This window comes from Caballeronia sordidicola (assembly GCF_002220365.1).
Classification (GTDB): Bacteria; Pseudomonadota; Gammaproteobacteria; order Burkholderiales; family Burkholderiaceae; genus Caballeronia; species Caballeronia sordidicola_C.
This window is the reverse complement of record NZ_MTHB01000063.1, coordinates 112,803-170,473: the sequence shown is the minus strand read 5'-3', so window position 1 is coordinate 170,473 and position 57,671 is coordinate 112,803. Positions and strand designations below refer to the sequence as shown.

General features: G+C 62.9%; 48 protein-coding genes and 1 pseudogene (2 of these 49 cut by a window edge). 33 read left to right on the top strand and 16 right to left on the bottom strand.

Annotated elements, in window-relative coordinates:
* The 3 genes in view from BSU04_RS11495 to BSU04_RS11485 are tightly spaced (at most 54 nt apart) and all read right to left on the bottom strand, a layout consistent with a single transcriptional unit that may run on beyond the window.
* On the bottom strand, window positions 1–130 hold the beginning of the coding sequence (locus BSU04_RS11495; protein WP_089160720.1) for a quinone oxidoreductase family protein. It extends 845 nt beyond the left edge of the window; the window shows 130 of its 975 coding nt (coding positions 1–130); the start codon lies at window positions 128–130; its stop codon lies beyond the left edge, outside the window.
* Between the two features lie 53 nt (window positions 131–183).
* Window positions 184–570, bottom strand: coding sequence for a methylglyoxal synthase (locus tag BSU04_RS11490; RefSeq protein ID WP_089160719.1), 387 nt, complete (start codon window positions 568–570; stop codon window positions 184–186).
* Between the two features lie 54 nt (window positions 571–624).
* Window positions 625–1,404 (bottom strand): SDR family oxidoreductase, encoded by a 780-nt coding sequence (locus BSU04_RS11485; protein WP_089160718.1) that lies wholly within the window; start codon window positions 1,402–1,404, stop codon window positions 625–627.
* A 324-nt stretch (window positions 1,405–1,728) separates the two neighbouring features.
* On the opposite strand from BSU04_RS11485, the gene upp reads away from it, so the two are divergent.
* From upp to rng, 9 genes are all read left to right on the top strand, one after another.
* Window positions 1,729–2,382 carry a uracil phosphoribosyltransferase gene (upp, locus tag BSU04_RS11480; protein WP_089160717.1) on the top strand — a complete coding sequence of 218 codons (654 nt, stop codon included), beginning with the start codon at window positions 1,729–1,731 and terminating at the stop codon, window positions 2,380–2,382.
* Between the two features lie 492 nt (window positions 2,383–2,874).
* Window positions 2,875–3,603 carry a YebC/PmpR family DNA-binding transcriptional regulator gene (locus BSU04_RS11475; RefSeq protein ID WP_089160716.1) on the top strand — a complete coding sequence of 243 codons (729 nt, stop codon included), beginning with the start codon at window positions 2,875–2,877 and terminating at the stop codon, window positions 3,601–3,603.
* A 589-nt stretch (window positions 3,604–4,192) separates the two neighbouring features.
* Window positions 4,193–5,482, top strand: coding sequence for a phosphoribosylamine--glycine ligase (purD, locus tag BSU04_RS11470; protein ID WP_089160715.1), 1,290 nt, complete (start codon window positions 4,193–4,195; stop codon window positions 5,480–5,482).
* Between the two features lie 234 nt (window positions 5,483–5,716).
* On the top strand, window positions 5,717–6,640 hold the full coding sequence (gene hemF, locus BSU04_RS11465; RefSeq protein ID WP_089160714.1) for an oxygen-dependent coproporphyrinogen oxidase: 924 nt from the start codon (window positions 5,717–5,719) through the stop codon (window positions 6,638–6,640).
* A 57-nt stretch (window positions 6,641–6,697) separates the two neighbouring features.
* Window positions 6,698–7,423 carry a nicotinate-nucleotide adenylyltransferase gene (locus BSU04_RS11460; protein ID WP_089160713.1) on the top strand — a complete coding sequence of 242 codons (726 nt, stop codon included), beginning with the start codon at window positions 6,698–6,700 and terminating at the stop codon, window positions 7,421–7,423.
* Window positions 7,424–7,439: 16 nt separating this feature from the next.
* The gene (gene rsfS / locus BSU04_RS11455; protein ID WP_089160712.1) at window positions 7,440–7,880 is read left to right on the top strand and encodes a ribosome silencing factor; all 441 of its coding nucleotides are present in this window, start codon (window positions 7,440–7,442) and stop codon (window positions 7,878–7,880) included.
* Window positions 7,881–7,952: 72 nt separating this feature from the next.
* Entirely contained in the window at window positions 7,953–8,423 is a 471-nt protein-coding gene (gene rlmH, locus BSU04_RS11450; RefSeq protein WP_047896334.1) for a 23S rRNA (pseudouridine(1915)-N(3))-methyltransferase RlmH, read from the top strand.
* 68 nt (window positions 8,424–8,491) lie between these two features.
* On the top strand, window positions 8,492–9,112 hold the full coding sequence (locus tag BSU04_RS11445) for a Maf family protein (RefSeq protein ID WP_089160711.1): 621 nt from the start codon (window positions 8,492–8,494) through the stop codon (window positions 9,110–9,112).
* Window positions 9,113–9,119: 7 nt separating this feature from the next.
* Window positions 9,120–10,589, top strand: coding sequence for a ribonuclease G (gene rng, locus BSU04_RS11440; protein WP_089160710.1), 1,470 nt, complete (start codon window positions 9,120–9,122; stop codon window positions 10,587–10,589).
* Between the two features lie 20 nt (window positions 10,590–10,609).
* On the opposite strand, the gene BSU04_RS47495 is transcribed toward rng, so the two are convergent.
* From BSU04_RS47495 to BSU04_RS11425, 4 genes are all read right to left on the bottom strand, one after another.
* Window positions 10,610–10,744, bottom strand: a complete 135-nt coding sequence (locus BSU04_RS47495) for a helix-turn-helix domain-containing protein (protein WP_256982502.1) — start codon at window positions 10,742–10,744, stop codon at window positions 10,610–10,612.
* A complete protein-coding gene (locus BSU04_RS47490) occupies window positions 10,741–10,980 on the bottom strand; it encodes a hypothetical protein (RefSeq protein ID WP_256982500.1) in 240 nt (79 codons plus the stop codon). The genes BSU04_RS47495 and BSU04_RS47490 overlap by 4 nt, the downstream gene beginning before the upstream one ends.
* Window positions 10,977–11,108 (bottom strand): type II toxin-antitoxin system RelE family toxin, encoded by a 132-nt coding sequence (locus BSU04_RS47485; protein WP_256982499.1) that lies wholly within the window; start codon window positions 11,106–11,108, stop codon window positions 10,977–10,979. The genes BSU04_RS47490 and BSU04_RS47485 overlap by 4 nt, the downstream gene beginning before the upstream one ends.
* A 178-nt stretch (window positions 11,109–11,286) precedes the next feature.
* Entirely contained in the window at window positions 11,287–15,453 is a 4,167-nt protein-coding gene (locus tag BSU04_RS11425) for a CheR family methyltransferase (RefSeq protein ID WP_089160709.1), read from the bottom strand.
* 752 nt (window positions 15,454–16,205) lie between these two features.
* Between BSU04_RS11425 and BSU04_RS45320 the strand changes: the two genes are divergently transcribed.
* The 4 genes from BSU04_RS45320 to BSU04_RS11410 all read left to right on the top strand — a co-directional run bounded on the left by BSU04_RS45320 (window position 16,206) and on the right by BSU04_RS11410 (window position 21,466).
* Window positions 16,206–16,427: a hypothetical protein gene (locus BSU04_RS45320; protein WP_144021198.1), complete on the top strand. Its 222-nt coding sequence runs from the start codon at window positions 16,206–16,208 to the stop codon at window positions 16,425–16,427.
* Between the two features lie 536 nt (window positions 16,428–16,963).
* The gene (locus BSU04_RS11420) at window positions 16,964–20,182 is read left to right on the top strand and encodes a multidrug efflux RND transporter permease subunit (RefSeq protein WP_089160708.1); all 3,219 of its coding nucleotides are present in this window, start codon (window positions 16,964–16,966) and stop codon (window positions 20,180–20,182) included.
* A 293-nt stretch (window positions 20,183–20,475) separates the two neighbouring features.
* The gene (locus BSU04_RS11415) at window positions 20,476–20,778 is read left to right on the top strand and encodes a hypothetical protein (RefSeq protein ID WP_089160758.1); all 303 of its coding nucleotides are present in this window, start codon (window positions 20,476–20,478) and stop codon (window positions 20,776–20,778) included.
* 49 nt (window positions 20,779–20,827) lie between these two features.
* Window positions 20,828–21,466 (top strand): VC0807 family protein, encoded by a 639-nt coding sequence (locus tag BSU04_RS11410; protein WP_089160707.1) that lies wholly within the window; start codon window positions 20,828–20,830, stop codon window positions 21,464–21,466.
* A 156-nt stretch (window positions 21,467–21,622) separates the two neighbouring features.
* Here the strand turns inward: BSU04_RS11410 and msbA are convergent, their stop codons facing one another.
* From msbA to BSU04_RS46410, 5 genes are all read right to left on the bottom strand, one after another.
* Window positions 21,623–23,341, bottom strand: coding sequence for a lipid A export permease/ATP-binding protein MsbA (gene msbA, locus BSU04_RS11405; RefSeq protein ID WP_179258295.1), 1,719 nt, complete (start codon window positions 23,339–23,341; stop codon window positions 21,623–21,625).
* A 289-nt stretch (window positions 23,342–23,630) separates the two neighbouring features.
* Window positions 23,631–24,920 (bottom strand): O-antigen ligase family protein, encoded by a 1,290-nt coding sequence (locus BSU04_RS11400; protein ID WP_089160705.1) that lies wholly within the window; start codon window positions 24,918–24,920, stop codon window positions 23,631–23,633.
* Window positions 24,917–26,053: a glycosyltransferase family 9 protein gene (locus BSU04_RS11395; protein WP_089160704.1), complete on the bottom strand. Its 1,137-nt coding sequence runs from the start codon at window positions 26,051–26,053 to the stop codon at window positions 24,917–24,919. Before BSU04_RS11395 ends, BSU04_RS11400 begins: the two co-directional genes overlap by 4 nt.
* A 28-nt stretch (window positions 26,054–26,081) precedes the next feature.
* Window positions 26,082–26,339, bottom strand: coding sequence for a hypothetical protein (locus tag BSU04_RS11390; RefSeq protein ID WP_179258292.1), 258 nt, complete (start codon window positions 26,337–26,339; stop codon window positions 26,082–26,084).
* Window positions 26,323–26,679 carry a hypothetical protein gene (locus BSU04_RS46410; RefSeq protein WP_179258291.1) on the bottom strand — a complete coding sequence of 119 codons (357 nt, stop codon included), beginning with the start codon at window positions 26,677–26,679 and terminating at the stop codon, window positions 26,323–26,325. The genes BSU04_RS11390 and BSU04_RS46410 overlap by 17 nt, the downstream gene beginning before the upstream one ends.
* Window positions 26,680–27,135: 456 nt before the next feature.
* Between BSU04_RS46410 and BSU04_RS11385 the strand changes: the two genes are divergently transcribed.
* Window positions 27,136–27,903: a glycosyltransferase family 2 protein gene (locus BSU04_RS11385; RefSeq protein ID WP_089160702.1), complete on the top strand. Its 768-nt coding sequence runs from the start codon at window positions 27,136–27,138 to the stop codon at window positions 27,901–27,903.
* On the opposite strand, the gene BSU04_RS11380 is transcribed toward BSU04_RS11385, so the two are convergent.
* Together BSU04_RS11380 and dnaE are read right to left on the bottom strand one after the other, a co-directional pair.
* Window positions 27,872–28,969, bottom strand: a complete 1,098-nt coding sequence (locus BSU04_RS11380) for a glycosyltransferase family 4 protein (protein WP_089160757.1) — start codon at window positions 28,967–28,969, stop codon at window positions 27,872–27,874. The two genes, BSU04_RS11385 and BSU04_RS11380, sit on opposite strands and share 32 nt — an antisense overlap.
* An 11-nt stretch (window positions 28,970–28,980) precedes the next feature.
* A complete protein-coding gene (gene dnaE / locus BSU04_RS11375; RefSeq protein ID WP_179258294.1) occupies window positions 28,981–32,541 on the bottom strand; it encodes a DNA polymerase III subunit alpha in 3,561 nt (1,186 codons plus the stop codon).
* Between the two features lie 240 nt (window positions 32,542–32,781).
* Here dnaE and BSU04_RS11370 point away from each other — a divergent pair, with 240 nt between their 5' ends.
* Together BSU04_RS11370 and gluQRS are read left to right on the top strand one after the other, a co-directional pair.
* Window positions 32,782–33,702 carry a sulfurtransferase gene (locus tag BSU04_RS11370; RefSeq protein ID WP_089160700.1) on the top strand — a complete coding sequence of 307 codons (921 nt, stop codon included), beginning with the start codon at window positions 32,782–32,784 and terminating at the stop codon, window positions 33,700–33,702.
* 105 nt (window positions 33,703–33,807) lie between these two features.
* On the top strand, window positions 33,808–34,710 hold the full coding sequence (gene gluQRS, locus BSU04_RS11365; protein ID WP_089160699.1) for a tRNA glutamyl-Q(34) synthetase GluQRS: 903 nt from the start codon (window positions 33,808–33,810) through the stop codon (window positions 34,708–34,710).
* 81 nt (window positions 34,711–34,791) lie between these two features.
* Here gluQRS and BSU04_RS11360 read toward each other — a convergent pair whose 3' ends face one another.
* Window positions 34,792–36,321 (bottom strand): DEAD/DEAH box helicase, encoded by a 1,530-nt coding sequence (locus BSU04_RS11360; protein ID WP_089160698.1) that lies wholly within the window; start codon window positions 36,319–36,321, stop codon window positions 34,792–34,794.
* Window positions 36,322–36,343: 22 nt separating this feature from the next.
* Between BSU04_RS11360 and BSU04_RS11355 the strand changes: the two genes are divergently transcribed.
* The gene (locus BSU04_RS11355) at window positions 36,344–36,607 is read left to right on the top strand and encodes a hypothetical protein (protein ID WP_089160697.1); all 264 of its coding nucleotides are present in this window, start codon (window positions 36,344–36,346) and stop codon (window positions 36,605–36,607) included.
* A gap of 381 nt (window positions 36,608–36,988) precedes the next feature.
* Here the strand turns inward: BSU04_RS11355 and BSU04_RS11350 are convergent.
* Window positions 36,989–37,334 (bottom strand): annotated as a pseudogene (locus tag BSU04_RS11350) (transposase); the annotation flags it as partial.
* Window positions 37,335–37,865: 531 nt separating this feature from the next.
* Here BSU04_RS11350 and tssA point away from each other — a divergent pair.
* The 16 genes in view from tssA to tssM are tightly spaced (at most 52 nt apart) and all read left to right on the top strand, a layout consistent with a single transcriptional unit that may run on beyond the window.
* Window positions 37,866–38,912: a type VI secretion system protein TssA gene (gene tssA, locus BSU04_RS11345; RefSeq protein ID WP_144021197.1), complete on the top strand. Its 1,047-nt coding sequence runs from the start codon at window positions 37,866–37,868 to the stop codon at window positions 38,910–38,912.
* Window positions 38,913–38,956: 44 nt separating this feature from the next.
* Entirely contained in the window at window positions 38,957–39,511 is a 555-nt protein-coding gene (gene tssB, locus BSU04_RS11340) for a type VI secretion system contractile sheath small subunit (RefSeq protein ID WP_089160695.1), read from the top strand.
* A 37-nt stretch (window positions 39,512–39,548) separates the two neighbouring features.
* On the top strand, window positions 39,549–41,057 hold the full coding sequence (tssC, locus tag BSU04_RS11335) for a type VI secretion system contractile sheath large subunit (RefSeq protein WP_089160694.1): 1,509 nt from the start codon (window positions 39,549–39,551) through the stop codon (window positions 41,055–41,057).
* Window positions 41,058–41,090: 33 nt separating this feature from the next.
* Window positions 41,091–41,573 carry an Hcp family type VI secretion system effector gene (locus BSU04_RS11330; RefSeq protein WP_089160693.1) on the top strand — a complete coding sequence of 161 codons (483 nt, stop codon included), beginning with the start codon at window positions 41,091–41,093 and terminating at the stop codon, window positions 41,571–41,573.
* A 52-nt stretch (window positions 41,574–41,625) separates the two neighbouring features.
* Window positions 41,626–42,078 (top strand): type VI secretion system baseplate subunit TssE, encoded by a 453-nt coding sequence (locus BSU04_RS11325; RefSeq protein ID WP_179258290.1) that lies wholly within the window; start codon window positions 41,626–41,628, stop codon window positions 42,076–42,078.
* The gene (gene tssF, locus BSU04_RS11320; RefSeq protein ID WP_089160691.1) at window positions 42,078–43,952 is read left to right on the top strand and encodes a type VI secretion system baseplate subunit TssF; all 1,875 of its coding nucleotides are present in this window, start codon (window positions 42,078–42,080) and stop codon (window positions 43,950–43,952) included. Before BSU04_RS11325 ends, tssF begins: the two co-directional genes overlap by 1 nt.
* Window positions 43,949–45,223: a type VI secretion system baseplate subunit TssG gene (gene tssG, locus BSU04_RS11315; protein ID WP_089160690.1), complete on the top strand. Its 1,275-nt coding sequence runs from the start codon at window positions 43,949–43,951 to the stop codon at window positions 45,221–45,223. The genes tssF and tssG overlap by 4 nt, the downstream gene beginning before the upstream one ends.
* A gap of 10 nt (window positions 45,224–45,233) precedes the next feature.
* Entirely contained in the window at window positions 45,234–47,462 is a 2,229-nt protein-coding gene (locus BSU04_RS11310; RefSeq protein ID WP_089160689.1) for a type VI secretion system Vgr family protein, read from the top strand.
* An 8-nt stretch (window positions 47,463–47,470) separates the two neighbouring features.
* Complete coding sequence (locus BSU04_RS11305) at window positions 47,471–49,894, top strand: DUF2169 family type VI secretion system accessory protein (protein WP_089160688.1); 2,424 nt, start codon at window positions 47,471–47,473, stop codon at window positions 49,892–49,894.
* Window positions 49,891–50,961, top strand: a complete 1,071-nt coding sequence (locus tag BSU04_RS11300) for a pentapeptide repeat-containing protein (RefSeq protein ID WP_089160687.1) — start codon at window positions 49,891–49,893, stop codon at window positions 50,959–50,961. The genes BSU04_RS11305 and BSU04_RS11300 overlap by 4 nt, the downstream gene beginning before the upstream one ends.
* A 10-nt stretch (window positions 50,962–50,971) precedes the next feature.
* Window positions 50,972–51,583 carry a DUF3540 domain-containing protein gene (locus tag BSU04_RS11295; RefSeq protein ID WP_256982496.1) on the top strand — a complete coding sequence of 204 codons (612 nt, stop codon included), beginning with the start codon at window positions 50,972–50,974 and terminating at the stop codon, window positions 51,581–51,583.
* 9 nt (window positions 51,584–51,592) lie between these two features.
* Window positions 51,593–51,982, top strand: a complete 390-nt coding sequence (locus tag BSU04_RS11290; protein ID WP_089160685.1) for a PAAR-like domain-containing protein — start codon at window positions 51,593–51,595, stop codon at window positions 51,980–51,982.
* A 6-nt stretch (window positions 51,983–51,988) separates the two neighbouring features.
* Entirely contained in the window at window positions 51,989–52,534 is a 546-nt protein-coding gene (gene tssJ / locus BSU04_RS11285) for a type VI secretion system lipoprotein TssJ (protein WP_089160684.1), read from the top strand.
* Entirely contained in the window at window positions 52,531–53,898 is a 1,368-nt protein-coding gene (tssK, locus tag BSU04_RS11280) for a type VI secretion system baseplate subunit TssK (RefSeq protein ID WP_089160683.1), read from the top strand. Before tssJ ends, tssK begins: the two co-directional genes overlap by 4 nt.
* Entirely contained in the window at window positions 53,877–55,115 is a 1,239-nt protein-coding gene (gene icmH, locus BSU04_RS11275) for a type IVB secretion system protein IcmH/DotU (RefSeq protein ID WP_089160682.1), read from the top strand. The genes tssK and icmH overlap by 22 nt, the downstream gene beginning before the upstream one ends.
* Window positions 55,112–57,671 carry the 5' portion of a type VI secretion system membrane subunit TssM gene (gene tssM, locus BSU04_RS11270; RefSeq protein ID WP_089160681.1) on the top strand. Its footprint extends 947 nt past the window's final position, so only the first 2,560 of its 3,507 coding nucleotides appear in the window; its start codon is at window positions 55,112–55,114; the stop codon falls past the right edge of the window. The genes icmH and tssM overlap by 4 nt, the downstream gene beginning before the upstream one ends.

The window sequence follows — 57,671 nt, the reverse complement described above, 5'->3', positions numbered from 1 at the left end:
CGATGAAATTCAAGCCGACCGCATGATGTTTCACGCGGATCTCGCCCTTGCCCGGCTCGCCCACTTCGACGTCGACCCATTTCATCACTTCCGGACCACCGGTTTTATCGAATCGAATTGCCTTTGTCACCCTTGTCTCCTTTTGCCGGCGTCAGCCGGTCACCAGTCACTATTCAGCGCGGCCTAAACCCGGTCCAGGCGTAGCTTCAGATCATCGAGAATCATGCGTGCTGTCGCGAGATTCGTCGCGCACGCCACGTTGTGAACGTCGCACGCGCGTACCAGCGCATTGATGTCCGGCTCGTGCGGCTGCGGTGTCATGGGGTCGCGCAGGAAAACCACCACGTCAACCTTCCCCTCTGCCAGTTCAGCGCCAATCTGCAGGTCGCCGCCGAACGGTCCGGAGAGCTTGCGCTCGACCTCCAGACCATGGGCTGCAGCAATGCGCGCACCGGTCGTGCCGGTCGCCACCAACCGGCACTGTGCCAGCGTGGCCGCAAATTCGCCGGCCAGCGCCACGATGTCATCTTTCTTCATGTCGTGCGCAATCAGCGCGACGCGTGGGTTCATCGAATGTCTCCCGGTTATGATGTTTTATAGGATTATTTTTATGAGATTCGGCGATCAATACGTGCCCGGATAAGCACCGCCGTCGATCAGCAGGTTTTGCCCCGTGATGTAGCCCGCGTGGACGCTGCACAAATACGCGCACGCTCGGCCGAACTCCTCCGGCGTACCGAAGCGGCCCGCGGGCAGCCGGCTCATGCGGCGCTTCTTGGCCTCTTCAAAGGAAATGTTGTTCGCCTTCGCGTCCGCCTCGAAGGTAGTGACGAGCCGGTCGGTATCGAAGGAGCCCGGCAGCAGGTTGTTGATCGTGACGCCGGTCGCCGCGACCTTGCGCGACAAGCCCGCGACAAAACCCGTCAACCCTGAACGGGCACCGTTCGACAGACCCAGCACGTCGATAGGCGCCTTCACCGACGAACTCGTGATATTCACAATGCGTCCAAAGCCGCGCTCGATCATGCCGTCCAGCGTCTGTTTGATGAGTTCGATCGGCGTCAGCATGTTCGAATCAAGCGCCTTGATCCAGTCGTCGCGCGAGAATTGCCTGAAATCCCCCGGCGGCGGCCCACCGGCGTTGTTCACGAGAATGTCCGGCGCAGGACACGCGGCCAGCGCCGCGGCGTGGCCTTCAGCCGTGGTGATGTCGCACGCCACCGCCGTCACATTCACACCAAAGCTTGCACGAAGATGCTCGGCCGTGGCCTCAAGCGGTCCCGCCGTGCGCGCCACGATCACGAGGTTGACGCCCTCGGCCGCCAGCGCCTCGGCACAACCGCGCCCCAAACCCTTGCTGGCCGCGCACACGAGCGCCGTGCGCCCCTTGATTCCCATGTCCATTGCTGTCCCTTTCTGGTTGCCCGCGTTGAAACCGGTGGAAACCGATTAAAACCGGGGTAATGAAGTCTTGTGCCGAATCCTGGCTCGCCGTCCGTTCGTGCGGACCGCGTGATGCAATTCTAGAAGAATGAGGGATCGGACGTCGGCCGCGCAATAAACCGGATGGCCTATCGCCCGCAATCTCCGCTTTAGGCGCGCCTAATTTGGGTAAACTGGCGTCATTGCTTGAGCGCAGGCATGCAAAACCGGCGCGGCTTCAGAATTGAACGAATCACCCGACTCACCCGAATCCACACTTAATGCCGCGGCAACCGCGCGAATTCCATGAAACAGGACAGCCGCTTTCCCAATCTCTTCATCCTCAGCCACCCGCTGATCCAGCACAAGCTGACGCACATGCGGGACAAGGACACGTCAACGCGAACGTTTCGCGAGTTGCTGCGCGAGATCACGCTGTTGATGGGTTATGAAATCACGCGCAACCTGCCGCTGACCACGAAGCGTGTCGAAACCCCGCTGGTCACCGTAGACTCGCCCGTGATCGCCGGCAAGAAACTGGCTATCGTGCCGGTGCTGCGGGCCGGTATCGGCATGTCGGACGGGCTGCTCGACCTGATTCCGTCTGCGCGGGTCGGCCATATCGGCGTCTATCGCGCAGAGGATCACCGGCCGGTCGAATATCTCGTGCGCCTGCCGCCCGATCTGGAAGAGCGCGTATTCATCCTGTGCGACCCAATGCTCGCAACCGGCTATTCGGCGGTCCATGCCGTGGACGTGATGAAACGGCGCAAGGTGCTCGGTGAAAACATCATCTTCGTGGCACTGGTTGCGGCGCCCGAAGGCGTGAAGGTTTTCTCGGACGCCCACCCGGACGTGAAGCTCTACGTGGCCTCGCTCGACTCGCATCTGAACGAGCACGCGTATATCGTCCCCGGCCTGGGCGACGCCGGCGACCGGCTATTCGGTACGAAGAACTAGCACAAAACCAAGCGCCGGCACGGGAACTTGAAAGGACGTGCGCGCCGTCGGAGCAAGGCCGACACCTGCCGAAGCGGCGCGCCATGATAAAATTCTGGTCCGCCAAATAAGCAGTTTGTGCATTAGGTTGGCGGACAGGATTAGCTGACGGGATTAGCTGACGGGATTAGCTGACGGGATTAGCTGACAGGATTGGCTGACAGGATTGGCTGACAGGATTGGCTGGCGCCATTTAGCAAGCAGCGCGTGGTAGGCGGATATGTTGGTCCGAGTTCGCGGAATCGTGAATTTGGGGAAATCAGCAACCGGACCGGCGCCGCAGAACCCGAAACAGGGCGTGCGCCGTGCCGCGCTCGGCCATTCAAGCCCTGCCACCATGCAGCGCGAACATAAGATGCCGGCCGTCGAAAAGCGCCTTTTCGGTTTTCGGGATAGGGCGGCATTATTGACACACAGGCGTGCGAGAAAAACTCGGGCGCGATGGAGAAAGGTATGGCGGGTCATTCAAAATGGGCCAACATCAAGCATAAGAAAGCGGCGACCGATGCCAAGCGTGGCAAGGTCTGGACGCGTCTTATCAAGGAAATTCAGGTCGCGGCCCGCATGGGCGGCGGAGAAATGGACACGAACCCGCGCCTGCGGCTCTCCGTCGAAAAGGCCTACGACGCCAACATGCCCAAGGACAACATCAACCGCGCGATCCAGCGCGGCGTGGGTGGTGTCGACGGCGCGACGTATGAAGAAATTCGCTACGAGGGCTACGGTATCGGCGGCGCGGCCATCATCGTGGACACCATGACGGACAACCGTACCCGGACTGTGGCGGAGGTCCGCCACGCGTTCTCGAAGTTCGGCGGCAACATGGGCACGGACGGCTCGGTAGCGTTCATGTTCGATCACGTCGGCCAGTTCCTGTTTGCTCCCGGCACGTCCGAAGACAAGCTGATGGAAGCGGCGCTCGAGGCAGGCGCGGACGACGTGGTGACCAATGACGACGGCAGCATCGAAGTGGTTTGCCCGGCCAACGATTTCCAGAAGGTGAAAGACGCGCTGGAAGCTGCGGGCTTCAAGGCGGAAGTGGCCGAAGTCATCATGAAGCCGCAGAGCGAAGTCGAGTTCACCGGCGAGGACGCGGCGAAAATGCAGAAATTGCTGGACGCGCTGGAAAATCTGGACGACGTGCAAGAGGTGTACACCAACGCAGCCATCGACGAAGAATGATCGCCAGGTAAATGAGCCGGCCCGTCGCCAAGCCGTGCCTGCCCCGCTTGCCTGACGCCCGCACGGGCATGGATGTGCCCCGCGGGACGCTGGACACTAGCGCCCGTTTCTGGCTCGATTGGTGCATGGGTAGCGGGTGCGTTTCATTCGTTTGTTTGAATAGCGGAGCCCGGACACGTGCACAGACGAATGCGGTGGTCATGGGTGAATAAATCCGCCGGCTGGCGCGTTATGTGAAAGGCAGGCCGGCGGACCACGCCGGCCATGTCCCCCGAAATATGGGCCTGAAATATGGGCCTGAAATACCGGCTAGGTACAGTCGTTGAGGTGCGCCGAACCTGGCCGGAAGCCGCGATTGACAGCCGGGAAGTCGAGTGACGCAGCCGCGTGATGGCGCGAACCACTTCCCCGCGTCAATGCACCCGGCGGGAATTCGGCAGTCGTCGGGCAAAGAGCCGGCGCACGGCAAAGCAGATATCCGCGGATCAGGTGCGGCAGACTGGTTTAAATGGCTCGAATTGGTACAAATCGATTCAACCCGGTCCGCCCTCCTGCCGCCATGCATTTCTTAAGATCTTCGAGGTTTTAAATGAAGTTACTCGTCGTCGGTTCCGGCGGTCGCGAACATGCGCTCGCTTGGAAACTCGCGCAATCGCCGCGCGTGCAGATGGTTTATGTCGCGCCGGGTAACGGCGGTACGGCTCAGGACGAGCGTTTGCTCAATGTCGACATCACCGATCCTGCCGCACTCGCCGATTTCGCCGAGAAAGAGCAGATCGCGCTGACCGTGGTTGGACCCGAAGGTCCGCTCGCGGCGGGTATCGTCAACCTGTTCCGCTCACGTGGCCTGAAGATTTTCGGCCCGACCAAGGAAGCCGCGCAGCTGGAAAGCTCGAAGGACTTCGCGAAAGCGTTCATGAAGCGCCACGCTATTCCGACTGCGGAATACGAAACGTTCACGGACATAGCCGCTGCCCACGCTTATCTGGACACGAAAGGCGCGCCTATCGTGATCAAGGCTGACGGGCTCGCGGCCGGTAAGGGCGTGGTCGTGGCAACAACGCTTGAAGAAGCGCACGCGGCCGTCGACTCCATGCTCGCCGACAACAAACTGGGCGACGCCGGTGCGCGCGTGGTGATCGAGGAATTCCTGGACGGCGAGGAAGCGAGCTTTATCGTGATGGTGGACGGTAAGCATGTGCTGGCGTTGGCGTCGAGCCAGGACCACAAGCGTTTGCTCGACGGCGACAAGGGCCCGAACACCGGCGGCATGGGCGCCTATTCGCCCGCGCCTATCGTCACGCCGCAACTGCACGCCCGCGTCATGCGCGAAATCATCCTGCCGACGGTGCGTGGCATGGAACAGGAAGGCATCCGCTACACCGGTTTCCTGTACGCCGGCCTGATGATCGACGCGCACGGCAATCCGAAAACGCTCGAATTCAATTGCCGGATGGGTGACCCGGAAACGCAGCCAATCATGGCCCGCTTGAAGGGCGATTTCTCGAAGGTCGTGGAACTGGCGATCGCCGGCACGCTCGCGACAGCGGAGATCGAATGGGACCGGCGCACGGCGCTCGGCGTCGTGCTGGCCGCGCATAACTACCCGGACACGCCGCGCAAGGGTGACCGGATCAATGGCATTCCTGCGCAGACGCCGGAAGCCGTGACTTTCCATGCAGGCACCACGCTGGAAAACGGCAAGCTCAGCACATCGGGCGGACGGGTGCTGTGCGTCGTGGGTTTGTCGGACTCGGTACGTGGCGCGCAGTCCGTCGTCTACGATACGATCAACCAAATCGCGTTTGACGGCATGCAGTACCGGCGGGACATTGGTTATCGCGCGCTGAACCGTAAAGCGGCAGAACGCCAGAGCTGAAGCGGAACCGCTGGCAATGTGGCCGGGTAAAGTGACTAGGCAAGTGACTAGGCAAGTGACCAGAAACCGTCGCGAGAAAACGCAACAACGCAGCACATTGAGCACCGCACTGCCGGACCTTCGCGTCCGGCAGTGCGTTTTAGAAAGAACGCGCACTGGACCGGGCAAGTTTGAGCAAACCAGGCTCCGCTCAACTCCAGGCCCTTTTTCCCGCAAGCCGTAAAACAGTCCACGATGTCCGCTCCAACCTACGACGTACAAGCTGTCCGCACTTATCTGACCGGTTTGCAAAAGCAGATCGCGCAGGCGCTTGGGGCGTTCGACGGCAACGAATTCCTCATCGATTCCTGGCAGCGTGGCCCGGAAGAACGGTTGCGCGGGGGCGGCAGCACGCGGATTCTTGAAGGCGGCCAGTTTTTCGAACGTGGCGGCATCGGTTTCTCCGATGTAGCCGGCGACGCCTTGCCAGCCTCGGCGAGCGCCGCGCGTCCACAACTTACCGGGCGTGGTTTCGAGGCCATGGGCGTGTCGCTTGTCATGCATCCGCGCAATCCGCACTGCCCTACCGTGCACATGAACGTGCGGCTGCTGATCGCGACAAAAGCGGGGGAGCCCCCGCTGTTCTGGTTCGGCGGCGGCATGGACCTCACGCCTTATTACGGCTACGAGGACGACGCCCGGCATTTTCACGGCGTGTGCCGGGATGCGCTGGCGCCCTTCGGCACGGATCTGTATCCGCGTTTCAAGAAATGGTGCGATGAGTATTTTTATCTCAAGCATCGCAATGAAGCGCGCGGAGTCGGCGGGATTTTCTTCGATGACGTCTCGGAACCCGGCTTCGACGAAGCGTTCGCCATGGTGCGCAGTGTGGGCGACAGCTTCCTGGCCGCGTATCTGCCGATCATCGAACGCCGGCGCGACACGCCTTACAGCGAAGCGCAGCGTGAATTTCAGACGTACCGGCGTGGCCGCTACGTGGAATTCAACCTCGTCTTCGACCGTGGCACGCTGTTTGGGCTGCAAAGCGGCGGCCGAACGGAGTCCATCCTGATGTCGATGCCGCCGGCTGTAACGTGGCGCTATGACTGGAAGCCGGAGCAGGACACGCCCGAAGCGCGGCTTTACTCTGATTTCCTGGTGGCGCGAGAGTGGCTATAAAAGAACTGCGCAAGAAGCCGCGAGAAAGCTGCAGACTATGAGACCTGAACGCCGCACCTGTTGCAATCTGTCCCCGAAGAGGACCGTCCACTGAAATCGAACCTCCCTTGTGCTCGACGCGTCGGTTTGCTGGGCGGCACGTTCGACCCGATTCACGACGCTCATCTGGCCCTTGCACGCCGTTTCGCCGAGTTGCTCGACCTGACCGAACTCGTGCTGTTGCCGGCTGGCCAGCCGTGGCAGAAAAAGGATGTAACTGCCGCGCATCATCGGCTTGCCATGACCCGCGCGGCGGCGGATTCGCTGCATGCAGAAGGGCTGCAAGTCATCGTCGCCACCGATGAAATCGATCACGACGGCCCGACCTATACCGTGGAGACGCTGGCTCGCTGGCGCGCGCGAGAAGGTGCGCACGCGTCGCTGTCACTCTTGATCGGCGCCGACCAGCTCGTGCACCTGGATTCATGGCGCGACTGGAAACGCCTGTTCGAATTTGCGCACGTGTGCGTGGAAACCCGTGCAGGATTTGACGTCTCAACGGTTTCTCCCGCCGTAGCCGTGGAGATTGCCGCGCGCAGCGCCCCGGCTGAGGTCCTGCAAGCCACGCCGCACGGCCATCTGCTGATTGATTCCGCGCTGGAGCTGGAAGTGTCGGCGACCGGGATCCGCGAGCAGTTGGGAGAACGCCTGCGGGCGCACGCGGCGGGCGAGAGAGACGCCGAGAGTCATGTACCGTCCGCCGTATGGGACTATATTGTTCAACACCACTTGTATCATCGGTAAAACCATCGGTAAAAATATGGAAATCACAAAGCTTCAACGCGCGATCATCGACGGTCTGGAAGACGTCAAGGCGCAGGACATCAAGGTGTTCAACACCACCCACCTGACCGCCCTCTTCGACCGTGTCATCGTCGCGAGCGGCACCTCGAATCGTCAGACCAAGGCGCTCGCCAACAGCGTGCGCGACAAGGTCAAGGGGCTGGGCGGCGACGTCATCAGCACCGAAGGCGAGGAAGTCGGCGAGTGGGTGCTGGTCGATTGCGGCGACGCGGTCGTCCATATCCTCCAACCGGCGCTGCGCCAGTACTACAACCTCGAAGAGGTCTGGGGCGACAAACCCGTGCGGGTCAAGCTGCAGAGCTCGGGTGGCTTCAGCGGCGCCCAGGTGAGCGTGTCGGACGACGAAGAAGACGACGAACCGGCCGCCAAGCCGGCTCGCAAGACCACGCGTCGCTGACGCTGGCCGCATCTGTACGTCGCGCTATCACGGCGCGGGCGTAGTGCGGGTAAAGCGCTTTGCAATGTCGCCATGAAACTTCATATCCTTGCGGTCGGCCACAAGATGCCCGACTGGATCGCGACCGGCTTCGACGAGTATGCGAAACGCATGCCGCCCGAGCTGCGCATCGAGTTGCGCGAGATCAAACCCGAACAGCGTTCATCGGGACGTAACGCCGAGAGCGTGATGGCTGCCGAACGCCTGCGAATCGAGGCGGCGCTGCCCAAGAATGCGCGGCTTGTCGCACTCGACGAACGCGGCCGTGACTGGACCACCATGCAACTCGCCGGCGCATTGCCTGACTGGCAGCAGGAAGGCCGCGACGTGGCGTTCGTGATCGGCGGCGCCGACGGTCTCGACCCGCAGGTCAAGGCGCGTGCCGAAGTCCTGCTGCGTGTTTCAAGTCTCACGCTGCCGCACGGCATGGTCCGCGTGCTGCTGGCCGAACAGCTTTATCGCGCGTGGAGCATCACGCAAAATCATCCCTATCATCGCGCGTAACGTGTGGCATTGGGGCGTTGAACAACCGCGCCTGGGGCTACGGCGCGTGACCTTCAATATCCGCGAACATGCCATCGTCCAGCTTCCCTTTTGTTTATCTCGCGTCGCAAAGTCCCCGGCGGCAAGAACTGTTGCAGCAACTCGGCGTTCGCTTCGAGTTGCTGCTGCCGCGTCCCGATGAAGACGCTGAAGCGCTCGAAGCCGAGTTGCCCGGCGAGGCAGCCGACGCTTATGTACTGCGCGTTTGCGCGGCAAAGGCGCAAGCGGCATATGCACGCTGCCTGAAGGGCGGTCATCGCGCTGCACCCATCCTGGTTGCCGATACGACCGTCACCCTGGATGGCGCGATCATGGGCAAGCCCGACGATGCGTGCCATGCCGTCGCGATGCTCGAACGGCTATCCGGGCGCGATCACGAGGTGCTGACAGCGCTCGCCGTGGTCGACGCCGACGGCGTTCTGCTCACGCCTGTTCTGTCGCGTTCGCTCGTGCGCTTCGCCACCGTCGGGCGTGCTGCACTGCAGCGTTACGCGGCCACTGGCGAACCGCTCGGAAAGGCCGGTGCATATGGCGTTCAGGGACGCGCTGCGGCGTTTATCGAACGGATCGAGGGGTCCTATTCGGGTATCATGGGCCTGCCTCTTTTCGAAACAGCAGCACTCCTGCGCGTGGCGCGCGTCGACTTCTAAACAGTCCATGAACGAAGAAATCCTGATCAACGTCACACCGCAGGAAACCCGCGTTGCCCTCGTTCAGCAAGGCGCGGTGCAAGAGCTTCACGTCGAGCGCACGTTGTCTCGCGGACGGGTAGGCAATGTTTATCTCGGCAAGGTCGTGCGCGTGCTGCCCGGCATGCAGTCGGCTTTTATCGATATCGGGCTCGAGCGCGCGGCGTTCCTGCACGTGGCGGATATCTGGCACCCGCGTATTGCCGGCGAAACGCATTCGAACACGCCGCATACGCCAATCGAGAAGATCGTGTTCGAAGGCCAGGCGCTGATGGTGCAGGTGGTCAAGGATCCTATCGGCACCAAGGGCGCGCGGCTTTCCACGCAGGTGAGTATTGCGGGGCGAACGCTGGTCTATCTGCCGCAGGAGCCACATATCGGGATCTCGCAGAAGATTGCCAGCGAGGCCGAACGCGAGGCCATCCGTGCACGGCTCACCGCCGTTCTTCCGGTTGACGAAAAAGGCGGGTACATCGTCCGCACTATTGCGGAAGATGCATCGAGTGAAGAGCTCGCGGCCGACGTTGCTTATTTGCGCAAGACATGGACCACGATTGTCGCGCAGGCGCAGAGGGTCGCGCCGACCTCGCTGCTGCATCAGGATCTCAATCTTGCTCAGCGCGTGTTGCGCGATTTCGTCAACGACGATACCTCGCGTATCCAGGTCGATTCGCGCGAGACTTACCAGATGCTGGCGGACTTCGCGATCGAGTTCACGCCGGCTGTGGCTTCCCGTGTGCATCACTATGCTGGCGAGCGGCCGCTTTACGACCTGTACAACATTGAAGCCGAGATTCAGCGGGCGTTGTCACGCCGGGTCGATCTGAAGTCAGGCGGTTATCTGATGATCGATCAGACCGAAGCAATGACCACTATCGACGTGAATACGGGCGGTTATGTAGGTGCCCGTAATTTCGACGATACAATTTTTAAAACCAATCTTGAAGCCGCGCACACGATTGCCCGGCAACTGCGGTTGCGCAATCTGGGCGGGATCATCATTATCGATTTCATCGATATGGAGAACGTCGAACATCGCGACCAGGTGCTTAGCGAATTGAAGAAGGCGTTGTCGCGAGATCGGACGCGGGTGACGGTGAACGGTTTTTCGCAGTTGGGGCTGGTTGAAATGACACGCAAGCGCACGCGTGAATCGCTCGCGCATGTGTTGTGCGAGCCGTGTCCGACCTGCGATGGAAAAGGCCAGGTGAAGACGCCGCGCACCGTCTGTTACGACGTGTTGCGCGAGATCATGCGTGAGTCGCGTCAGTTCAATCCGCGCGAGTTTCGCGTGGTGGCATCGCAGCAGGTGATCGATTTATTTCTTGAGGAAGAGTCGCAGCACCTGGCGATGCTGATGGACTTTATCGGCAAGCCGGTTTCACTGCAGGTTGAGTCGAATCTGAGTCAGGAGCAGTACGATATTGTCTTGATGTAAGAATTCGGCGGGACAATATGCTACTGCTGCGCAAGGATATCCACGGGCACGGAGAGCACCCTGGCTATAGCAGCAAGTTTTTTGAAGGTGCCGTTTCGCTTCCCACTTTCGATCTGGCTCAAATACGGCTTGCTAATGCCAGATGCTTCGCTCAACGCGTCCTGAGTGAGATTGCGATATTCGCGCCAGGCGCGTATTGGGTGCGCGCCGGCCAACTCAGCATCAAGCGCAAAGACTGGCAGTGCAAACCATCGTCGGCTGCTTTCGCTTGATCAAAAAGCGCTTCGTCATCGAGATCCTCGATCAACGGCGCGACACGGTTCCAGTTTTCGATAGGCACGATCGCGAATTCAGCACGACAGTCACGCTCGATAAATTGAATGGTAGTCATTCGTCAGCCCCTCCTCGAGGTCTGACGGCAAGGACCAGGATCAGCAGTTTGCCATCGTCGATTTCAAACAAAACACGCCAGTCACCAACACGTAACAAATAGCCATCGCGTCCGGTTAGCTTCTTCACATTTGGCAGCCGAATACGGATCGTTCGCAAGCACCGTTATCTTCGACTGGAATCGTCGCAGCGACGTTACGCGGCATTGTTTTGAGTGCATTGGCGGCGTCTTTCGCGTACCCGATAAGTGTCAGCGCAACGCTAACGAATTGCAAACAGCAGCCGTCTTTGGCTGACACGAGCCCCCTCACCTCGGCAAACTCCGGGCAATCGCCGCGACTAGCCCATTTAGCGAAACCGGCTTGCTCAAATGACCGTCAAACCCGGCAGCGAGCGCCCGGGTGACATCCTGTTCACGGCCGAATCCGGTGAGCGCAAGGGCAGGCAGCCGCGCGGTCCGGGGTGCCTTTCGCATCTGCTCGATCATCTCGTAGCCGTTCATGGCCGGCATGCCGATATCGGACAGCACCACATCGAACTCCTGCTGCGCCATCGCTTCAAGCGCCTGCTCGGCGCTTGGCTCGGCACGCACCCGCGCTCCCTCCATTTCAAGCAGCGTACGAAACGCCTCTAACGCGTCGATGGAATCATCGACGAGCAACACGCGCAGGCCCCTCAAGATGCCCGGATCGACGTATTCACGCGGTGCCTGCACCGGTAGCGACGGCGCGTTCTCCGGCAGCCACAGCCGGAAGCGCGCCCCTTGTCCCTGCCCTGCTGACTCCGCTTCAATATGCCCGCCGTGCAACTCCGCAAGTTGCTTCACGAGCGACAGCCCGATCCCAAGACCACCCCGATCACGACGGCCGCCGCCATCGGCCTGGCTGAACATCTCGAAGATACGTGGCAGGAAGCCAGGATCGATACCCTGCCCCGTATCCGCCACCTCGACACATACAAACCCGCCTTGCCTCGATAAGGCGATCCGCACCCACCCGCCAGGCGGCGTGAACTTCAGCGCGTTGCGCACGAGATTCCAGACCATCTGCTCGACGCGTTCGGCATCGGCATGAATCATCACGGCGGCATCGGTGCCCGTCACCGACAACGCGATCTCACCCGCCTGCGCATCGGCCGCGCTCGCGGCCACGACCGCGTGCAGGACCGACGCGACCTCCACCGGCACGAACCGGAGCGCAAGCTTGCCGGTGCGCACGCGCGACAGGTCGAGCAAGTCGTCGATGATCTTGGCCTGCCCCTCGACGGCGCGCTGGATGGCATCTGCGGCATCCTGCACGCTTGAGATGTCCCGCGCGTCGGGTAGGCGCGTGAGCAATTCGGCTTTTACGTGAATCAGGTTGAGCGGGTTTTTGAGCTCATGCGACAACACCGAAAAGAACTCGTCCTTCAACCGGTTCGCCGCTTCGGACTGCGCACGGATTGCGCGTTCGAGCGTGAGTGCGAGTTGCTTCTGGCTCTCGACGCCGGTCTTGTTGGTGACATCGCGAGCAATCTTCGCGTAACCGCGGAACTGATCCGACTCGATCGGCGTGGTGACCCCGCTGCAATAGATTTCGGTGCCGTCGGAGCGCACGTGCCAGCGCTCGTCTTCGACACGACCGGCCAGCGTGGCGCGTTGCCGCTCGAGCAAAGGTACACACGCTTCAAGATCGTCGGGGAGAAAGATCAGATCGAGCGGCTGGCCCCGCACTTCGCTTGCAGCATAACCAAAAATGCGTTGTGCCCCGCCGTTCCACGTGACGATCAACCCGTCCATATCCAGCACAATGATCGCGTAATCGTTCGTGGTAACGGCCGCCAGCCGCAAGCGTTCTTCACTGCTGCGCACCGCCGCTTCGGCCGCCCGGCGTGCCGTGATGTCGATCAGCGTGATGACTGCTCCGTCAATCTGATCGTCCGCTGTGCGATACGGCAGCACCCGCGCAAGAAACCACTCGCCTTGATCCGTGCGGATCTCGCGTTCGGTGAACGTGAGCGTGTCGAAGGCCGCGCGTGCATCGGCGGCCATTTGCGGATAGTCGAGCCGATGCGTGAGATCGGGCAACGGCCGCCCGATGTCCGACGCAATCAGCTTGAAGAGCCCGACCGCCGGCGGCGTATATCGCTTGATACGCATCTCGCGATCGACGAACACCGTCGCAATGCCAGTGGATGAAATCAGGTTGCGCAGGTCATCGTTCGCCTTGGCCGTCTCGGCGACGGTGTCCGAGAGTTCGAGATTCGCCGTGACCAGTTCTTCATTGACCGACTGCAGCTCTTCCTTGCCCGCTTCCAGTTCCTCGGTGGTCGAGCGCAGTTCTTCGTTGATCGCCTGTAACTCTTCATTCGACGCCATCAACTCCTCGGCGAACGCACTGGCGTCTTCCATCGACGAATGCATCTGCGTCTGCGCGCGATGCAGGTCATGTTCAAGATCGATGAGTTTGTCCGCATCGGCACCGGCGCAGGCGGAGGCGTCGCTCACGGGCACGACCTGTTGCCCGGCAATCTCGTTCTCGATTTCGTCGAAGAACACGACGATCACATCTTCGCCGCTGCCGTCATCCTTGAACAACCGTGCCGATATATTGACGAACGACGAAGTCTCGCCGCGCGAAAAGCGCACGCGCCGCGACACTACGCTGTCGCCGTCGCGCAATACGCGATGCAGCGCGTTGCGCAACTCCACGCGAAGCTCCGGGTTGACGAGCGTGAGCAGATTGCGCGAAGGCTCGCCGCTGACATACTGCAGGAAACGTCCCGCGTGATCGGACATATGCAGGATCGCGCCATCGCAATCCACGGTGACGTTAGGCGGCGCATAGCGCTCGAACACGCGCTGACGCAACGCCGCCAGCGACGCCGGCGTCTCGCGTCCCAAACCGGGGCGCCTGGGGACGTCGAAGATCGCGGGGCGGATGAGCGCCAGCGGCGGCATGGCGCGGGTACCCATGCGTTTCGACTGATAAATGTGGTTGCGCTTGTCCACTTGCTCGAACAGGTCGCTTGCAATTTCGATAGATTCCGAGCCGCCGAGAAACAAAAAACCGCCCGGCCGCAGCGCAAAGTGAAACGTTTCCAGCACCTGACGCTGGACGGTTCTATCGAGGTAGATGAGCAGGTTGCGGCACGAGATAAGGTCCATGCCCGAAAACGACGGATCGCTCAGGATGTTGTGGATAGCGAACACCACTTTTTGACGCAATTCCTTGCTCACCTGGTAACGGCCACCGGGCTTCATGAAAAAGCGGCTTAGCCGCTTGGGCGATACGTCCGCCACGATCGATCCGGCATAAACGCCCGCACGCGCCGTCTCGATTGCACTCGCGTCGACATCCGTGGCAAACACCTGGATCAGCGGAAATTTGCCGTGGGCCGGCCCGTGCTCGCTCAGCAGCATCGCCAGCGAGTACGGCTCCTCTCCTGTCGAGCACCCCGCCGACCACGCCCGCACGGGCTCGTCGAGCGGGCGCACTGTGAAGAGGTTCGACACCACCTGCTGCGCCAGGGCATCGAACGATTTGCGGTCGCGGAAAAAATTCGTCACGCCGATCAGCATGTCTTTCAGAAGCGCAGTCGTTTCTTCAGGATGCGTTTCGATAAACCGCTTATACCCGATCAGATCGGCTACGCCGTTCACTTGCAGCCGCCGCTCGATGCGCCGCATCACCGTGCCGCGCTTGTAGTGCCGGAAGTCATGGCCAGTGCGGATGCGCAGGATGGTCAGCAATGCCTGCAGCACGTCAATATCGGCGTCCGGGACGGCTGGATCAATGCCGGACTCAATACCCGGTTCGTCTAGCGGCGAGTCGTCAGCGGCGTGAAGCGCTTTCATCACGCGCGCGTTGTCGCGTAACTCGATCAGGCGGGCGGGCATCCGCTCGACTGCAAGCACGATATCGACGAACCCGGTTGCCAGCGCATTGCGCGGCATTTCGTCGAATTCCGCGTCCATCGGGTCCTGCACGATGTTTATGCCGTTCTGTTCCTTGATCCGTGCAATGCCCAAGGAGCCGTCGCTGCCCATCCCCGAGAGGATGATGCTGATCGAGCGTGCCCGGTGCGCGTCCGCCAGACTCCGGAAAAACAGGTCGATCGCGACCGGCCGGCGTCGCGCCGGGTCGCTCGGGACGACATGAAGACAACCGTCCGCGAGTGATAAGTCGTTCGACGGTGAAATCAGGTAGACCGTGTTCTTTTCAATCGGCGTGGTGCCGAAGACCTGCACGACCGGCATGGAAACCGAGCGTCGCAGCACTTCGTCAACATGGCTCGCGTGATTCGGAGATATATGCAACACGGCGACGAACGCCATGCCGCCGTCCGCCGGCATACCCTGGAGCAGACGCATCAACGCCTGGATTCCACCCGCCGACGCGCCGATGCCCACAATCGGGAAGTCGACTGGATCGGGATTCGGCAAGGATTGGGAGGATGAAATGATCCGGACGCCAGGCGGCTTGCTAATGGTCATGGGAGGCTCCTTTCGAGCATTCGCAAACCGCACGGTCAAGAGCGATTTGCAAGTCTGCTTCCTGGGCCATCCGCGCCGGGTGTCCTTCCTTCTCGCGAGATAGAAACAGGTAATAACGACGTTATCGCCGCCTGCTTTATTTCAACAATATTAATCCTTATTGAACTCTGCGAAGAGAAGATTCTTGATTAATCACGCGTTTAATTTCTGCAGAGGTATTTGTTGATCACTGCGGAATGCCGAGACCCCGATTCGGTATTAATTATTATTGATAACGTTGATCAACGGGAATTTATCGGTATGTTTTATCGAAACAATACTGCGGCAATTCAAATCGCCAGCGGTGAGACATCCTAAATTAGCACGCACGATCGGTTTATCGTTTGCGTCACTACCTCTCTCGTTCACCCGCCGAACAGACGTAACGTGGCAAGGCGTAACGTCGGAACGGCAGTCCACGCGCATGATCGCCATTTGACGCTCTCCAAAAACTTTCTGTCCCCCGCCAGACATTGTCAGCAAAGGGCCGGTAGCGTTTCCCCGGAACGGGGCATCGTGTGGCACGACTCATGCGTGAAGCCCTGCGTGCCAGACATTGACCAGTGTCACGGCGAAGCGGCTCTTATTGAACTTGTCGGGGCCGGATTTTAGTGAAGCACGAAGCCGTACCGGCTTTACAACGCATATAAAAGCGTTGAACCGGATGGCAATAACCAGCGACCGCAAAAATGACGGCGCTACCGGGAAAAATAATGAATCACCTACTCCTAGAAACCGATCTCGCGCATCTGGAACAGATAATCAACCGGATTGCATCAAGTCACGGGTTGTCTCTATCATATTGGCGAAACCGTGTTGATTCCGTATTATCGATGAGCCTCATGCCGGCGCAGCGCAAGCGCATCGGCCATATAGATGCCGTCATTTCAATGCTGGAGCAAGCGGCTTCGAGCAAGACCTCCCGCTTTGGCTGATGAATGATCCAGGTTCGACAGGCCGGGAACGACCTGTCGACAATCATTTATCAAGATTGACTGGTTTTGAACCTGATCGCCCGCAACGTGCACGCTCGAATATCACATTTAATAATAGTCTATGCCTCAAAGACATGATCCCCTCACCTTTCAATATTAAATAATAATGAAAATTACTTTGATCAGCGAGAATCGCCGGTGAAAAGGGGTCTCAAAGAGGTCGTTGGTTAATAATGCTGGACACAATTATTTTAAGTTTTTAAGATCACTCCGCTGACACGTGGACAAAGCCAACACGAACCACACAGTCGCCAAGTTTCAAAGCTCGCTTATCGAGCGATAACGATCCCGGCGCAACGATCCCGGCGCAATAATCTCGACGCAACGTTTCGCCACGCAAGATTGGCGTAATTCCGGATAGGTTGTCACTGGCGGTCAAGGCGGTAATGACCCGGCATTCCGGCCACGACGACCCTCGATGAAGATCGGCAATCCCGGTAGCCTTCAATAAACCTCATTGAATTATCAGGACCCGCGTGCCGTCTTTTTTCATCGATCGTCCGGTTTTTGCGTGGATTGTTGCCCTGGCCATTTTCGTGGCGGGTGCACTGGTCACGCCCTTTCTGCCTGTCGCCCAATATCCGCGGCTGACACCGCCGCGCATCGTGATTGACGCGATGTATCCGGGCGCATCGCCAGAAAGCGTGGACAACACGGTTGCGAGCGTGATCGAAGAAAGCCTGGACGGCGCCGAAGGCTTGCAATACTACGAAACCACCAGCGACAGCCTGGGCGAACTCGAGATCGCGGCCACGTTTTCGGCGGGTACCAACCCGGACATCGCCATGGTCGATGTCCAGAACCGGATGAAGCAGATCGAGTCACGCCTGCCCCAGCAAGTCGTGCAGCAAGGCATCAGCGTCTTCAAGTCGACGGGCACATTCCTGATGCTCGTCGCGCTCACGTCCACTGATGGACGCCGCGATTCCGTGGAACTGAGCGACTACGTCAACCGCTATATGCTGCGCGACCTGAAGCGCGCGCCGGGCGTTGGCTCAGCCGAATTGTGGGATGCCGGAGAGGCGTTGCGGGTCTGGATCGACCCGATGAAACTGCGCGAATACAACCTCGCCGCCGCCGATGTCACGCAGGCCATCGCAGCGCAAAACGCGACGGTCACGGCCGGCACGCTCGGCGACGTGCCATTCGTCACCGGCCAGCAATTGACGGCGTCGGTCACGGTCAGGGGGCAATTGATCTCGCCGGCCGAATTCGGCGAGATCGTGCTGAAAGCGCGCACGGATGGATCGGCTGTTCGGTTAAAGGATGTCGCGCGGGTGGAACTGGGCCGCGACAGCTACGCGTCGTTTTCGCGGCTGAACGGCAAGTCAGCGGCAACGGTCGGTATCCGGCTCTCACCGCAAGGCAACGCGATGGAAACCTCCGGCGCGATCCGCGCGAAGCTTGCGGAACTGTCGCGTAGCCTGCCGCCGGGCACGGCCGTGGAGATTCCGTTCGACAGTTCCAAGTTCGTCCACGTCGCGCTGCACGAAGTGGCGCTGACACTCTTCGAAGCCGTGCTGCTGGTGTTCCTGGTCATGTGGTTATTCCTGCGCGACCTGCGTTATGCGCTGATACCCACCGTGGTCATTCCGGTTGCGTTGACCGGCTCGCTGCTGGCGCTTTATGTGCTCGGCATGTCGATCAACGTGTTCACCATGTTCGCGATGGTGCTGGCGATCGGGATCCTGGTCGACGATGCCATTGTCGTGGTCGAGAACGTCGATCGCGTGATGCGCGAAGAGGGTCTTGCGCCACGCGCGGCCACGCGCCGGGCGATGCAGCAGATGGGCAGCGCGATCGTCGGTATTACCGCCGTGCTGACCGCCGTATTCGTGCCGATGGCGTTTTTTCCCGGCAGTGTCGGCGGGATTTACCGGCAGTTCACGGTCGCGATGATCGCGTCCATTCTCGTGTCCGCGTTCACGGCCCTTTCACTGACGCCGGCGCTGTGCGCGACCCTCCTGAAAGCGCCACCGCGGAGTGCCTTGCGGCATGGTGCTCACGGATCGCATGGCTCGCGCGGTTCACACGAGGCCAGTAACCGTTCGTTCGGCTTCACGGCGGCCTTCGACTGGACCTCGCGGGGATATCGCGGGCTCGTTGCACGTGTGCTGCGCCGCGCGGGTCCCATGTTCGTGGTGTATCTCGTGCTGGCCGGCGCGTGCGCAGCGCTCTATCTGCATATGCCGGGCGGCTTCTTGCCTCAGGAAGACCAGGCGCAGCTCCAGGTGATGGTGCAATTGCCGGCAGGCGCTACGCAGGCCCGCACGCTCGCCGTCGTCGAGCAGGCGGAAGCGATCCTGAAACGCGAGCCGGCGGTGGCGAACGTGACGAGTGTGGTTGGCTGGAGTTTCCAGGGCAGCGGCCAGAACGTGGCCATGTGTTTTGTCGATCTGAAGGACTGGTCAGCGCGGGACGCCGACGCGGCCACGCTGCGCGACACGCTGAACCGCTCGCTCTCGAAGATCATGGATGGCGACGTGGCTGCCCAGATGCCGCCGTCGGTGCCCGGCATGGGCCATTCGGAAGGGTTTGTGATGCGGCTGGAAGATCGCGGCGGCATTGGCATTGCAGCGCTGAGCGCCGCACGCGAACAACTCTTCCAGCAGGCTCGCAACAATCCCGCTTTCGCCGATGTGCACTCGGAAGCGTTGCCGGACGCGCCGCGCATCGTACTGGACGTTGACCGCGCGAAGGCTTATGCGCTGGGCGTTTCGTTCGACAAGATCGGCGACGCGCTCGGGAACACCTTTGGCTCGTCGTATATCGACGACTTCCCTTCGGGCGGCCGTATGCGCCGCGTGATGGTCGCCGCCGACGCGTCGTCGCGCATGACCGAAGACAGTCTCATGAACCTCTCGGTGCGTAATGCCGCGGGGCAGATGGTGCCGTTGTCGTCCGTGGCGGCGCTGCACTGGACGACCGGACCGACGGTCCTCACGCGCTATAACGGTTCGCCTTCACTCGATGTCAGCGGCCGTCCCGCCAACGGCATCAGCTCCGGCGCGGCGATGGCCGAGATGGAGCGGCTCGCGCAAGCGCTGCCGGTGGGCGTGGGTTTCGACTGGACCGACTCGGCGCTTGAAGAGACGCGTGCCGCGCGCCTGACGCCCATCCTGATTGGCTTGTCGCTACTGGCCGTGTTCATGGCGCTCGCGGCGCTTTACGAGAGCTGGACCATTCCGCTCGCGGTGCTGACGATCGTGCCGCTGGGCGTGATTGGCGCAGTGATCGCGATGCTTCTGCGCGGCATGCCGAACGATGTCTACTTCAAGGTCGGCATGATCACGGTGATTGGGTTATCGGCGAAAAACGCGATCCTGATCGTGCAGTTCGCGCGCACCCTGTACGCCGATGGCGCGCCGTTGAAGGACGCAATTGTCGCGGCGGCAAGTGCGCGCTTCCGGCCGATCGTGATGACATCGGCGGCGTTTTTGTTGGGCGTCGTGCCTTTGCTCGCGTCCAGCGGCGCCGGGGCGGAGAGCCGGCGATCGATCGGGACCGGCGTATTCGGCGGTGCTATTACAGCGACCGTGCTGGGGCTGGTGTTCACGCCGCTTGCGTTTTATATCGTCGTGTCGGGGCAACGGTTTATTCAAGACCGCGTGAGGTCGATGACACGGGAGAAGGTCACGGCAGACGTAGAGTCCGAGGCGCCGCGTCGCGACGTTCAAGGCTCGCAAGAGGGATAGCGAAGAGGAATAGCGGAGAGGGATAGCGGAGAGGGATAATTTCGCGCGCTTCGGGGGTGGGTTCTGCCCTTGACGGCGCGAGCGAGATCACGAGCGAGATCACGAGCGAAAATCATGTGCGAAAAGCATGAGCGAAAGCGCGCTACGTGGAGACAATCGCTGAGCCTGACCCGATGCGCCGCCTCCAGGCGCCGGCACTCCCGCTCGACCTTTGCAGCATCCCCTTTCCCCCGATCCGTTTCACCTATGATGGCGACATCTCGCGTGCTTTCACGCGTGTCGGGAGGCAGGTCATGCAATTTCCAGCGGGATCAGTCCAGGCACTCAGTTCGGCCGCATCGACGGTGTTCTCCATTGGTATCGTGTTCCTCGGTTATTGGGGTATTCATGAGGGCTCGCATTGGCGCTCAGGCGATGTCTGCGTCGCCCTGCTGGCACTCGCCGGATTTGCATGCCTGGGTTCGGTGCCCTGGCTCGCCACGTCACCCACACAGCGCCCAGACGATGAGTCCCGCTTGCGGCTCGCACGTCACGCGTTTTTGGGCGGCGTAGGCGCGCTGTGGCTGGCGATCATCGTGTCCGTGTTCACGCAATGAGGATCGCTCGCGCCGTGCTGTCCCTTCTCTTTTTCAGCACCCTTTCGCCATGAAGATACGCGCAGGTCTTGTCGTTGAACTCGGAGTCAATCTCGTATTGCCGTGGCTTGCGTATCGGCTCGCGTTGCCGCATTGGGGCGAGCTCGGCGCGCTGTACGCCTCTGCGGTGCCCCCTGTCGTCTGGAGCCTCGTGGAGTTCGCGAGAACCCGTCGCGTCGATGCCCTCAGCGTGCTGGTCCTGCTCGGGATCGCGCTGTCCGTCGTACTGATGGCGCTCGGGGGCAGTCCACGGTTGCTGCTGATGCGTGAATCGATGGCCTCCGGTGCTATCGGCATCGTGTTCCTGCTGTCCCTCGCAATGCGGCGTCCGCTCACCTTTTACCTCGCTCGGGCAACCGTCGCGCGTGAAGGCGAAGGTGGCGCGGCACGCTTCGAAGCGCTCTGGGATGAGCGTCCTGCGCTGCGTCGATCGATTCGTCTGATGACGGCCGTTTGGGGTCTCGGCCTGACGGGCGAGAATGCGCTTCGAAGCTGGCTGGCGTGGCACTGGCCGATCGAGCGTTTCCTGGTCGTTTCGCCGTTCATCGGCTATGCCATCTATGGCGCGCTCACGGTATGGACGTTGATGTATCGCAAGAAGCTGCAAAGACGCGCGACGGCCACTCCAACGGCGGCTGTTCGTCCATAGTGCAATGGATCGCCCTGGCCTGCGGGGCTGGATAACGCGCGGCGGGTTCGCAAACCCGTTCGTTCATAGCGGAGCGGGCGCCTGCACGCTCCCCAAAACAAAACGCGCCCGTAGCCGTTCCGACCAGGGGCGCGCATCGATTAAAACGAAAAAGCGTCAGGCTGCCTGCTGCTGATACTGGATCCGGTGAAGGTTTGCGTACAGCCCGTTCTGGCGCAGCAATTCGGCGTGGCTGCCGTGCTCCGCGATTTTCCCGGCGTCCATCACCAGAATCCGGTCGGCACGTTCAATGGTCGAAAGGCGGTGCGCAATCACCAGCGTCGTGCGCCCCTTCATCAGTGTTTCCAAGGCTTCCTGCACGTGCCGTTCGGACTCGGAATCGAGCGCGGACGTCGCTTCGTCCAGGATCAGAATAGGTGCGTCCTTGTAGATCGCCCGAGCAATTGCCAGCCGCTGCCGCTGCCCGCCCGACAGGCGCATGCCATTGCCGCCCACGCGTGTGTCCACGCCCTCGGGCATGGCCGCGACGACATCGGCGAGATTCGCCGCAGCCAGCGCCGCCATCACCCGCTCGCGATCCGGGGTCTGGCCGTACGCAACGTTGGCCGCGATCGTGTCGTTGAAGAGCACGACGTCCTGGCTCACCATCGCCATTTGTCCGCGCAAATCGTGCAGGCTGTACTCGGTGAGCGGCACGCCGTCGACCAGTACTGCGCCGCTGGCGGGATCGAAGAAACGAGGCAACAGGTTGACCAGCGTGGTCTTGCCGCTTCCCGACGCACCGGCCAGCGCCACCATTTCGCCGGGAGCGATCTTGAACGAGATCGCATCGAGCGTTGGCGTCCCGGTCGATCCATAACTGAACGACACCTCCCGGAACTCCACCTCACCGCGAGCGCGCTCGAGCGGCCGGCCGCCGCCTTCGGGCTCGGCGGGTTCATCGATAAGACCGAAGATCAGTTCCGCCGCCGTCATGCCGCGCTGCAGCGGCTGGTTGATATCGATCAGGTGCTTGAGCGGCGAGATGACCAGCAGCATGGACGTGACGAACGCCACGAACCCGCCGACGGTCGTCTGGTCGTTTGCCGACTGCACCACGGCGATGGTGATCACGATCGCGAGCGCAATCGATGCCAGGAACTGCGTGAGCGGCTGCGCGAGACCGCCGGACACCGTCATGCGCATCTGGTAACCGCGCAGGCGATTGCTCATTTCGGTGAAACGGTCGTTTTCGTAGCGCTGACCGTTGTGCACCTTGACGACCTTATAACCGCCAACGGTTTCTTCCACGATGTACGACAGTTCGTTCGTCAGCAACTGCGACTCGCGATTGAGCCGCCGCAACCGGCGATTGATCTTGCTCACCAGCCAGCCGATAGCCGGCAGGATCACCGCGATCACCAGCGTCAGCCGCCAATTGAGGATGAACAGGTAGCCGAGCAGGAACACAACAGTCAGCGAGTCGCGCACAAGTGTGACGACTACGCTCTGGAGCACGTTGAGGATCTGGTTCACCTCGAACACGATGGCGTTGATGATCGTGCTGGCCGTTTCCCGCTGGAAGAAACCGGCGCTGGTGTGAATCATCCGGTCGAACATCTTCAGACGCAGTTCGAGCAGGATCTTGTTGGTGACATAGGCCAGCAAGTAGCCTGACGCGTACTGCGCGCCGCCCCGCACGACGGCCAGGCCGACCACGGCGGCCGGCACGATCCACTTGGCGTTGGCGCTGCCTTTCGCGCCAAAGCCATGATCGAGCAGCGGCTTGAGCAGCATCGGGATTCCGGCCTCACTCGCGGCGACGAAACCCATGGAGATCAAGCCCAACGCGACAATCCAGATCAGGGGACGGATGTACGGCCAGAGCCGGCTCATCACGGCGGCCGGCGACGTGGTCTGCCCGCTGCCGATCGTCTTGCTCAAAGTTGGCTTCTGACTCAAAAGGTTTCCTTAGTCGTGGATCCGGGGTGGGAAGGCGGGCGGAGCAGGACTGACCCTGCTCTTGGGGCGGCTCTGAGCGCGCTGAACCCCGCCGACACGGCAAACCGCTATTGTAATGCGCCGGACTCTCTTGTCTCAGTAAGAGGCGCAGTAAGAGGCACAGTGAGAGGCACGGCAAGAGGCACGTCCCGGCGAGGGCCGCAGCAGGGTTGAAGTCGTGCCGCTACTGCTGCGACAAAGCGCGTCGCGCCGGCGCCACCCTCCCCGCCAAGCGCTCGCCGCGACCGAGCAGGAACCCTGAAAAACACCAAAAGGCAAGCGCGGTGGTCTGCCACATGAAGTCGTCGGTGAAATTCTTTGCAATCATTCCGATGACCAGCGCCATGCCCGCCGCACTCAGCCAGGGCACCACATGCCGCAGCCGCCAAAATCGCCGGATCAACGCAATCAGCAACGCAGCCTCCAGCACCACGCCCACTATCCCCGTCTCCAGCCACGTATTCAAAAACAGGTTGTGCGCATGCGTGAGCGCCTGGGGTTCAGTCTCCAACAACGCAGGCGGTATTTCGTTTTGAAATACCCGCCCCGGCAACGGCTTGCCGAAACCAATGCCCGTCCACGTATGCGACTCCCCTTCCCGGCCGTAGAACGCCCACAGTTTGGGACGGGTATCGGAAGACATGACGTCGCCAATGCCTGCCAGCGCCTCGGGTACGTACATCTGGTCCCCGCCTACCTTCAGCTCCCGTGCAGCAGGTTTCGGCATGGAATGGCCGTAACGCAGCCGCGCGCTCAATTCGAGCGTGCCGATCGCCGCCACGCAGATCACCGCCACGCACACGCCCGCGACCAGTACGTGTTTCCGGTACAACGGGTAACACGCAATCACGAGCGTCACGGCCGCGGCCGGCCAGAAGAAACGGTTGAGCGTTGCCAGCCCAATGACCAGAGCAAGCACCAGCCCGCTCAGGCCGATCGGCCACCAGCGGCGGTTCAGCATCAGGCCGGTGAAGAGCGTCATCGAAAAGATGACAAGCGTGCTCGTGTGGCCAACGCGGTTGTAATAGTGGAGAAGGAGGTCAGTGGGATTCGTGGGAGGCTGCAAACGGCCCCAGTAATACAGGCTGCCGGCGGCCAGCAGCACGCAGGCCACCCAGTTTATCAACACCATCCGCTCGGGCTTGGTCGTGCGCGTGCCCATTAGCCAGAACGCGAAGAACGACACCAGCGGATACAACACTTCGTCGAGCCAGGCGTGCATGCTGTCGCGCGGATATGGCGACCACGCGATGGACGCAAGCGCCCACGCACTCCAGGCCACGATAGGCCACAGCAGCGGCCAGTGCAGCGGCGACGGCCGCGCCGAAGAACAAGCCGCGGCGATCGTGCCGATACCCACCAGCACCAGCGCCATGTTCTCGAGCGCAGTCATGTGGGCAAACATCGCGACAAACATAATCACTGGACACGCCACCCACAGAACGCGTTCCACCTGCTTGCACGTCTTCGTCATTGCACTCCCGGAAGGACCGCCTGCAAGCTGTTGCAGACGACCTCAAGCGAAATAAATCCCATGCAGTCCGCATGGTCACCGCGCCATGCGACGCACGTTGTCGCGTTGCGGTCACAGCGGCGAGCCCAAGCCACGTGCCGTCTGAAAATATTCGGTTCGTCGCGGCACGGCATGTCCGCGATAGTAACCGGCATGAACGGCGCATCGCGCCAGTAATTTCCCGCGCCATGTATCAGCGCGTTACCGGGGCCGAATAATGTAACCGTCGGCACGCCGGTCAGACGCCCGAGGTGTGCCACGCCCGTGTCGGGACAGACGATCGCCCGCGCGCCGGAGAACAGATGCCACACCTGTCCCAGATCGATCCGGCCCGCGAAATTTGGATAGCGGGCATCGGGATCAATGGCATCGATCAGCGCCGTCTCGCTCGGGCCGCCACTCCACACAGGCGTGAAACCCCGTGCTTCGACGAACGCCGCCAGTGCTTTCCAGCGGTCATCGGGCCAGCGTTTGACCGCCGTGCTCGCACCCGGATGTAACACCACGTAAGGACTTCGCAACACGCGCGCGTCAGGTTCTGAAAACGCGGCGGGCGCAGGCGCCGGCCAGTCGCTCAGCCGATACGGCCGCGGCGGCGGCCCCGCCACCAGTTCGGTCGCGAGATCCGCCCATGCTGCGGCCACGTCGGGATACGGCACTGCTTCGTCGAGCGGCGCATTTTTCCAGGCCGGCGTGTCCGCAGCATGCCCGACGATCCAGCGGCACCCCGCGGCCAATGCAAGCCACGCGTGTCGATTATCCCCGGCCACGATACCGAGATCGTACGGCCCCGAACGCAGCACCGCATTGACCGAGCGGAAATCGCGCGGATCGAAGGGGATGACTTCGATGCCAAACGGCCTGCCCGCATAGAGCGGCACGATCGGCTTGGGGCAGGTCAGCACGATCTGCGCGCCAGGATGCTGTGCGCGTAGTTTCGCGACGAGCGGCGTGAGTAGCAGCGTGTCGCCGAGCAGCAAATGGTGCGCGATCAGGATGCGCTTCAAGACTTGAGGCTTGCGGCGCAGCGGCTTCAACGCCAGCCGGGGCAACGCGCGAGCGAAGATGCGCACGCGTCCGGAAAGTCGGCTCATCGGGTGGCGTTCCTACGTTAAATCCAGATTATGCCGGTTGGTCGCGCTGAGCCCGGGTTTTCCGCGTTTTCATAGCCTCCATGCTACAAGATCGGCCGCAATGATGGCGTCGATCGGCAGGCTGGATTTTGACATCGGCGAACACGGCGCCTAGGTTCGCCAGCGCCAGCAACGCGTCCGGTTCCACCAGGAAATCGCGATGCGGAACCGCCAGGACGATCAGATCGGCGGGTTGCAGCGCGTCGAAACCGGTCAGCGTCACGCCGTATTCATCGAATGCTTCCACCGCATCCGCAAGCGGGTCGTGAAGCTGTGCCCGAGTACCGCGCGGCAGCGCCGCTGAGCGGGCTGTCGCGGCCACTGTGAGTACTTAGCATATCGAAGCGGCCTTGCTTGAGAATGTGGCGCATGTGCGCAGCGTTGACGTCGGCGCCTGAACGCATGGTCGTGGTGTGGACTGTAAAGCCTTCCGCCCGAAGACGCTCGCCGTGCCGCGCACCCGCCACGCACACAAGTTCGAGCGTATGACCGCGTTCGCGCCGCGCGAGCATCTCCTTGAACGTCCGATGTTCCTGACCGCCCCACCCGTTGGACGATTCGCTGTGTAGAATTCTCAGCGGTTTCATTGCTATGGCGAACTCCGAGTGAATCTTGATAGTCTCAAGGTGAATGGCGCCGAGCGCTGGATTCCGGGTTGCAGACCCTGCGTTTCGTCTGTTTCTCGCGCTGTTTAGTGAGCTGATTCTCGTGCGTCAGGCCGCGGGCGTGTACGTGCTCGCGTTCGCGTCTTTTCCGGCAGCGGATTCGGACTCACGGGAATTCACGGCTGTCAGCGGTTTCAGGTCCGTGGCGCTGGCAACCAGAGCATGCGGCCACTGGTCTGGTATAACGGTGGCCGGGCGGCCAAGATTGATGCGCAACGCGTCTGGCGTAAATTCACCCGGCCTCGCCAAGCCCCGCACGCCCTGTTATGGACGAGACAGCGCAACGAGACAGCGACACAGCGACTATAGACGCAGCATTCACCGCTGAAACTTTTCGCATCAAATTCTAGCAATTCGCATACCCCACGCTTAAGCCCCATGACTCGTCCAACGCTCGGTATTGCCCTGATTACCTTCAATGCAGCCGCGCGCCTCGCGCAGTGTCTCGAAGCAGTTTCCTTCGCCGATGAAATCGTCGTGATCGACGGCGGCAGTACCGACGCAACTGTCGGCATCGCGGAGGCACATCGTGCGCGCGTGATCGAGGCCCCCGACTGGCCGGGGTTCGGGCCGCAAAAAAATCGCGCGCTCGATGCGCTCACGACGGACTGGGTGCTGTCCATCGACGCCGACGAAGTGGTCTCGCCGGAATTGGGCGCCGCGATCCGCGCGGCGCTTGCGAAGCCGCAAGCCGAGGCCTACGCGGTCGACCGGCTGTCGAATTTTTGCGGGCAATGGGTGCGGCACAGCGGCTGGTATCCGGACTGGATTCCGCGTTTGTTCAAACGAGGCACAGCCCGTTTCTCCGATGACCTCGTGCACGAGCGGCTGGTGCTGACGAACCCGGGCGCAACCAGGGTCGCGCGTCTGCAGGGCAAGCTGATGCACTATTCCTACGAAGACTTCGAGACCGTCCTGCGCAAGCTGGATAACTACTCCACGGCCGGCGCCCGACAACGCCACGCGGCGGGCAAACGCGGCAGTTTGGGCACTGCGGTGCTGCGCGGAGCGTGGGCCTTTGTTCGTACCTACGTTCTGCGACGCGGTTTTCTCGACGGCCGCGCGGGTTTCATGATTGCCGTGTTCAATGCGCAGACCGTGTATTACCGCTTTCTCAAGCTCGCTGAGCTGAACCGGATGCGCTGACCGGCAGGTCGGCAACGACGCCCCCGGCGAGCGCCAGCAACGACGCAATGTGCGCGGCAATGCTGGTGTCGTAGAGAATGGATGCCACCGACACCTTGGTATTTTTCGCATCCAGTGCGCGCCGGACGGCGTGCCGCAGGCCATCTGCATCGCCCGGCTGGAAGGTAAATTTCGCGTCGTCCGCAATCGCGCTGCAACAGCCTACGCTGGTTGGGAAAATCACCGGCGTACCGCACATCACGGATTCGATACCGACCAGCCCGAACGGCTCGTACTTCGAGGCAAGCACAGTGAAATCCGCAGCCCGATAAGCGTCCTCTATATTTTTTGCGTAGCCGATATAGCGCACCCGCTCCGAGGTCTGCGCGGGCGGCCGCCCGGCCACCGCGACCACCACCGGCAAGGCGCTCTCACGCAGCGCCGCCTCGATCAGCGGCAACCCTTTGCGCTCGTGACTGCTCGACGGAAACAGCAGCACGATTTCGTGATCGGCGAAACTAAATTGCTTGCGCAACTCAGCGCGTGTGTTGGGCGGTGCCGGAGAAAATTGCGTGCCATCCACGGGTGGATAGAGGACATGGATTTTTGTATCCGGCACGTTGTACAGCGAGCGCAATTCGTCGCGCATCATTTCCGAGTGCGCGACGATCACACTGGCTTGCTGGTATTGCAAACGCTCCAGCGCGATCTGGCGGCTGTCCGAGCGACGCTCGTGCCGTCCGCTCGCGGCGAGAAAGCCGATATGCGTACCGCCGCAAATCGCTATTTCGGAGGACTCCACACGATTGCAACCAATCAGCAGATCCACCCGCGCTTTCTTGCGCGCCCGTTTGAGCGCCCAGTTGTAATACGTGTCGCGCAGCTTGGAAGGCAGGAACGACACGTTGATCCGGCGCGCATCGACCATCTGGCTTTCCGGCTGCGACGTATCAATCTTGCGCGCGAAAAACACCGGCTTGCGCTCGCCGGTGAATCCGGCCGCATTGAGCCCTCGAATGAGGTCGAGCGCGTAACGTTCAAGTCCACCGCTTAGTTTCAGCGCGTTGCTGGAGATGGCGACTTTCATCCCGGCGCGCATCAATACACGATTTCGATTGAGCTTCCCGCGAATTCGCCGCGCAACGCCGTGATGAGGTCGTCGGTCGGCTTGACGCGCCAGGCGTCGCCGAGCCGTACTTCGCCCTCCGCATGCTCGCTGCGATACACAATGCTCACGTTCAGGCCATTCGGGATCTGCACGGGCTGCCGCTGCCCGCGGCCGCCATCACGATCACCGCCTCGCGAGCCTCCACGTAACGGTGCCTGCACCGCCGCCGGCGCGGCCGCTTGCTCAGGGGGTGCGCTATGCGCTTCCAGCACTTTCTTCAGCCGCAGTGCGTCGGCGTTGCCGTTCATCTCCACCTTCACCGCCTGCGCATAGCGGCTGCGTGAGCGTTCGAGATCCATTGCCGCTTCCACCGTGAAGCGAATGCCGCCGGTGAACGCGTCGTTACGCGCCTGGCCCTGCACGACCAGCAACTCGTCTTCCTTGTAGAGCGCCTTGTTCGCTTCGAACTGCTCGTTGTAGACGGTCACTTCGCACTGGCCGGTGCCGTCGTCCAGATTCACGATCAGCATCTTGCCGCGCTGGGTCATCTGCGTACGCATGGTGGTGATCACGCCTGCGACAAGCTTGTCGCGCCCTTCCTTCAATTCGCCAATCTTCTGGCGCACGAAGCGCCGCACTTCGGTCTTGTAGGCGTCGAAGAGATGGCCCGACAGGTAGAAGCCCAGCGCGCTCTTCTCCTCCTGCAAACGCTTCTTGTCCGACCACATGGGTTCGTCGAGAAGGTCGTGGCCTTGCTGCGGTTCGTCGCCCATGTCGAAGAGACCGGACTGCATGGCGTTGGCCGCGGCTTGATCGGCCGCCTCCATTGCAAGCGGCACGGATGCGATCAATTGCGCGCGGTTTTCATGCAGCGAATCGAATGCACCGGCACGGATCAGCGCTTCCACCGTGCGCCGGTTCACCATGCGCCGATCCACCCGCATGCAGAAGTCGAAGAGATCGGTGAACGGCGCTTCTTCCCGCGCGCGCAAGATTTCTTCGATAGCGCTCTGCCCGCTGCCCTTCACCGCGCCCAAACCGTATCGAATGGTCTTAGAGCGGGTGCCGTCAGCTTCGGCCACCGGCTCGAACCGATACGCCGACTGGTTGATGTCCGGTGGCAACACGGCCATCTTGTTGGCCAGGCAATCCTCGAACAGGATCTTGACCTTGTCTGTGTCGTCCATGGCGAGCGACATATTCGCCGCCATGAATTCGGCCGGATGATGCGCCTTGAGCCATGCCGTGAAATACGCGAGCAACGCGTAAGCGGCTGCGTGCGACTTGTTGAAGCCGTAGCCCGCGAACTTCTCCATCAAGTCGAAGATTTCGTCGGCTTTTGCTGCGGTCAGTCCATTCTTCGCCGCGCCCTGCCGGAACAGTTCGCGATGCTCGGCCATTTCCTCGGCCTTCTTCTTGCCCATCGCGCGACGCAGCAAGTCGGCGCCACCGAGCGAGTATCCGCCGATAATCTGCGCCATCTGCATCACCTGCTCCTGATAGACCATGATGCCGTAGGTCTCTTTCAGGACGGACTCAACACGCGGATCGGGATACTCAACGATCTCCCGGCCGTGCTTACGTGCGCAGAAGCTCGGGATCAGGTCCATTGGGCCTGGGCGATATAACGCCACGAGCGCGATGATGTCCTCGAAGCGGTCAGGCTGTGCATCCTTCAGCATGCCCTGCATGCCGCGGCTTTCCAGCTGGAACACTGCCACCGTGTTCGCTTTCTTGAGGATCTGGAACGAGGCGGGGTCGTCGAGCGGAACCTGCGACAAATTCCAGTCTTTCTTCGACGGATCCAGACGGCGGATGTACCGTTCGGCCCAGTCCAGAATGGTGAGCGTGGTCAAGCCCAAGAAGTCGAACTTCACCAGCCCGACCGCTTCCACGTCGTCCTTGTCGTACTGGCTAACCACACCACCGTCCTCGCCCTGCGTATAAAGCGGGCAGAAGTCCGTGAGCTTGCCTGGCGCGATCAGCACGCCGCCCGCGTGCATGCCGACGTTACGCGTCAGCCCTTCCACGCGCTGCGCAAGTTCGATCAGCTGATGCACTTCGTCTTCGTTGTCGAAGCGTTCCTGCAGCGTGGGCTCTTCCTTCAACGCGTCCGCGATGGTCACGTGCTTGCCCGGCTTGAACGGGATCAGCTTCGCGATGCCATCGGTGAACATATAGCCCAAGTCGAGCACCCGTCCGATATCGCGTACGGCCGCCTTTGCCGCCATCGTGCCGAAGGTTGCGATCTGCGATACGGCGTCCGCGCCGTATTTCTGCTTCACGTATTGAATGACGCGATCGCGCCCTTCCTGACAGAAGTCGATGTCGAAGTCAGGCATCGACACACGGTCCGGGTTCAGGAAACGTTCGAACAGCAGGTTGTATTTGAGCGGGTCGAGGTCGGTGATGAACAGCGCGTACGCGACCAGTGAACCCGCGCCCGAGCCACGGCCCGGACCGACCGGCACGCCATTGTTCTTCGCCCACATGATGAAGTCGGCGACGATCAGGAAGTAGCCCGGAAAGCCCATGCCGATAATCGTCTTGCACTCGAATTCCAGGCGCGCGTAATACGTCTCGCGCTGCGCTTCGCGCGCGGCTTCATCGGGATAAAGCTGAACCAGCCGTTTCTCGAGACCTTCCTTCGACAAATGCACGAGGTAGTCGTCGAGCGACATGCCATCGGGTGTCGGGAACAGCGGCAGTTTTGGCTTGCCGAGTTCGAGCTTCAGGTTACAGCGCTTCGCAATTTCGACCGTGTTGGCCAATGCCGACGGAATATCCGCGAACAACGCGCACATTTCCTCTTGCGTGCGGAAATATTGCTCGGTCGTAAAGCGCTTCTGACGCCGCGGATTCGCAAGGATATCGCCCTCTGAAATACATACGCGGGCTTCGTGCGCCGTGAAGTCGTCCGGGGTCATGAACTGCATGGGGTGCGTGGCGACTACCGGCAACTTGAGCTTCGCGGCCAACGCGACAGCCTGTTGAATATAGGTCTCGCCACCCGGTAATGCCGCGCGCTGCAATTCGATGTAAAACGCGCCTGGAAAGAGCGCAGCCCAGCGCCCGGCATGACGCTCCGCCGCCTGATCATTGCCGGCGGCGAACGCCATGCCAATATCGCCATACTGCGCGCCCGAAAGCGCCAGCAAGCCTTCAGACAATCCGCTTTCCAGCCACTCGTACTCGACTTCCGCGCGGCCGCGATATTGATTCGTCAACCAGGCTTTCGACAGCAACTCGCAGAGGTTGAGATAACCGCGCTGGTTTTTCACCAGCAACAGCAAACGCGCGGGTTTGTCGCGATCTGCAGGATTGGTGATCCAGACGTCGCAGCCGGCAATGGGTTTGACACCCTTGCTGCGCGCTTCCTTGTAGAAACGGACGAGGCCGAAAGCGTTGCCGAGATCGGTCAGCGCGAGCGCGCCCTGAGCGTCCTTGGCAGCGGCTTTAACGACGTCGTCAAGGCGCACGATGCCGTCGGCAATCGAGAATTCGGAGTGAACACGAAGATGGACAAAGCGGGGATCTGACATGAACGATATTGTACATGCGCCTATTCGCGAAATTCGCCCCGAAGGCTGCGTTAGCCGTTCGGTCAGGGCTAATCCAAGCAGGATGAAAAAAGTGCCGCATCGGCGTGGGGTCATCGGCCGATCGGTCGAGTCGGAAGCGCACGCCGTTTGCGGGATAATACGGATTCGGTGAACGCCCCAGGCGCTCGTCCGAAACCGCTTTTTCCTCCGGCAACGCCCGTTTTCCAGCACTTTAAGAGCATTTGCGTCATGAGCATCGTCAACCTTTCCGCCTATAAGTTCGTGACCATCGAGAGCGGCGCCGACTGGCGTCCGCTGATCGTCGACCGGTGCGCGGCACTCGGCCTGCGCGGCACGATCCTGCTCGCGCCAGAGGGCATCAACCTGTTTGTCGCGGGCGAGCCGGAGCAGATTGGCACGTTCATGGACTACCTTCGTACGGATCCGCTTTTCGAGGGCAAATTCGCCGATCTCCAGTTCAAGGAAAGCGTGTCGGAGACGCAGCCGTTCGGCAAGATGCTCGTCAAGCTGAAGCGCGAAATCATCACCATGAAAAAGCCGGCGATCCGGCCCGAGCTAGGCCGGGCGCCATCCGTCGGCGCGGCGACGCTGAAGTCGTGGCTGGATCGTGGACATGACGACGAGGGCCGTCCCGTCGTCATGCTCGACACGCGCAATGCGTTCGAAGTCGATGTCGGCACGTTCGATCAGGCGCTCGATTACCGCATCGCGAAATTCAGCGAGTTTCCAGGTGTAATCGAGGAGCATCGCGCGGATCTCGAGGGCAAGACAGTGGTGTCGTTCTGTACGGGCGGGATTCGCTGCGAGAAAGCGGCAATCCACATGAAGGAAGTGGGCATTGACCACGTCTATCAACTCGAGGGCGGCATTCTCAAATACTTCGAGGAAGTGGGCGGCGCGCATTACCACGGCGAGTGTTTTGTATTCGATCACCGGACGGCGTTGAATGCCGCGCTCGAACCGGCGGCGATTGCGCAAAACAGCGAGGACCGAACGGCATCGGCCACGCCCGGCGCGCCGGCCACGGAAGACGATGCCGCCGATACCGCCGATGCCGACGATACCGACGATACCGACGAGGCGCACGCCGCGATCACGGCAGGCGGCCAGGCGTCGTTCCCCGGCCCGAACCATGGCCGGCACGAATAGGATGCGCACGCTTCCGGCATGCCAGCGGTGCACGACCTTTCGCCGCGCGCCCCGCGCTGATCTGATGACCGCGTTGCAACTCAAACTCACGGGTCGGCGGGCGGGATGAGCCCTCAACCAGGCTATCGGGGCCGTTTTGCGCCCTCACCCACGGGGCCGCTGCATTTCGGCTCGCTGGTGAGCGCGCTGGCGAGTTTTCTCGATGCACGGGCTCATCGCGGAACGTGGCTGGTCAGGATCGAAGATGTCGACGGTCCGCGCACGGTGCCGGGCGCGGCCGTGGAAATTCTGGACACGCTGGGCAGGTTCGGCATGTTTTCCGCCGAATCGCCGGTATGGCAAAGCCAGCGTGAAGTTGCATATCAGGGGGCCTTCGCGCAACTACTGGCCACCGGCTTCGTGTTTCCATGCGGTTGCACGCGTCGCGAAATAGTCGATTCCCTCGCTGACAGCCACACCCGCCATGCCCGACACGCCACGCTGGCTTATCCGGGCACGTGTCGCAACGGGCTGCAGGGAAAACCACCGCGCGCGTGGCGCATGCGCGTTCCAGACGGCGACGCCGCCGTTCTGAGCTTCAAGGATCGCTGGCAAGGGATACAGACGCAGGACTTGGCAAGCGAAGTCGGTGATTTCGTACTCAAGCGCGCTGATGGAGAGTGGGCGTATCAACTGGCGGTAGTCGTCGACGACGCGGATGCCGGCATCACGCATATCGTGCGCGGCGCCGATCTGCTGGACTCGACCGCGCGCCAGATTTATCTGCAGCGCTGCCTGGGCGTTGCAACGCCCACTTATCTGCACGTGCCCGTCATAGTGAACGAGCACGGCGAGAAACTCAGCAAGCAAACGGGTGCGACGGCGCTTGATACCGCAGCCCCGCTGGTTGAGTTGACGCAAGCGGCGAAGCATCTTGGTCTACGCCCGTCCCCGGCCGGTTCGCTCGAAGCGTTTTTCTCCGATGTAACGGCGCAGTGGGCAAAGCGGTTTGCGATTCTAGGGCGTTGAAAATAAAGCGATGCAAACAAAAAAGCGGCATCTCTGCCGCTTCATCGTTCTTTCACTGGCCTTGACAACCAGCCGATAACCTCAAGACCCCGAAGGCGTTCTCCGTGGCATACCGAGGCCGCCGAGCAGCGCAGCCAGCGGCTGGCGCGGCGTGTTCTTGCGTTCGGCTTCTGCAGCGGCGTCGTCCTGCGTTTTTCTCGTCGATGCCGCCGACGGCTCGTACGGCTTCAGGAAGAAATCGTCGATAGGTTGCTGACGCGAATGCGAACGCTCGAACGACGTCGAACGACGACGCGGCTCCTCGCTGCGCGCATGCCGATGCTCACCGCGCTCCGGCCGCCCCGAGCGCTCTTCGCGACGTGGAGCGGAAGACGATTCGCGCCGCACCGGCACGTCGACCTTCAGCACCATGACTTCCAGCGGCCGCTTGATCAGCTTTTCAATATCGGCGAGTTGCTTGCGCTCGTTCGGGCTGCACAACGACAAAGCGTCGCCTGTTGCGCCCGCGCGACCCGTACGGCCAATCCGGTGAACGTAATCTTCCGCGCTGAACGGCAGGTCGAAGTTGATCACTGCCGGCAAGTCGGTGATGTCCAGACCCCGGGCAGCCACATCGGTTGCAACCAGCGCCTCGATCTCACCCTTCTTGAATGCGTCGAGCGCCTGCATCCGCTCGCCTTGCGTACGGTCGCCGTGAATCGCCGTCGCAATAATCCCGTCCTTCTCCAGCACGCGCGCCAGCCGGCTCGCGCCGATCTTGCTGTTACAAAACACCAGCACCTGTTTCAGGCCGCGCTCACGAATCAGTTGTGTCACGGCACCAGATTTATCGCTTTCCGGGACTTCGAAAACGATCTGCCGCACGTTAGCGTTCGTGGAATTGCTGCGCGCGACTTCAATGGTTTGCGGATTGCGCAGATAGGTCGCTGCAAGCTTCTTGATTTCGCCCGAGAACGTGGCCGAAAACAGCAGCGTCTGACGGTCCTTCGGCAGCAAATTCAAAATGCGCTGCAGATCCGGCAGGAAACCCATGTCGAGCATCCGGTCGGCTTCGTCGAGAACGAGAATCTGCACCTGGCCAAGATTCAGCGTCTTCTGCTGAACGTGATCGAGCAGGCGTCCAGGCGTGGCGATCAGAATTTCAACCCCGCGCCGCAGCGCTTCCGATTGCGGGTTCATGTCGACACCACCGAACACGACCGTGCTGCGCAACGGCGTGTGCTTGGAATATGCCTGCACATTTGCGGCGACCTGGTCGGCGAGCTCACGCGTTGGCGTGAGAATCAGCGCGCGCACCGGATGGCGTGCGGGCGATGCACTCGTGCTTGCCATGGGCAGCAGGCGCTGGATGATCGGCAGCGAAAAGCTCGCCGTCTTGCCCGTGCCCGTTTGCGCGGCGCCCATCATGTCGCGGCCAGCCAGCACCACGGGGATAGCTTGCGCCTGGATCGGCGTGGGGATCGTGTAGCCGGAATCGACCACCGCGCGCAGGATGTCGGCGGACAGGCCGAACTGGTCGAACGTGGGCACGGGACCGGGCACCGCGGATTCTGTGGCGCCCAACTCGAGCGCGGCAGCGGGCGTGGCAGGACTCGCTTGAACTTCAGGCATGGCAGGACTCGCTTGAACTTCAGTGCTGGAATCAGCCCCGAGTGCGGCGTCGGATGAAGCGGCGGACGGGTTCGTGGCGACGGAATCGGGCATGGTGACTTTGGTGGCTTTCGCTTTCGCTAAAAATGCGCCGGAGCGGCGCGCGAGCGGTCATTCCACCGCTCATGGACATCGGATGAAGAAGAACCGCATGTTTCGTCGATGCAACCGGCAAACGACGATCAACGCGCGGACTTCGAACTCGCAAGGCTTCGACCTCTGCGAATTTCTGCCTGATCCGGTCTGATGCAACCGGACAGCGTAGTACATATGGCTGGTACAAACAGCTCAAACGGCCAGTTACAAGGTAGCAAGCGCATGCTGCGCTGCCTTTAGGGCACCTTTAGGGCACCTTTAAGGCAAATAGCCAAGGTATGAAACAAATCATGGCAAGCAATATGAAAGCACATTGGCCTGCTGTCGTCCCGCCTGCTGCCGTGGCGCCGGGAGCGCCGGAAAGCCGACTATTGTAGCACTCCGGTGCTTGCGGCCATGCGCTGATCGTATTGACGGCAGACAGGCCGCAAAGCCCGGCCGGGCGGGCTTTGCGGCCTGTAACAAGGCGACGGAACAGGCTATTGCTGAGTTCGCACCTTTGAAATGCGTGAAATACGTTCGCGGGCTACGGGTCACGGCTCTTGCTGAACGTCGAATGGCCCCAAGCCGTTCCTTGCATCGGCAGGCAGACGAACCACCGGAACAACATGTTGCAGGAAATTTGTTCCATCCACGTGCGCTCGCTACGATTCGAGCACGACACCTGCACCCGTAGTGCCCGCGCCAGCTTCTCCGGTGCAATGCATGGCCGACCACCTCTCGCGTCAGTCTCGTACATCCGCGCAAACGTCGTCCCTGCGCTTAAGCGCAAGATTGAGCCGGCTGCGAATCGGGCGCAATGAATGGTCCTTCGGCACAAAATCAATCAGCTCCAACAGTGTGAATATCGACTCGGTAAAACCATCGGGCCCGCGCAGCCGTTGCGGCCCGCTCTCATTGACATCAATTCAACAGTTACGCCTTTTGAGTCGACGTTAAGCACGATATGCCGGAATTGAGATTCGGGGAGAAACATCAACTGAATAGTTTATTTTAGCGCTTGCCTTCAACGATAATTGTGAATAACCAGAAGCAATCATTAAATCGCCAAGTCATTTTGCATGCCGAATTGAAACAGTGCGCTCATGCGGCTTGCATTACCAAAACAATCGCATTAATATCACCTCGAACTAATTATTACGCATCCTACTACTTCGCATCCAATACGAATCGTTTTACCCACGCCGCCACGCGCATCGGCTTGCAAAAACACGCCTGTTGCAAAGACGTTGACTCAAGAAACGTCTCAATGCATCTGAAAAAGCGCTGGATTAACGAATAGGAATAGCCGGCGGGGCTTGAAAAAATTGTGATCTTAAAATAGTGAATTAAGAGATGACGAATTAAGAAGTATCCAATTAAGTCTTAAAAGAGCGGCTTACCCGATTAACGGCGGCGACGAAATAGACGTGGAAAAGCTTATGGAATACGCAGCGGTTCGCGCCTCAAACGAGCCAGCCCCGACGCACCCGTGCGGCGCCAATCTTGAGTACGACACGGCGTTCATCGAATTGCAGCAGGCGGCGATCAGCAAGCGCGAACAACAGTTTGGCGACGCCGTGATCGCAGCCGTCCCGCCCGACTGGCGACAGGTGGAGCGGCAAGCCACGCGCCTGCTCGAACGCACCACTGACCTGCGCGTGATCGCGCTGCTGACGCTTGCCTGGACGGAGATCGACGGGCTCGCAGGCTACGCGAACGGTCTCGCGCTCGCCGCTGACGCGCTCGAGCGGCACTGGGACGAGGTTCATCCGCAAGTCGAATCAGCCGGTGAATCCGACCCCATGGCGCGCGTCAACGCGCTCGCGTCGCTGACCGATGCACAGACGCTTGGAGCCAGCCTGCGCAACGCCACGTTGCTGCATGTGCAAACCGGCGCCATCACGTTGGGCGACGCCGCTACGTTGCTTGCGAACGGCACAACACGCACGATCCTGCCCGCTCCGCTCGAAGACGCTGCGGCGCTGCGCTCGGCGCTCAAGGCCGCGCATGCCGAGCTTGGCATCGTCCACACGCTGCTCGGCATGATCAAGCGGACCGAGTCGCGCGTCGCCACGATGCTCGATGCATCGTGGGTGCCTGACTCGAGCGCCGTAACCGGCATGTTGCGCATCGTGGCCGAGGCCATGCGCGAGCCGGAAGCGGCGGCGTCCGGGCGCGCAGAGCACATCGAACCTAACGGACAACGTTTCGGACAACGTATCGGAGAACGTTCCGAACCGGCGTTCGTGCCGGTGGCGGCCGCACAAACAGGCACGCTCGGCTCGCGCGCCGACGCCGTGCGCGCGCTCGATCAAGTCTGCGCCTACCTCGAAGCCGCGGAGCCCGCGCATCCGGCGCCGCTCTTGATCCGGCGGGCCCAGCGCCTGTTGCAGATGAATTTCCACGACATCGTCCGCGACATGGTGCCCGAGGCCCTGCCGCAGATCGAAGCGCTTGCCGGCCGGACTGGCTGAGCGCGACAACGCAATCAACCGACAACTTCAGGGAGAGCACCACGATGGCAAAGGACACCCTATCGGCAAAGCAGGCGACCGGGCAGAAGTTCATCGCCCGCAACCGCGCGCCGCGCGTGCAGATCGAATACGACGTCGAACTCTACGGCAGCGAGCGCAAGGTCGAGATCCCGTTCGTGATGGGCGTCGTCGCCGATCTCGCGGGACAGTCGGAGAAACCTTTGCCCGAATTCGAGCAACGCCGCTTCCTGGAAATCGACATCGACAATTTCGACGAACGGCTCAAGGCCATTGAACCGCGCGTCGCGATGAACGTAAAGAACGACATCGCAGGCGAGGGACACCTCGCCGTCGACCTGCGCTTCGAGAGCATCGACGACTTCTCGCCGGCGAGCATCGCGCGCCAGATTCCTGCGCTCGACCAGTTGCTGCAGGCACGCTCGCAGTTGTCGAACCTGCTCTCCTACATGGACGGCAAGAGCCGCGCGGAAGAGCTGATCGCGCAGGCGCTCGCCAATCCAAAGCTGCTCGCCGCGCTCACCGGTGCCCCGAAAGCCCGAGGCTCCGGAATGGAAGAAAAAAAGGAGGAAGGGAAATGAACGCGGCAATCACCTTGAACAGTCAGGAGCATCGTCAATGAATCATGCAAATGTCATCGAACGGGAAGATGCCGAAGCCTTTTCCGCAGTCCTGATCCGCGAGTTCAACCCGCGCACTGAACAGGCGCAAGAAGCGATCGACGGCGCCGTGCGTACGCTCGCGTTCCAGGCGCTCGAGAATGCGGTCGTCATGTCCAACGACGCCTACGAAACCATCCGCGCGATCATCGCGGAAATCGACCGCAAGCTTTCGACGCAGATCAACACCATCATCCACGACGAGACGTTCCAGAAACTCGAATCGTCGTGGCGCGGGCTGCACTATCTCGTCAACAACACCGAGACCGATTCGCTGCTGAAGATCCGCTGCATGCCGATCACAAAGAAGGAAATCGGACGCATGCTCAAGCGCTACAAGGGCGTCGCGTGGGACCAGAGCCCACTCTTCAAGAAGGTCTACGAGGAAGAATATGGGCAGTTCGGCGGCGAACCGCTTGGTTGCCTCGTCGGCGACTATTACTTCGACCACAGCCCGCCCGATGTCGAGATGCTCGGCGAACTCGCAAAGATCGCCGCGGCGGCGCATTGCCCGTTCGTGACGGGCGCCTCGCCCGCGGTGATGCAAATGGAGTCGTGGCAGGAACTGTCGAACCCGCGTGATCTGACCAAGATCTTCCAGAACAGCGAGTACGCCGCGTGGCGCCATCTGCGCGAATCGGATGATTCGCGGTACCTGGCATTGACCATGCCGCGTTTTCTTGCGCGCTTGCCGTATGGCGCACGCGAGAATCCCGTCGACGCGTTCGACTTCGAGGAAGACACCGACGGCAGCAACCACGAGCGCTATTCGTGGATCAACTCGGCCTACGCCATGGCGGCCAACATCAACCGGTCGTTCAAGCACTACGGCTGGTGCACGTCGATTCGCGGCGTCGAATCGGGTGGTGCCGTCGAGGGCCTGCCCACGCACTCGTTCCCGACCGACGACGGTGGCGTCGACATGAAATGCCCGACCGAGATCGCCATCAGCGACCGGCGTGAGGCCGAGCTTGCGCGCAATGGATTCATGCCGTTCGTGCATCGCAAGAACTCGAACTTCGCCGCGTTCATCGGCGCGCAATCGCTGCAAAAGCCCGCTGAATACCACGATCCGACCGCTACCGACAACGCGCGGCTCGCCGCTCGCTTGCCGTATCTCTTCGCCTGCTGCCGCTTCGCGCACTACCTGAAGTGCATCGTGCGCGACAAGGTCGGCTCGTTCAGGGAACGCGGCGAGATGGAGGCGTGGCTCAACAACTGGATCATGAACTACGTCGATGGCGACCCCGTCAATTCGTCGCAGGACACGAAGGCGAGGAAACCACTGGCGGCAGCGCACGTGGTGGTTGAGGAAGTCGAGGGCAATCCAGGCTTTTACGGCGCCAAGTTCTTCCTGCGGCCGCATTACCAGCTCGAAGGGCTGACGGTGTCGCTGCGACTCGTGTCGCGCTTGCCTGCGCTCACTCATGGGCAGCCCGCGGTTCCCGCATTGCAATCAAGTCGTTAATTTCAATCAGCAACACAACGAGGAGGATGGACCATGTCAGTAGATATGTACATGCGCGTAGACGGCGTGACCGGCGAATCGAAGGACGCGAACCACAAGGGCTGGATCGATATCCAGTCGTATTCCTGGGGTGCGGCTCAACCCGGCAGCATGTCGACGGGAAGCGGCGGCGGTATCGGCAAGGTGAGCTTCAACGACCTGATGGTCGAGACGTTCATGGACAAGGCCGCGCCTGCTGTTTTGAAGTACTGCGCGAACGGCCGGCATTTGCCGAAGGTCGAGATCTCGGTATGCAAGGCGGGTGGCACGCAGATCGAATACCTTCGCATCACGCTCTCGGAAGTGCTTGTCACGTCGGTCCTGCAGGGCGCGGACAAGGGATCGGAAGCGGTAAAGGTGAACTATGCCTTCCAGGCGGCGAAGGTGCGCAAGCAATACTGGGAGCAGACCGACCAGGGTACGAAGGGTGGCGAGAGCATCCTCGGCTGGGACATCAAGGAAAACCGCGAGGTTTGAGCATGAATGCCCCCTTCCGTCCGGTGCGTGCCGTCCGTTCATGGAGCCGCGCGTGAGCCGGCCTCCTTCCGGTGCACGCGCGTCGCTGCTCGATCGACTGACCGGCAGCGACGAGGCGCACACGCGGGCGCGCGATCCGATTCTGCGCGACCTCGGGTGGCTGCTCAACAGCATTCCGCTCGAAGTGTCGTGCGGTCTCGCGGCGTATCCGCACGTACGACGTTCCGTGCTGAATTTCGGGACCACCGCGCTCGGCGCGGCGGCCGGCGCAAGCACGATCGAGAGCGCCGTGCGCGAGGCGCTCGTGCGCTTCGAACCGCGCATCGAGGCGGACAGTATCGACGTTCGCTATATCGCCCGGGCGGAGGACGCGCAACACCCGTCTCTCTCGCTTGCTATCGAAGGTACATGGCGCACGCCGGACGGCGAGGAACACATCCGCGTCGTGCCTCGGATCGACGCCGACAGCGGGCATGCCACGCTCGCCGGACCCGGAGCCGACTGATGGACGCGCGACTGCTCGACTACTACGAACGCGAACTTGCCTACCTGCGCGAGCTGGGCGGTGAATTCGCGGCCGCTTTCCCCAAGGCGGCAGGCCACCTCGGCATGCAGGGCGGCGCCGTGTCCGACCCGTATGTCGAACGCCTGCTGGAAGGTTTCAGTTTCCTGAGCGCACGTATCCATCTCAAGATGGATGCCGAATTCCCACGCTTCACGCAGCGCTTGCTTGATATCGTTTATCCCAACTATCTGGCGCCGTTGCCGTCAATGGCGATCGTCGCGATGCAGCCCAACCTGCGCGAAGGCAGCCTGCTGGCCGGCTACACGCTGCCAACCGGCACGCCGATGCGCGCGGGACTCAGTCCCGGTGAGCAGACGCCTTGCGAGTTCCGCACCGCGCACGAGGTCACGTTGTGGCCGCTGACGCTCTCCGAGATCAGGATGGGCGGCCGCCCCGTTGACCTGCCGCTCGCCCGGATGAATGACGGCGCCCAGGTGCGCGGCGCATTGCGTCTGCGCCTGGACACAACGTTCCTGGCGAAAGTCGGCGAACTGCCAATCGAACGTTTGGGCTTCTTTCTGAGCGGTCCCGAGACGCAGGCGTTCCGGCTGCTTGAACGCATTCTCGGCGACACAGTCGGCGTGGTATGTCATCCGGCATCGCCATCGGCGTCGGGTGGCGAAAGTACGCTGCTGGCGCCGGACGCGATCCGCCACGAGGGTTTCGACGCCACACAGGCGCTCCTGCCGCATACGTCGCACGCGTTTCAGGGTTATCGCCTGCTGCACGAGTACTTCGCGTTTCCCGCACGCTACCTGTTCTTCAGCATCGGCGACTTGCGCCCGGCGCTGCAACGCATCTCTGGCGATGCGTTCGTCCTCACCATACTCTTCAAGACGAGCGACCCGGAACTCGAACGCTCGGTCGATCTGCGCAGTCTCGCTCTCCATTGCACGCCCGCGATCAACTTGTTCCCGAAGCGCACCGACCGCATCGCCGTATCGACGCGGCAGCACGAGCATCATCTCGTGGTCGACCGGACCCGTCCGCTCGACTATGAGGTTCACAGCGTCGCGGAAGTTACCGGGCATGAGCAACAACACGGCAGGTCGCTCGCGTTCCGGCCGCTTTACGGCGCGCTTGGCGCGACTGCGGAGGACCACGGCCGCTATTTTTCGACGCGTCGCGAGCCGCGGGTGATTCCCGCGCAAGGTCGGCGCGCACCGCGTTCGGGCTACGTGGGCAGCGAATTGTTCGTGTCGCTGGTCGATCAGCACGACGCACCGTTTCCTGAAGCATTGCGCCACATTGGCGCCGCGACGCTGTGCACCAACCGTGATCTGCCGCTGTCCATGCCACTCGATAGCGCAAGCGACTTCACCCTTCGCATTTCAGCCCCGGTCACCGCAATCAAGGCGATACGCGGGCCGACGTCGCCGCGGGCGGCTATCGCGGAGAACGACACGACATGGCGGCTCATCGGCCATCTCGGGCTCAACTACCTGACGCTCGCCGACCTCGACGCCTCGAGCGGTGCGAAAGCGCTGCGGGAATTGCTGGGACTGTATGCCGGCGCCGCCGTGCCCGGCGCGCTAGCCCAGATCGAGGGAATTCGCGCTGTCACGGTGGAAGCTGTTACGCGGCAACTGCCTCAGCCCGGGCCGCTGATGTTCGGCCGGGGCGTCGCTGTGTCGCTGTTGATCGACGAACTCGCGTTCGCGGGCGCGAGCCCGTGGCTGTTCGGCGCAGTGATGGAGCAGTTCTTCGCGCGCCACGTGTCGCTCAACAGCTTCAGCGAACTCGTGCTCGTCACCCTACAACGCGGCGAGATCCGGCGGTGGCCCGCGCGTATCGGCCGGCGTCCCACCGCATGAACGCGCGCATCGCCGCTTTCTGGCAACGCGTCGCCGACGCGCCGCACGCCCATGGTCTGTACGCCCTGCTGCGCTGGCTAGACGCGCGTGGCGACAGTCCCGTGCGTCTCGGCCACGCATCGCATCCGGATGACGAACCGCTGCGCATCGGCCAACTGCCATCTCTTGCCTTCGCGCCTTCAACGGTCGCCAGCGTGACGCTGCCCGATGGGGCAGCAGTCGGAGCCGAAGCCGGGACCGTTGGCGAAACCGAGGCCGCGACCGCTGCCGATGACGGGGCCTTGGCGGAAGCATCAACAGAAGCCGAAGCAGAAGCAGAAGCAGAAGCAGAAGCAGAGGCTGGCAACAAGTCCGAAGCAAGGGGTGAAACCAAGGCTCAAGGAAAGATCGCCGCGGGTATCGGCCTTGTCACGGGCGTCGACACCCGCCCCCAACCCAAACCCAAAAGCCGTCCCCCTCGCGTCTCGATCCACGGCTTCGGCCTGTTCGGCCCGAACGGCCCGCTGCCGCTCCACCTCACCGAATACGCTCGGGACCGTGCCCGCCATCACGACGACGGCACTCTCACCGCTTTCGCCGACCTGTTCCATCACCGCCTGACCCTGCTGTTCTACCGCGCGTGGGCCGATGCCCAGCCGGCGGTCAGCCTGGACCGCGCCGGCCATGCCCGCTTCGACGACTACCTCGCGTGCCTGATCCACCTCGGCCAGCCGTCGCTGCGTCGACGCGATTCCCGGGCCGATCACGCCCGCTTCTTCATGGCCGGCCACTTCGTCAGGCAGACGCGCAACCCCGAAGGCTTGCGCGCCGTCTTGCATGCGGCGCTCGGCGTACCGGTCGAGATCGTCGAATGGGTGCCGCGGTGGCTCATGGTCGACGCGAACAGCCGCACTGCACTGGGACGCCACGGCGCGCCGAACGGGCTCGGGTGTGGAGCGATCGTCGGCATGGCGGTGCGGGAGGCGCAGGGAAAGTTCGAGATCAGGCTGGGCCCGCTGACACGGGACGAACACGCGAGCCTGCTGCCCGGCACGCCACTCGCGCGCCAACTCGCGCAAAGGGTACGGGACTACGGCGGCATCGAATGGGACTGGGACGTGCGCCTGATGCTGGCCGCCAGCGAAATGCGCGGCGCGGCGCTCGGCGCCGCAAACCAACCGCTCGGGCTCGCAAGCTGGCTCGGCTCGCGCACGTGCCGCGACGTTGCCGGCGATCTCGCCTACTCACCGGAACGCCGGGCAAGCCGTCGCGCCCGCCCCCTAAATCTTTGAGGAAGCCACCATGGATCACATCATCACGGCCGACACGCCGCTCGACCCTGACATGCTCCGCTTCCGCTCGCTGCACGGCAACGAAGCGCTGTCTTCGCTTTACGACTTCAGGGTGGAACTCGTGAGCCCGTCCGCGTCGATCGACATGCATGCGCTGCTCGGCAAGCCATTGAATCTGCGCATCGCACTAGCCAACGGCGACGTGCGTCATCTCGGCGGCCACGTCGCGCGCTGTGAGTTCGCCGGACGCGAGACGGTGACCTCACGCTCCTATGTCTACGAAGTCACCCTGCGTCCGTGGCTCTGGTATCTCTCGCTCAACAGCGACTGCCGCATCTTCCAGAACCTGCCGGTGACCGGCATCCTGCGCGAGGTGTTCGGCAGCTACGGCTTCGCGGTGGAAGAGCGGCTGATCGCGACGTATCGAAGTTGGGACTACTGCGTGCAATACCGCGAGAGTGACTTCGCGTTCGCGAGTCGCCTGATGGAGCAGGAAGGCATCTATTACTTCTTTCGTCACGAGGCGGGCCAGCAAGTGCTCGTCCTCGCCGACGACATGAGCGCCCACGATCCGCTGCCCCACTACGCCACCTTGCCGTATCTTCCGCCAGAGCGTCTCGCCCTGCCCGACGAGGATGGCATCGACGCGTGGCGGCCGGCCGCGCAGATCAGCACGGGCGCTTGTACTGTCGACGACTATGACTTTCGCAAGCCGAATGCGGACCTGTCGCAACTGCGCGCGCAACCGCTCACCGCCGAGCACGGCAGTTATGCGAAGTACGTGCCGCAAAGTGGCTACATTGACGCCGACGAAGGCGAGCACTACGCGCGCATGCGGCTGGAAGAGGAGCAGGCCAGCCACGCGCGAGCCCAGGCGCATACGCACTTGCGCGCGACGGCGCCCGGTTTTCGCTTCACGCTCGAGCGCTGTCCGCGTCAGTCTGAGAACCAGGAATATTTGCTCGCCGGCGTGCGCTATCGGCTGCAAGAAGGCGGCTACGCAAGCGGCAGTGGCGAGGCACGTTATGACTTCGACTTCGTCGCGCAACCGGCGTCCGTGCCTTATCGTGCGCCGAGCGTGACGCCGGTGCCGAAAGCGAGCGGGCCGCAAACGGCGGTCGTCGTGGGCCCGGCGGGCGAGGAGATCTGGACCGACCGATTCGGCCGCGTGAAGCTGCAGTTCCGCTGGGACCGGCGCGGGCGGCGCGATGAAAACAGCTCCTGCTGGGTGCGCGTGTCCGATGCCTGGGCGGGCTCGAACTACGGCGGCATCCACGTGCCGCGCATCGGGCAGGAAGTGGTGGTGGACTTCATCAACGGCGAACTCGACCGGCCGCTTATCACGGGCCGCATCTACAACGCCGCGCAGATGCCGCCGTTCGCGCTGCCGGATGCCGCGACGCAGAGCGGTTTCGTGACCCGCACGCCGGGCGGTACGGGCGCCAACGCCAACATGCTGCGCTTCGAGGACAAGCGCGGCGCCGAGCAACTCGCGCTGCACGCCGAGCGCAACTACGATGTCTCCGTCGAGAACGACGCGAGCCACGACATAGGCCGCGACGAGGGCGTGACCATTGCCCGCAACGCGACCCGGGCGGTCGGCAACGATGCAAGCACGAGCATTGCGCGCAACGAGACCTATGCCATAGGCCAGGATTCGCAAACCAGCATCGCTCGCAACGAAACCCGCAGTGTCGGCAACGATTACAGCGCAAGCATCTCGAATAACGAGACGTACACCGTCGGCAACGATCGCAGCGCCTCGACGGCGAACGACGAGACGCATAACGTCGGGCATGACTACGGCATCGTCGTCGGCCACGACATGACGCATCGCGTGGGCTCCAATCACACCATCGCGGTCGCGCAGGACGCAACGCAAAGCGTGGGCGGCAATTCGGGCGTGTCGGTCGCGAGCAATTCAACGACGACCGTCGGCGGCAGCTCGAGCAGCACCGTTGACGGCAATTCATCCATGATTGTGAGCGGTACGCTGCTGATGGAAACCGCCGACATGGTGTCGATCGCCGCTGCCGCCTTCGGTCTAACCGGATTGAGCATGTCGGCAATAGGCAGTTCGGTGATGGCGACGGGCTCGTTCGTTACCGCCACGGGATCGAGCGTCGCCGCAACGGGCAGTTCGGTGTCGGCGACGGGCTCGTCGGTGAGCAGCGTGGGCTCGAGCGTCAGCGCGACGGGCGTGTCGTTCAACACGGTCGGCCTTTCGGTCACGTTCTGAGTGTCTCGATGAAAATCATCAAGCCCACTTCCCTCGGCATCCTGACCCGCACTTACCGGTCCGCGGCGCGTGAGCATCTCGGCATCGCGATCCCGCTCCTGGCGACGCTCGGCGACACCCCACGTCTACTTGGCGAATCCGCGCTCTGGGACGTCGTGCGCGAAGAACTCGGGGCCTACACGCTCGATGCGGCGCTGCCCAAGCCGCACGGAGAGTTCCTGGTCTCGGCGCGCGCGTACGGCAAGTATTGCGGGGCGGCTCACGCGTGCGAGGTGGGAGCACGTTTTGCCGGCATCGAGAAGCGCTTGCGGGTGACCGGCGATCGCGCGCCCCTCGACGAATTGCCGATCGACTGGCCGCTCACCTACGGTGGCCCGGGTTTCGCGGACAACCCGCGCGGGCGCGGATTCGCTCCGGGACCGCAGACAACATCGCCATCCGGGCCGCCATCCGCACCTCAAGTGGCATACGCGGCTCCAGGTCCGCTCAGGCCAGCCAGCTTTACCCCGATCGCAGCCGACTGGCCCGCGCGCCGCACGCTCTACGGCCAGCTCGACCAGCAATGGCTCGACGAGGACCGCCCCGGTTTTCCGCGCTCGCTCGATCGCCGCTATTTCAACATCGCGCCGCTCGACCAGCAGTTGCCCGCGCACTTGGCCCTGCCCAACGCCGCCGCCTACGAATTCACGCGCTTGCATCCCGAACGCGAGGTGCTGCGCGGCGTCTTGCCGGCGTTGCGCGCCCGGTGTTTTATCAAGCGACGCGAAAGCGGTTCGCTCGAAGAGATCCCGATGCGTTTGACGACCGCGTGGTTCGTGCCGCATCGCGAGCGTGTTGCGATGATCTTTCATGGCGAGACCGTCATCGACGAGTTCGATGCGCGCGACGTCGAATGCCTGCTGCTCGCCGCAGAAACATGCGGCGACACGCGACCGGCTGGGCATTATCGGCACGTGTTCGACCTGCGTCACGATCCCGAGCATGGCGTGCTGCACGCGTTGCGCGACGCCGACCTCATGCCCGAATCCATGCTCTCGCGCGATGACGCGCCGCAGGCCTCGGTGTCCGCATGGCAGGGCAACCTCATGCGGCGCGCGCGCCGGGAAGCCGAACTTGCAGGCACGCGGGTGCCCGCCGTCGCTGCAGCGTTCGAAGGCGATGGATTCACGCCGCCGCGCCTCAGCGAGCTCGCCGAGTTCGTGGCGCGCAGTGAACGGCAAGCGAGCGAACAGCGCGCCGCGCTGGAAACCAGGCGCAAGGAAGTTGAAGCTAAGCGTACCGCATTGAAACCGCTGCCCAACGCGCGACGCGGTCCGCCGGCGGTGCCATCGGCGCAACACGTAAGGCGCTGCGGCATGCCCGACGCCGGGCGCCGCCTGCGCGACGTATACCGCCACGCCGCGCATTATCAGGATGCCGCGTCTTCGCTCAGCACGGCGGCATCGCAGGCGTTGCGCGCGCGTATCAGTGCGGGCGATTGCGTAGCGGGCTTCGACCTGACGGGCGCGGACCTGAGCGGCATGAACTTGCGCGGCGCGAACCTCTCGGGCGCGCTGCTGGAGAGCGCGGATCTGACCGGCGCCGACCTGAGCGACGCAACCCTCACCGACGCGGTCCTCGTACGCGCCACGCTGACGCGCACGCGCTTGTCCGGCGCGAACCTCGCCGCCGCCAACCTGTCGCTCGCGCAATGCGAGGACACGGACTTCACTGGCGCGACGCTCGATGGCTGCGTCGCCGAGCGCACGCGCTTTTTGCGCTGCTGCTTCAGACTGGCATCGATACGACGGGCGCAGTTGCGCGAGTGCACGTTCGACAGCGCCGATTTCAGCAACGCAACACTCGCCGACCTTGCTTTCACCGAACAGGTCCTGAGCGACGCCAACTTCAAAGGCGCCACGATCCGCAAGCTCGCCTTCGTGAACTGCCACCTCGAGCGGGCCTGTTTTTCCGGCGCGGACGTCGAAGGCTTCGGACTCGTCGAGACCATCGCGCGGGACGTTGACTTCAACATGGCATCGCTGAAAAAGGCGTGTTTTGTGAAGGACACCGTGCTGGCTGGCGCCGATTTCACGCAGGCGGTCCTGGTCGAAGTCAACCTGCGCGAAGCGGACCTTCGCGGCGCGCGATTCGATCATGCATCGATCGTCCAGAGCGACTTCTCCGATGCCAACCTGCAAGCGGCGAGCTTGCTGAGCGTGCGCATCGAGAACGGCTATCTCGTGCGAGCCGATCTGCGCGGCGCGGCGTTATCGCGGGCCGACCTGATCAACGCATGCCTGCGGCGCGCCGACCTTCGCGGCGCGGATTTGCGCGAGACGAATCTCTTTCGCGCAGATCTGGCCGAGGCATCGCTCGATCGCGCAACGCGACTGGATGGCGCTTATCTGGAACAGGCTGTGTTCCATCCGCTTGCGAGCGCACGCGCATGACGCCCGATCGCGAGCAACTCCAGCAAGCGATCCGCGACGGCGAAACCATCCGTGGACGCTCGATCGGACCGCTCGACCTCGCCGACTGCGACCTGTCCGGCGCGCTGTTCTCGAACGTCACGTTCGACGGCACGCGGCTCGCCTGCGCGCGCCTCGACGACTGCGTATTCGAGAACTGCATGTTCACCGACGTCGATTTGACCCGCGCGCACATGGCGAAGAGTGTCTTCATCGGCGGCGAATGGCTGCGCGCGGACCTGAGCGGCAGCGTGCTCGAGGAATGCCGCTTCCTCACAACCCCGTTGAACGGCACGTGCTTTTCGGGCGCACGGCTCACGCGCGTCGCGTTCCTCAACAACGGCCTGGGTCGCTGCCGCTTCAACGGCGCGCAACTCTCGCTCAGCTTCTTCGACCAGTCGACGCTCGACGAAGCGGACTTCACCGCCGCAAAAATCAGCCAATGCCTGTTCTACCGGACCGACCTGCGCACGACGCGCTTCGCGCGAGCGAGCTTCGACAACGCCGTCTTCACGGAATCGGATCTGTCGGAACTGACGCTCCGGGGACAGGCGATGCCGCGTTGCCAGTTCATCGGAAGCCGGCTCGAAGGCGCCGATTTCACGTCGGCCACGCTCGCTCAGTGCAACTTCCAGGGCGCAGCGCTTGGACACGCAATATTCGATGACGCCAATGCGCCCTACGCCAACTTCTTCGGCGCGAAGGCAAACGGCGCGCGCTTTCACGGCGCGCGCCTGCTGGACAGCGTGTGGGTCGACGCGTCCATTGGCGACGCCGACTTCAGCGCGGCGGACCTGTCGGGTGCCGTCATGCATCGCGCCAATGCAAGCCGCGCGCACTTCGCCGGAACCCGCTTCGACGGCGCGGACCTGTCGGACGCAACGTTGACGCACGCCGATTTCAGCCGCGCCACCTTCCTGCGCACCCGCATGCAACGAGCGCACGACGCACCGGCACGTCGCGAAGGCATCGCCGAGGACGACACGGCGCATGCCGCCGCTCTCGCGTGGTCCATCCGCCGCAACGCACGCCCTTCCACTCATGAATGAGGCTACAACAGTGTTTCAAAGCGTAATTGAACCCGAACGCGTCGCATCGCGTGCGGCCGACACCGTCGGCACCGTGCTCGCCCATCTCGACGACGCTCTGATGCTGGTCGCCGTCAATGGCCACGCCGTACGCTGCCGGCGCGCATTCAGTTGCCTGGTCGAGCCGGAACCCGGTGACCGCGTGACGGTAAGCCACGCCGACCCGCAATGCCGTTACGTGCTGGCCATTCTGGAACGTGCGAACCCGGGCGTGACGCGCATCTCGATCGATGGCGATCTCGTGCTTCAGGCGAGCCGCGCGGTGCGCATCGTCGCGGCGAGCGAATTGAGCGCACAGGGTGAGCGGCTCGCGCTGAGCGCCAACGCGGCGGAGTTCGATTGCGGCGACGTGGAAAGCCGCATTGGCGCGCTGCGGCTCATCGGCCGGACGATCGAGACGGTAGTCGAGCGCGTCGTGCAAATCAGCCGTTCGAGTTTTCGGAGCATCGAGCGCATCGACCATCTGCGCACGGCGCATCTCGATCACGCTGCAACCGAGACCGCGCGACTGCACGGCAAACATCTGCTCCTGAGCGGCGAGCGGCTGTCCAAGCTCGACGCCGAACAAATCCATCTAGGTTAGGAACATCCCATGGTCATGGTCAATTCCAGTGCCGCCGGCACCAACGACGCCATCAGCGTCAACCTGACGCCGCCCGTCGGCGTGCCGGTTCCGTACGACAACAAGGCACAGCGCGTGCAGGCAATTCCGAACGTCGCCAACATCCTGATCGCGGGCGCGCCCGCGCACAATCTCGCGACCATCATCCCGGTCACGAGCGGCGACGCGCCCGGCTCGATGGGCGGCGTGAGTTCGGGCACGGTCTCGTCGACCTCGCGCAACATCAACGGCGCGAACACGGTCCTGCTGCACGGCATGCCGACGACGCGCATGACCGATCCGACCCAGCAGAACTCGACCAACGCGATCGGCACCGGCAGCGCGCCCAGCCAGACGCACATCCTCAACCTTGCCGGCTGAGCGCGCATGTGCTCTCCACGATGGCGCTCGCTCCTGCCAATCGCCGCGGCGGGGCTGCTCGCCGCCTGTAGCGCAACGCCCGCCACGCCCTCCCATTCGCCCGCATCCTATGACGTGCGCGTCGACGTGAGCCCCGGCGTCAATCGCGACGGCCTCGGCCGCGCGGCGCCGGTGCTCGTCGGCGTGTACGAACTGAAGAACGCCAGCCGTTTCGACATGGCGAGTTACGTCGCCTTGCAGGACGACCCGAAAGCCACGCTTGGCGACGACCTCGTCGCGTTCACGCAATTCATCGTGCTGCCGGGTGAGACACGGCGTCTCGAACGTCCGCGCGATGCGGCGGCGCACGCGATCGGCATCGTCGCCGGATACCGGGAACAGCATGGGCGCATCTGGCGGCGCGTCATCGCAATACCCACACTACCCGCGACACAAGCGTCGAACCCCTGGCTGCCGTTCTGGCCCGCCGCCTCGCCGCAGCGCTTTGCACTGCAAGTCGATCTCCGCGATAACGGCCTGGCCGTCTCCACACTCGATCCCCGCACACCATGAATCACGACTATCTCGCCCCCAACGACGCCGGCGCCTCGCGCAGCAAGGTCGTCTGGTCCGAAGGCATGTTCCTCCGGCCACAGCATTTCCAGCAGTTCGAGCGCTATGTCGAAAGCTATATCGAGCAGCGCTGCGTTGGCCTGCAGGGCGCGTATTGGGGCTTTACCGGTATCGAGGTCGATCCGGCGGCGCTCGCGCTCGGCAAGATCGTGGTGTCGATGGCGCAGGGCGTGTTGCCCGACGGCACGCCGTTCCTGCTCACGAGTCCCGACGAACTGCCGCCCGCGCTCGACTTTCCCGCCGATGCGAAGGACGAGACCGTGCTGCTTGCCTTGCCGATCCGCCGCCCGGGCGCCGAGGAGACGCTCTTCGAGGAGATGCCGGTTTCGCTCGCGCGCTATCGCGTGTTCGCGCGCGATATCGCCGATACCAACTCGGTCGCGCTGGGCGCCGCGAGCGTGCAGCTCGCCCGGCCGCGCCTCTTCCTCGTGCTTGCCTCCGCGCTCGGCGACGATTGGCAGGCCCTTGGCGTTGTGCGCGTGAAGGAGCGGCGCGCCGACCATCAGCTGGCACTCGAGCCGCACTACATCCCGCCGATGCTCGTCGCAAGCCGGCACGCGGTGCTCGCGGGGTATATCGGCGAGGTGCACGGGCTGCTCGAACAGCGCGGCGACGCCCTCGCGCAACGCATCTCGCGACCGGGCCGGGGCGGCGTCGCGGAAGTGGCGGACTTCCTGCTGCTCGCGCTCGTCAACCGTGCCCTCGCCGATACGTCGCATGCGCAGGCGCTCGGCCACGTGCATCCCGAGCGGCTCTTCGAGCAATGGCTGCGGCTCGCGTTCGATCTCGCCACCTACACCACCGAGACGCGCCGCCCGCGCGTGCGCCCCACCTATAGTCATGACGACCTGCAGGCGAGCTTCGGCCCGCTTGTCGCGGAACTGCGCCGCGCGCTCTCGACGGTGCTGGAACAGAACGCCGTCGCAATCGAACTGGAGGAGCGCGCGCAGCGTGTATGGGTCGCGAAGGCCATCGCGCCCGAGTTGCTGCGTCACGCGGGATTCGTGCTCGCGGTGCATGCGGATCTGCCCGCCGATACCGTGCGCGCGCGCTTTCCGGCGCAGGTGAAGATCGGCCCGGCCGAGCGGCTCGGGGAGCTCGTGCACCTGCACCTGCCGGGCATCGCGTTGCGCGCGCTGCCGGTTGCGCCGCGCCAGATTCCGTATCACGCGGGCTGCCATTACTTCGAACTCGATACGGACGGCGAGCTGTGGAAGCAACTGGACAATTCGAGTGGCCTCGCTTTGCACGTCGCGGGCGACCTTCCTGGCCTGACGATGGCATGCTGGGCGATCCGCAATTGATGTCCGACGCGCACCTCGTTCCATTGTCCGGCCGGGCGGCCATTGCCAATCCGCTGGTCGCCGCGGCTGCGCCGCTTTTCGACGTGCTCGCGCATCTGCGCCTGGGCACGCGCCTCGCGCCCGAGCGCCTGCGCGACTACCTGGGCGGCGAGATCCGCAGCTTCCAGGCGCGCGCGCAGGAGGCGGGCGTGCCGATCGAGCGCATCGTCGGGGCGCGCTATTGCCTGTGCACCGCACTCGACGAAGCCGCCGCGCTCGCGCCCTGGAGCGACGGGGGCGCATGGTCGGCGCAGAGCCTGCTCGTCGCTTTCCACAACGAGACCTGGGGCGGCGAGAAGTTCTTCCAGTTGCTCGCGCGCGTGGCGACGGATGTCGCGGCGCATCGTGATCTCATCGAGCTGCAGTTCCTGTGCCTCGCGCTCGGCTTCCAGGGGCGTTATCGGGTGATCCGCAATGGCGCCGCACAACTCGACACGCTCACGCGCCGTTTGCACAAGCTGCTGCACGATACCGGCGGCGGTTATACGCAAGCGCTGTCGCCCGCGTGGCTGGCGACCGGGCGAGAGGCCGCGTACCCGACGCGGCCGGCGCTGCCCTGGTGGGTGTGGCCGGTGATTGCGGGCGTGATCGGCGGGATCGCGTTCGCAGGGTTTCGCCTCACGCTCGACGCCCAGGCCGCGAATACGCGCGCATCGATCGAGGCGATCCGCCTGCCCGGCCTCGACGCACGCCGCCCGGCCACGCTGCCGGCCGCCCTTGCACGACTGCTCGACGCTGACGTGCGCGACGGCAACATCGCGCTGCGCGACGAAGGCGGCGGCACCGTCATCGCGATCCGCGGCGACGGCCTGTTCGACTCGGGTTCCGACGTCGCACGGGCAGCCTACCTGCCGCTGATTGCGCGGGTCGCGAGCGTGCTCGAGCGCGTGGATGCGGACATATTCATCACCGGACACACCGACGACCAGCCGCTGCGCGACCGTCGCTTCGTCTCCAACCTCGCTTTATCGCTCTCGCGCGCGCAAGCCGTGCGCGAACGGCTCTTCGCTTCGGGGCTTCCGGCCACGCGGCGCGTCTCGGTGGCCGGCCGCGGCGCCGACATGCCAATCGATACCAACAGCAGCGCCGAGGGGCGTGCGCATAACCGCCGCGTCGAAATCGTGTTGTTTCCGGTTTCGGCCGCGCCATCGAATCTCACCGAAGCGGACGCGCCATGACGATGCTGAAACGGTTGTTTTCACGGGGCACGTTCGTGTTCGCCGGGGTATTGTCGCTGGCCGCGCTGATCTGGTGGATCGGTCCACTGCTCGCGATCGGCGAGATGCGTCCGCTCGCGGGCATCGCGGCGCGGCTCGCGCTGATCGCGCTCGTGCTGCTCGCCTGGGCCTGGCCGCGCGTCAAACGGTTCGCGCCGCGTCCGGCGCTGCCGCGTCGTCCCGCCGCGCCCGAGAACACCGACCTCGACGAACTGCGTGCGCGCTTTCGCACCGCCCTGCAGCGCTTGCGCGCGGCGCACAAAGGCACATGGCTCGAGCGGCTGAGCGGTCGCGCCGCTTATCGCCTGCCGTGGTATCTGGTCATCGGCGAAAGCGGGTCGGGCAAGACGTCCGCGCTCGTCAACGGGGGCGTCGCGCTGTCGCTGGCGGATCACGAAGCGCGCGTGGCCGGCGAGCGCGTCGAGCCGACCCACGAGTGTGAATGGTGGCTCGGCAGCGACGCGGTGCTTATCGATACGCCCGGCCGCTATCTCGACGCAAGCGAGCAGCGCTTCTGGCACGCGCTGCTCGCGCTGCTGCGGCGCCATCGTGCGCGTCAACCGCTCAACGGCGTGCTGCTGACGGTCGCTATCGACGAACTGCTCGCGCTCGACGAGCCCGGACGCGCGGCGCTCGGCACACGCCTCGCACGGACGTTGCAGCACTTGCATGCGGACCTGCGCATGGACGTGCCCATCCATGTGTGCCTGACGAAAATGGATCGCATCGATGGCTTCGCGGAGTATTTCGCGCATTTGACGCCCGAGCAGCGGACGCAGGTGTGGGGCATGTCCTTCGATACCAACGTCAATGCGAATGTGGGCACAACCTTCGCGAGTGCCTTCTCGGCGATGGCGCAACGCTTGGACGCGGGTCTGCGCGACGTGCTGATCGCGGACCCCGACACGGCGGCGCGTGCCCGCGCGTTCCTATTCCCGCGCCAGTTCGCGACGCTCGCGCAACCGCTCGCCGGTTTCTGTGCGGCGCTCTTTCGCCATTCGCCGCTCGACCCCGCGCTGCGTGCGCGCGGCCTCTACTTCGCGAGCGCACGCCAGGACGGGACCGTGATCGACCGCGTTCTCGCGCCAGTCGGCGACCGGCTCGGCGCGCAAGCGCCGGCGCCCGCAAGACGCACGCAGGTGCAGGGCTATTTCCTCGAACGCCTGCTGCATGAGGCGCTCTTTGCTGACGCCGGTTTTGCCGGCGTCAGCCGTTCGCAGCGTCGCCGCCGTTTCCTGCTGCACGCCGGCCTCGCGGCGCTCGCGGGCATCATGCTGATCGCGGCCCTCGCCGGGTGGACCACGAGCTACCTGAACAATCGCGCGTACCTGCGGGAAGTGGACGCGCATGTCGCCGAGTTCGCCCGCAGCATCCCAGCTTCCATGACGCTCGAGGCCGACGCCCTTCCCCCGCTCGCCCCGTTGCTCGACGCGCTGGATGCGTTGCCGCGAAGCGCGTCCTTCGACCCCGCCGCGCCGCCATGGCGCCACCGTCTCGGTCTCTTCGAAGGCGCCGGGCCGAGCGCCGCGAGCGACGCCGTGTACCGCCGCGCGCTCGACGAAAAGCTGCTGCCGCAAGCCGCTTCCCGCCTCGCGGCACTGCTCGCCAACGCGCCCGCCGACGACCCCGACTACACCTACGACGCACTCAAGGCCTACCTGATGCTGCACGACCCCGCGCACTACGACGCGGCGTTCGTCACGGCCTGGCTCAGCTTCGACGCCGCACGCACGCTGCCCGGCGACGCGACCCGCGAGACGCGCGAGCGCCTCGATGCGCATCTCGCGCGGCTCTTCGGCGCGCGCGCAGTGGCTTCTCCGTTTCCGCTCGATACGGCCCTTGTCGCACGGGTGCGCGAGCGGCTCGCGCGCGAACCGGCGAGCGAGCGCGCCTATCACACGGTGCGCCGCGAACTGCTGCGCTCGATGGCGGGAGAGCCCGTGAGCGTGGCGAGCGCGGGTGGACCGCAGGCGGCGCTCGCGCTCAGGCGCAAGAGCGGGCGCCCGCTCACCGACGGCATCGCGCGGCTTTATACCTACGACGGCTACTGGGACGTATTCGACAAACGCGTCGGCGAAGCCACGGTGAAGCTGCAGGAGGAAGATCCGTGGGTGCTCGGCGCGGGAGCCGCGCCAGCGGTCGATCACACGCGTCTCGTGCTCGAAGTGCGGCGCGCGTACCTGAATGACTACGCCGACGTGTGGGATGCCTACCTGAACGACCTGACACTCGTCGATAGCCCGTCGATCACGCGCAGCATGCAGATCGCGCGCACGCTGTCGGCGCCCGATTCGCCGCTACGGCAGTTCCTGCAGGCCGCCGCGAACGAAACCCACCTCCTGCGTGCCCGCGAGACCAGCGCACCGGCTGCCGGCGCGTTGCAGCAGCGCATTGGCGCGGCGCGGCAGTCGCTCGGCGCGCTCTTCGGCGAGACCGTCACCGACACGCCGCCCGCAGCCGCCGACACGCGGCCCGAAGCCATCGTCGACGACCGCTTCGAGCCGCTGCGGCGGCTCG

Excerpts from the sequence above, each read along its gene's own strand:
- BSU04_RS11490 (WP_089160719.1), bottom strand. The coding sequence starts at position 570 with ATGAACCCACGCGTCGCGCTGATTGCGCACGACATGAAGAAAGATGAC.
- BSU04_RS11485 (WP_089160718.1), bottom strand. The coding sequence starts at position 1,404 with ATGGACATGGGAATCAAGGGGCGCACGGCGCTCGTGTGCGCGGCCAGC.
- upp (WP_089160717.1), top strand. The coding sequence starts at position 1,729 with ATGAAACAGGACAGCCGCTTTCCCAATCTCTTCATCCTCAGCCACCCG.
- BSU04_RS11475 (WP_089160716.1), top strand. The coding sequence starts at position 2,875 with ATGGCGGGTCATTCAAAATGGGCCAACATCAAGCATAAGAAAGCGGCG.
- purD (WP_089160715.1), top strand. The coding sequence starts at position 4,193 with ATGAAGTTACTCGTCGTCGGTTCCGGCGGTCGCGAACATGCGCTCGCT.
- hemF (WP_089160714.1), top strand. The coding sequence starts at position 5,717 with ATGTCCGCTCCAACCTACGACGTACAAGCTGTCCGCACTTATCTGACC.
- rsfS (WP_089160712.1), top strand. The coding sequence starts at position 7,440 with ATGGAAATCACAAAGCTTCAACGCGCGATCATCGACGGTCTGGAAGAC.
- rlmH (WP_047896334.1), top strand. The coding sequence starts at position 7,953 with ATGAAACTTCATATCCTTGCGGTCGGCCACAAGATGCCCGACTGGATC.
- BSU04_RS11445 (WP_089160711.1), top strand. The coding sequence starts at position 8,492 with ATGCCATCGTCCAGCTTCCCTTTTGTTTATCTCGCGTCGCAAAGTCCC.
- rng (WP_089160710.1), top strand. The coding sequence starts at position 9,120 with ATGAACGAAGAAATCCTGATCAACGTCACACCGCAGGAAACCCGCGTT.
- BSU04_RS47490 (WP_256982500.1), bottom strand. The coding sequence starts at position 10,980 with ATGACTACCATTCAATTTATCGAGCGTGACTGTCGTGCTGAATTCGCG.
- BSU04_RS11425 (WP_089160709.1), bottom strand. The coding sequence starts at position 15,453 with ATGACCATTAGCAAGCCGCCTGGCGTCCGGATCATTTCATCCTCCCAA.
- BSU04_RS45320 (WP_144021198.1), top strand. The coding sequence starts at position 16,206 with ATGAATCACCTACTCCTAGAAACCGATCTCGCGCATCTGGAACAGATA.
- BSU04_RS11415 (WP_089160758.1), top strand. The coding sequence starts at position 20,476 with ATGCAATTTCCAGCGGGATCAGTCCAGGCACTCAGTTCGGCCGCATCG.
- BSU04_RS11410 (WP_089160707.1), top strand. The coding sequence starts at position 20,828 with ATGAAGATACGCGCAGGTCTTGTCGTTGAACTCGGAGTCAATCTCGTA.
- msbA (WP_179258295.1), bottom strand. The coding sequence starts at position 23,341 with ATGAGCCGGCTCTGGCCGTACATCCGTCCCCTGATCTGGATTGTCGCG.
- BSU04_RS11400 (WP_089160705.1), bottom strand. The coding sequence starts at position 24,920 with ATGACGAAGACGTGCAAGCAGGTGGAACGCGTTCTGTGGGTGGCGTGT.
- BSU04_RS11395 (WP_089160704.1), bottom strand. The coding sequence starts at position 26,053 with ATGAGCCGACTTTCCGGACGCGTGCGCATCTTCGCTCGCGCGTTGCCC.
- BSU04_RS46410 (WP_179258291.1), bottom strand. The coding sequence starts at position 26,679 with ATGAAACCGCTGAGAATTCTACACAGCGAATCGTCCAACGGGTGGGGC.
- BSU04_RS11385 (WP_089160702.1), top strand. The coding sequence starts at position 27,136 with ATGACTCGTCCAACGCTCGGTATTGCCCTGATTACCTTCAATGCAGCC.
- BSU04_RS11380 (WP_089160757.1), bottom strand. The coding sequence starts at position 28,969 with ATGAAAGTCGCCATCTCCAGCAACGCGCTGAAACTAAGCGGTGGACTT.
- BSU04_RS11370 (WP_089160700.1), top strand. The coding sequence starts at position 32,782 with ATGAGCATCGTCAACCTTTCCGCCTATAAGTTCGTGACCATCGAGAGC.
- gluQRS (WP_089160699.1), top strand. The coding sequence starts at position 33,808 with ATGAGCCCTCAACCAGGCTATCGGGGCCGTTTTGCGCCCTCACCCACG.
- BSU04_RS11360 (WP_089160698.1), bottom strand. The coding sequence starts at position 36,321 with ATGCCTGAAGTTCAAGCGAGTCCTGCCACGCCCGCTGCCGCGCTCGAG.
- tssB (WP_089160695.1), top strand. The coding sequence starts at position 38,957 with ATGGCAAAGGACACCCTATCGGCAAAGCAGGCGACCGGGCAGAAGTTC.
- tssC (WP_089160694.1), top strand. The coding sequence starts at position 39,549 with ATGAATCATGCAAATGTCATCGAACGGGAAGATGCCGAAGCCTTTTCC.
- BSU04_RS11330 (WP_089160693.1), top strand. The coding sequence starts at position 41,091 with ATGTCAGTAGATATGTACATGCGCGTAGACGGCGTGACCGGCGAATCG.
- tssF (WP_089160691.1), top strand. The coding sequence starts at position 42,078 with ATGGACGCGCGACTGCTCGACTACTACGAACGCGAACTTGCCTACCTG.
- tssG (WP_089160690.1), top strand. The coding sequence starts at position 43,949 with ATGAACGCGCGCATCGCCGCTTTCTGGCAACGCGTCGCCGACGCGCCG.
- BSU04_RS11310 (WP_089160689.1), top strand. The coding sequence starts at position 45,234 with ATGGATCACATCATCACGGCCGACACGCCGCTCGACCCTGACATGCTC.
- BSU04_RS11305 (WP_089160688.1), top strand. The coding sequence starts at position 47,471 with ATGAAAATCATCAAGCCCACTTCCCTCGGCATCCTGACCCGCACTTAC.
- BSU04_RS11300 (WP_089160687.1), top strand. The coding sequence starts at position 49,891 with ATGACGCCCGATCGCGAGCAACTCCAGCAAGCGATCCGCGACGGCGAA.
- BSU04_RS11290 (WP_089160685.1), top strand. The coding sequence starts at position 51,593 with ATGGTCATGGTCAATTCCAGTGCCGCCGGCACCAACGACGCCATCAGC.
- tssJ (WP_089160684.1), top strand. The coding sequence starts at position 51,989 with ATGTGCTCTCCACGATGGCGCTCGCTCCTGCCAATCGCCGCGGCGGGG.
- tssK (WP_089160683.1), top strand. The coding sequence starts at position 52,531 with ATGAATCACGACTATCTCGCCCCCAACGACGCCGGCGCCTCGCGCAGC.
- icmH (WP_089160682.1), top strand. The coding sequence starts at position 53,877 with ATGCTGGGCGATCCGCAATTGATGTCCGACGCGCACCTCGTTCCATTG.